Source organism: Rhodospirillaceae bacterium (assembly GCA_018662005.1).
GTDB lineage: Bacteria > Pseudomonadota > Alphaproteobacteria > Rhodospirillales > JABHCV01 > JACNJU01.
Genome location: JABJHA010000002.1, coordinates 1 through 57,671 on the forward strand (window position 1 = coordinate 1; position 57,671 = coordinate 57,671).

The 57,671-nt window shown below is 54.2% G+C and carries 52 protein-coding genes and 1 tRNA gene (1 of these 53 running past the window's edge); 23 read left to right on the forward strand and 30 right to left on the reverse strand.

The annotated features are described in order from the left end of the window. Window positions 1-173, reverse strand: a 173-nt coding sequence (locus HOL66_00075; GenBank protein ID MBT5242619.1) for a hypothetical protein, incomplete at its 3' end; no start/stop codon positions are given. A 698-nt stretch (window positions 174-871) separates the two neighbouring features. Here HOL66_00075 and HOL66_00080 point away from each other — a divergent pair. The 3 genes from HOL66_00080 to HOL66_00090 are packed head-to-tail and all read left to right on the forward strand — an operon-like array spanning window position 872 to window position 2,526. Beyond that, window positions 872-1,453: a DedA family protein gene (locus tag HOL66_00080; GenBank protein MBT5242620.1), complete on the forward strand. Its 582-nt coding sequence runs from the start codon at window positions 872-874 to the stop codon at window positions 1,451-1,453. 9 nt (window positions 1,454-1,462) lie between these two features. Continuing rightward, the gene (locus tag HOL66_00085) at window positions 1,463-1,951 is read left to right on the forward strand and encodes a disulfide bond formation protein B (GenBank protein MBT5242621.1); all 489 of its coding nucleotides are present in this window, start codon (window positions 1,463-1,465) and stop codon (window positions 1,949-1,951) included. Beyond that, window positions 1,948-2,526 carry a demethoxyubiquinone hydroxylase family protein gene (locus HOL66_00090; protein MBT5242622.1) on the forward strand — a complete coding sequence of 193 codons (579 nt, stop codon included), beginning with the start codon at window positions 1,948-1,950 and terminating at the stop codon, window positions 2,524-2,526. The genes HOL66_00085 and HOL66_00090 overlap by 4 nt, the downstream gene beginning before the upstream one ends. Here the strand turns inward: HOL66_00090 and HOL66_00095 are convergent, their stop codons facing one another. Both HOL66_00095 and HOL66_00100 read right to left on the reverse strand, forming a co-directional pair. Next, window positions 2,527-3,312: an RNA methyltransferase gene (locus HOL66_00095; GenBank protein MBT5242623.1), complete on the reverse strand. Its 786-nt coding sequence runs from the start codon at window positions 3,310-3,312 to the stop codon at window positions 2,527-2,529. A 6-nt stretch (window positions 3,313-3,318) separates the two neighbouring features. Next, the gene (locus tag HOL66_00100; GenBank protein ID MBT5242624.1) at window positions 3,319-4,908 is read right to left on the reverse strand and encodes a citramalate synthase; all 1,590 of its coding nucleotides are present in this window, start codon (window positions 4,906-4,908) and stop codon (window positions 3,319-3,321) included. Window positions 4,909-5,056: 148 nt separating this feature from the next. Here HOL66_00100 and HOL66_00105 point away from each other — a divergent pair, with 148 nt between their 5' ends. Then, the gene (locus HOL66_00105; protein MBT5242625.1) at window positions 5,057-5,572 is read left to right on the forward strand and encodes a hypothetical protein; all 516 of its coding nucleotides are present in this window, start codon (window positions 5,057-5,059) and stop codon (window positions 5,570-5,572) included. Here the strand turns inward: HOL66_00105 and HOL66_00110 are convergent. The 5 genes from HOL66_00110 to HOL66_00130 form a co-directional block, all read right to left on the reverse strand. Further along, the gene (locus HOL66_00110) at window positions 5,569-6,018 is read right to left on the reverse strand and encodes a YaiI/YqxD family protein (GenBank protein ID MBT5242626.1); all 450 of its coding nucleotides are present in this window, start codon (window positions 6,016-6,018) and stop codon (window positions 5,569-5,571) included. The two genes, HOL66_00105 and HOL66_00110, sit on opposite strands and share 4 nt — an antisense overlap. A 202-nt stretch (window positions 6,019-6,220) precedes the next feature. Beyond that, the gene (locus HOL66_00115) at window positions 6,221-7,615 is read right to left on the reverse strand and encodes a cysteine--tRNA ligase (GenBank protein MBT5242627.1); all 1,395 of its coding nucleotides are present in this window, start codon (window positions 7,613-7,615) and stop codon (window positions 6,221-6,223) included. A gap of 16 nt (window positions 7,616-7,631) precedes the next feature. Further along, window positions 7,632-8,324 (reverse strand): SIMPL domain-containing protein, encoded by a 693-nt coding sequence (locus HOL66_00120; GenBank protein ID MBT5242628.1) that lies wholly within the window; start codon window positions 8,322-8,324, stop codon window positions 7,632-7,634. Then, the gene (locus HOL66_00125) at window positions 8,321-9,658 is read right to left on the reverse strand and encodes a glutamate--tRNA ligase (GenBank protein ID MBT5242629.1); all 1,338 of its coding nucleotides are present in this window, start codon (window positions 9,656-9,658) and stop codon (window positions 8,321-8,323) included. Before HOL66_00125 ends, HOL66_00120 begins: the two co-directional genes overlap by 4 nt. Then, window positions 9,655-11,313, reverse strand: a complete 1,659-nt coding sequence (locus HOL66_00130) for an NAD+ synthase (protein MBT5242630.1) — start codon at window positions 11,311-11,313, stop codon at window positions 9,655-9,657. The genes HOL66_00125 and HOL66_00130 overlap by 4 nt, the downstream gene beginning before the upstream one ends. A gap of 126 nt (window positions 11,314-11,439) precedes the next feature. Between HOL66_00130 and HOL66_00135 the strand changes: the two genes are divergently transcribed. Together HOL66_00135 and HOL66_00140 are read left to right on the forward strand one after the other, a co-directional pair. Then, window positions 11,440-12,243, forward strand: a complete 804-nt coding sequence (locus HOL66_00135; protein ID MBT5242631.1) for a hypothetical protein — start codon at window positions 11,440-11,442, stop codon at window positions 12,241-12,243. 41 nt (window positions 12,244-12,284) lie between these two features. Continuing rightward, complete coding sequence (locus HOL66_00140; protein MBT5242632.1) at window positions 12,285-13,388, forward strand: hypothetical protein; 1,104 nt, start codon at window positions 12,285-12,287, stop codon at window positions 13,386-13,388. Window positions 13,389-13,391: 3 nt separating this feature from the next. Here HOL66_00140 and HOL66_00145 read toward each other — a convergent pair whose 3' ends face one another. The 5 genes from HOL66_00145 to HOL66_00165 all read right to left on the reverse strand — a co-directional run bounded on the left by HOL66_00145 (window position 13,392) and on the right by HOL66_00165 (window position 19,625). After that, window positions 13,392-14,774 (reverse strand): 3-deoxy-7-phosphoheptulonate synthase class II, encoded by a 1,383-nt coding sequence (locus tag HOL66_00145; GenBank protein ID MBT5242633.1) that lies wholly within the window; start codon window positions 14,772-14,774, stop codon window positions 13,392-13,394. 63 nt (window positions 14,775-14,837) lie between these two features. After that, complete coding sequence (cysK, locus tag HOL66_00150) at window positions 14,838-15,887, reverse strand: cysteine synthase A (GenBank protein ID MBT5242634.1); 1,050 nt, start codon at window positions 15,885-15,887, stop codon at window positions 14,838-14,840. Between the two features lie 21 nt (window positions 15,888-15,908). Continuing rightward, the gene (locus HOL66_00155) at window positions 15,909-16,682 is read right to left on the reverse strand and encodes a metal-dependent hydrolase (GenBank protein MBT5242635.1); all 774 of its coding nucleotides are present in this window, start codon (window positions 16,680-16,682) and stop codon (window positions 15,909-15,911) included. A gap of 96 nt (window positions 16,683-16,778) precedes the next feature. Continuing rightward, the gene (gene gor, locus HOL66_00160) at window positions 16,779-18,158 is read right to left on the reverse strand and encodes a glutathione-disulfide reductase (GenBank protein ID MBT5242636.1); all 1,380 of its coding nucleotides are present in this window, start codon (window positions 18,156-18,158) and stop codon (window positions 16,779-16,781) included. A 15-nt stretch (window positions 18,159-18,173) separates the two neighbouring features. Then, complete coding sequence (locus tag HOL66_00165) at window positions 18,174-19,625, reverse strand: NAD-dependent succinate-semialdehyde dehydrogenase (protein MBT5242637.1); 1,452 nt, start codon at window positions 19,623-19,625, stop codon at window positions 18,174-18,176. 155 nt (window positions 19,626-19,780) lie between these two features. On the opposite strand from HOL66_00165, the gene HOL66_00170 reads away from it, so the two are divergent. Then, window positions 19,781-19,996, forward strand: coding sequence for a hypothetical protein (locus HOL66_00170; protein MBT5242638.1), 216 nt, complete (start codon window positions 19,781-19,783; stop codon window positions 19,994-19,996). Between the two features lie 63 nt (window positions 19,997-20,059). After that, on the forward strand, window positions 20,060-20,554 hold the full coding sequence (locus tag HOL66_00175) for a c-type cytochrome (protein ID MBT5242639.1): 495 nt from the start codon (window positions 20,060-20,062) through the stop codon (window positions 20,552-20,554). A 101-nt stretch (window positions 20,555-20,655) separates the two neighbouring features. On the opposite strand, the gene HOL66_00180 is transcribed toward HOL66_00175, so the two are convergent. The 3 genes from HOL66_00180 to glmU are packed head-to-tail and all read right to left on the reverse strand — an operon-like array spanning window position 20,656 to window position 24,033. Then, window positions 20,656-20,868 (reverse strand): hypothetical protein, encoded by a 213-nt coding sequence (locus tag HOL66_00180; protein MBT5242640.1) that lies wholly within the window; start codon window positions 20,866-20,868, stop codon window positions 20,656-20,658. After that, a complete protein-coding gene (glmS, locus tag HOL66_00185) occupies window positions 20,861-22,684 on the reverse strand; it encodes a glutamine--fructose-6-phosphate transaminase (isomerizing) (protein MBT5242641.1) in 1,824 nt (607 codons plus the stop codon). Before glmS ends, HOL66_00180 begins: the two co-directional genes overlap by 8 nt. Beyond that, a complete protein-coding gene (gene glmU / locus HOL66_00190) occupies window positions 22,684-24,033 on the reverse strand; it encodes a bifunctional UDP-N-acetylglucosamine diphosphorylase/glucosamine-1-phosphate N-acetyltransferase GlmU (GenBank protein ID MBT5242642.1) in 1,350 nt (449 codons plus the stop codon). Before glmU ends, glmS begins: the two co-directional genes overlap by 1 nt. 94 nt (window positions 24,034-24,127) lie before the next feature. Here glmU and gph point away from each other — a divergent pair, with 94 nt between their 5' ends. Both gph and HOL66_00200 read left to right on the forward strand, forming a co-directional pair. Continuing rightward, window positions 24,128-24,814, forward strand: coding sequence for a phosphoglycolate phosphatase (gene gph, locus HOL66_00195; GenBank protein ID MBT5242643.1), 687 nt, complete (start codon window positions 24,128-24,130; stop codon window positions 24,812-24,814). 49 nt (window positions 24,815-24,863) lie between these two features. Then, a tRNA-Val gene (locus tag HOL66_00200) sits at window positions 24,864-24,938 on the forward strand. Window positions 24,939-25,045: 107 nt separating this feature from the next. Here HOL66_00200 and HOL66_00205 read toward each other — a convergent pair. Next, the gene (locus HOL66_00205) at window positions 25,046-26,227 is read right to left on the reverse strand and encodes a PAS domain-containing protein (protein ID MBT5242644.1); all 1,182 of its coding nucleotides are present in this window, start codon (window positions 26,225-26,227) and stop codon (window positions 25,046-25,048) included. 103 nt (window positions 26,228-26,330) lie between these two features. Continuing rightward, a complete protein-coding gene (locus HOL66_00210; GenBank protein ID MBT5242645.1) occupies window positions 26,331-27,224 on the reverse strand; it encodes a 50S ribosomal protein L11 methyltransferase in 894 nt (297 codons plus the stop codon). Window positions 27,225-27,869: 645 nt separating this feature from the next. Between HOL66_00210 and HOL66_00215 the strand changes: the two genes are divergently transcribed. After that, window positions 27,870-28,451 (forward strand): helix-turn-helix transcriptional regulator, encoded by a 582-nt coding sequence (locus HOL66_00215; protein MBT5242646.1) that lies wholly within the window; start codon window positions 27,870-27,872, stop codon window positions 28,449-28,451. Between the two features lie 16 nt (window positions 28,452-28,467). Here the strand turns inward: HOL66_00215 and HOL66_00220 are convergent, their stop codons facing one another. Together HOL66_00220 and HOL66_00225 are read right to left on the reverse strand one after the other, a co-directional pair. Further along, window positions 28,468-28,797 (reverse strand): hypothetical protein, encoded by a 330-nt coding sequence (locus HOL66_00220; protein MBT5242647.1) that lies wholly within the window; start codon window positions 28,795-28,797, stop codon window positions 28,468-28,470. A 62-nt stretch (window positions 28,798-28,859) separates the two neighbouring features. Further along, window positions 28,860-31,100: a UvrD-helicase domain-containing protein gene (locus tag HOL66_00225; protein MBT5242648.1), complete on the reverse strand. Its 2,241-nt coding sequence runs from the start codon at window positions 31,098-31,100 to the stop codon at window positions 28,860-28,862. A 126-nt stretch (window positions 31,101-31,226) separates the two neighbouring features. Here HOL66_00225 and HOL66_00230 point away from each other — a divergent pair, with 126 nt between their 5' ends. Then, complete coding sequence (locus HOL66_00230) at window positions 31,227-32,258, forward strand: serine protease (protein ID MBT5242649.1); 1,032 nt, start codon at window positions 31,227-31,229, stop codon at window positions 32,256-32,258. Here HOL66_00230 and HOL66_00235 read toward each other — a convergent pair. From HOL66_00235 to HOL66_00245, 3 genes are all read right to left on the reverse strand, one after another. Continuing rightward, window positions 32,255-34,024 carry a chloride channel protein gene (locus HOL66_00235; GenBank protein ID MBT5242650.1) on the reverse strand — a complete coding sequence of 590 codons (1,770 nt, stop codon included), beginning with the start codon at window positions 34,022-34,024 and terminating at the stop codon, window positions 32,255-32,257. The two genes, HOL66_00230 and HOL66_00235, sit on opposite strands and share 4 nt — an antisense overlap. A gap of 38 nt (window positions 34,025-34,062) precedes the next feature. After that, the gene (locus HOL66_00240) at window positions 34,063-35,121 is read right to left on the reverse strand and encodes a GGDEF domain-containing protein (GenBank protein MBT5242651.1); all 1,059 of its coding nucleotides are present in this window, start codon (window positions 35,119-35,121) and stop codon (window positions 34,063-34,065) included. 72 nt (window positions 35,122-35,193) lie between these two features. Continuing rightward, a complete protein-coding gene (locus tag HOL66_00245; GenBank protein ID MBT5242652.1) occupies window positions 35,194-35,688 on the reverse strand; it encodes a thioesterase-like protein in 495 nt (164 codons plus the stop codon). A 124-nt stretch (window positions 35,689-35,812) separates the two neighbouring features. Between HOL66_00245 and HOL66_00250 the strand changes: the two genes are divergently transcribed. The 5 genes from HOL66_00250 to groL all read left to right on the forward strand — a co-directional run bounded on the left by HOL66_00250 (window position 35,813) and on the right by groL (window position 41,170). Continuing rightward, the gene (locus tag HOL66_00250; GenBank protein MBT5242653.1) at window positions 35,813-36,613 is read left to right on the forward strand and encodes a glycosyltransferase family 2 protein; all 801 of its coding nucleotides are present in this window, start codon (window positions 35,813-35,815) and stop codon (window positions 36,611-36,613) included. Continuing rightward, window positions 36,610-37,308, forward strand: coding sequence for a TVP38/TMEM64 family protein (locus tag HOL66_00255; GenBank protein ID MBT5242654.1), 699 nt, complete (start codon window positions 36,610-36,612; stop codon window positions 37,306-37,308). Before HOL66_00250 ends, HOL66_00255 begins: the two co-directional genes overlap by 4 nt. Beyond that, window positions 37,305-39,026, forward strand: a complete 1,722-nt coding sequence (locus HOL66_00260; GenBank protein ID MBT5242655.1) for a glycosyltransferase family 39 protein — start codon at window positions 37,305-37,307, stop codon at window positions 39,024-39,026. Before HOL66_00255 ends, HOL66_00260 begins: the two co-directional genes overlap by 4 nt. Window positions 39,027-39,163: 137 nt before the next feature. Continuing rightward, window positions 39,164-39,475 (forward strand): co-chaperone GroES, encoded by a 312-nt coding sequence (gene groES, locus HOL66_00265; GenBank protein ID MBT5242656.1) that lies wholly within the window; start codon window positions 39,164-39,166, stop codon window positions 39,473-39,475. Between the two features lie 30 nt (window positions 39,476-39,505). Then, complete coding sequence (gene groL, locus HOL66_00270) at window positions 39,506-41,170, forward strand: chaperonin GroEL (protein MBT5242657.1); 1,665 nt, start codon at window positions 39,506-39,508, stop codon at window positions 41,168-41,170. Window positions 41,171-41,333: 163 nt separating this feature from the next. Here the strand turns inward: groL and HOL66_00275 are convergent, their stop codons facing one another. Beyond that, window positions 41,334-42,653 (reverse strand): oligosaccharide flippase family protein, encoded by a 1,320-nt coding sequence (locus HOL66_00275; protein MBT5242658.1) that lies wholly within the window; start codon window positions 42,651-42,653, stop codon window positions 41,334-41,336. Window positions 42,654-42,835: 182 nt separating this feature from the next. Here HOL66_00275 and HOL66_00280 point away from each other — a divergent pair, with 182 nt between their 5' ends. Next, window positions 42,836-44,680 (forward strand): hypothetical protein, encoded by a 1,845-nt coding sequence (locus tag HOL66_00280; GenBank protein MBT5242659.1) that lies wholly within the window; start codon window positions 42,836-42,838, stop codon window positions 44,678-44,680. Between the two features lie 9 nt (window positions 44,681-44,689). Here HOL66_00280 and HOL66_00285 read toward each other — a convergent pair whose 3' ends face one another. From HOL66_00285 to HOL66_00300, 4 genes are all read right to left on the reverse strand, one after another. Continuing rightward, complete coding sequence (locus tag HOL66_00285) at window positions 44,690-46,147, reverse strand: B12-binding domain-containing radical SAM protein (protein MBT5242660.1); 1,458 nt, start codon at window positions 46,145-46,147, stop codon at window positions 44,690-44,692. Window positions 46,148-46,270: 123 nt separating this feature from the next. Continuing rightward, window positions 46,271-47,161: an NAD(P)-dependent oxidoreductase gene (locus HOL66_00290; protein MBT5242661.1), complete on the reverse strand. Its 891-nt coding sequence runs from the start codon at window positions 47,159-47,161 to the stop codon at window positions 46,271-46,273. Then, window positions 47,158-48,054: an NAD(P)-dependent oxidoreductase gene (locus HOL66_00295; protein MBT5242662.1), complete on the reverse strand. Its 897-nt coding sequence runs from the start codon at window positions 48,052-48,054 to the stop codon at window positions 47,158-47,160. The genes HOL66_00290 and HOL66_00295 overlap by 4 nt, the downstream gene beginning before the upstream one ends. Window positions 48,055-48,076: 22 nt before the next feature. Further along, complete coding sequence (locus HOL66_00300; protein ID MBT5242663.1) at window positions 48,077-50,884, reverse strand: ATP-dependent DNA helicase; 2,808 nt, start codon at window positions 50,882-50,884, stop codon at window positions 48,077-48,079. A 111-nt stretch (window positions 50,885-50,995) separates the two neighbouring features. On the opposite strand from HOL66_00300, the gene HOL66_00305 reads away from it, so the two are divergent. The 4 genes from HOL66_00305 to HOL66_00320 all read left to right on the forward strand — a co-directional run bounded on the left by HOL66_00305 (window position 50,996) and on the right by HOL66_00320 (window position 54,577). Then, window positions 50,996-52,252 (forward strand): hypothetical protein, encoded by a 1,257-nt coding sequence (locus HOL66_00305; protein MBT5242664.1) that lies wholly within the window; start codon window positions 50,996-50,998, stop codon window positions 52,250-52,252. Window positions 52,253-52,261: 9 nt separating this feature from the next. Further along, window positions 52,262-52,855, forward strand: coding sequence for an ATP-binding cassette domain-containing protein (locus HOL66_00310; GenBank protein MBT5242665.1), 594 nt, complete (start codon window positions 52,262-52,264; stop codon window positions 52,853-52,855). Then, entirely contained in the window at window positions 52,852-53,643 is a 792-nt protein-coding gene (gene fetB / locus HOL66_00315; protein ID MBT5242666.1) for an iron export ABC transporter permease subunit FetB, read from the forward strand. Before HOL66_00310 ends, fetB begins: the two co-directional genes overlap by 4 nt. A gap of 97 nt (window positions 53,644-53,740) precedes the next feature. Then, window positions 53,741-54,577: a hypothetical protein gene (locus tag HOL66_00320; protein ID MBT5242667.1), complete on the forward strand. Its 837-nt coding sequence runs from the start codon at window positions 53,741-53,743 to the stop codon at window positions 54,575-54,577. 7 nt (window positions 54,578-54,584) lie between these two features. On the opposite strand, the gene HOL66_00325 is transcribed toward HOL66_00320, so the two are convergent. After that, entirely contained in the window at window positions 54,585-55,763 is a 1,179-nt protein-coding gene (locus HOL66_00325; protein ID MBT5242668.1) for a hypothetical protein, read from the reverse strand. 152 nt (window positions 55,764-55,915) lie between these two features. Next, on the reverse strand, window positions 55,916-56,683 hold the full coding sequence (locus tag HOL66_00330) for an ion transporter (protein ID MBT5242669.1): 768 nt from the start codon (window positions 56,681-56,683) through the stop codon (window positions 55,916-55,918). A gap of 265 nt (window positions 56,684-56,948) precedes the next feature. Here HOL66_00330 and HOL66_00335 point away from each other — a divergent pair, with 265 nt between their 5' ends. Continuing rightward, window positions 56,949-57,671, forward strand: partial view of an aminotransferase class III-fold pyridoxal phosphate-dependent enzyme gene (locus HOL66_00335; protein ID MBT5242670.1) — the 5' portion only. It continues 435 nt past the right edge of the window; 723 of the gene's 1,158 nt are visible here — the first part of the coding sequence; its start codon is at window positions 56,949-56,951; its stop codon lies off the right edge, out of view.

A 57,671-nucleotide genomic window follows, 5' to 3' on the forward strand; every position in this document is an offset into this window, starting at 1 on the left:
CCTGTGAAAAACGTGGTTTTTGCTACTTGCTCAGCTTTTTCCAACGTCTTTTCTTTAGTTGAAAATACCTTCCAACTATTATCTGCAGCTTTAACTCTAGCCCTGATATTTTTGGTGCCATTGACGGTCTCTAGAACGATTTTACCGTCTTCAAACTCTGCCAGTTTCGCCATTGCATTATATCCATACAATAACGGAGAGTTGGTGCCCCCGGCCCGAATCGAACGGGCACTCCCTTGCGAGAACCAGATTTTGAATCTGGCGCGTCTCATACCTACACTTGCTTTCACAAGCCACCCTATCAACTAGGGCTTGTGGGTCTGGACTATCCCATCATCCCGAAGGATGGAGTGATTATAGTCTCTGAACCTTCCCAAAACTTCTGGGCTTGGCTGCGGATTACCATATCATTTCTGACTTAGGCTTCCCCGCAATTTACACTCTGCATTCTCACCAATTACTTGATGAGTGGGCAAACATTTGTCTACCAGTTCCGCCACGGGGGCACTGCACACTCCGTAACATTTAACATTTGCCCAATCAATCACAAACTTCAGGTAGTCCGCTTTTTGTATAGGGCAAAGCCAAATTAATTTAGTGCGTGGACGTATTATACACGACAGGCACAAGCTGTAAAGCTGTACAAAAACTGTATAAATATTTTACTGATGTTTTTCAATGTGTTAGCGCGAAAAATAGCCGTATTACTAGCTTTTGAATCCCGCGCGTCTACCAGTTCCGCCACAGGGGCACTGCATTGGAAGCGGCCATCATAGCCAAGGCTTGGGCCGGGTCAATCGCGATATTGCAGATCGCTCAAGGGACTGCTAAACCTCCGCCACGGCAATCTTGTAAGGCGGAGAATATTCAAGTGATCAGAGGCCTCTACGACTGGACCATGAAACTGGCAGAGCACCGCAATGCCTTGGCCGCATTGGCTTTGGTGTCGTTCATCGAAAGTTCGGTGTTCCCCATCCCCCCCGATATCCTGATTATCCCGATGGTTCTGGCAGCCCGTGAAAAAGCCTGGACCATCGCCCTGATTTGCACGGTTGCTTCCGTCCTTGGCGGCGTCGCCGGTTACGGCATCGGTTATTTTCTTTATGAATCCATTGGCAGGGCGCTGCTCGATTTCTATGGCTACGCAGACAAATTCAGCCAGTTTCAAAATTATTACCACGAATGGGGCGCCTGGATCGTGGGCGGGGCCGGGCTGACACCCTTCCCCTACAAGGTTATCACCATCGCCAGTGGTGTCGCCGACCTGAATCTGGTCGTTTTCATCGTCGCCTCGGTGCTGTCGCGGGGCCTTCGCTTCTTTTTGGTCGCTGGCCTGCTGTGGTATTTCGGCGAACCGATCAGAGCCTTTATCGAAAAAAATCTGGGGCTCCTGGCAACCGCCTTTTTCGTCCTGCTGTTTGGTGGATTTGTCCTGATCAAGTTCCTGCATTAGTCTATTTCAATGCCCTTTAACCGCCTGATCCCCGCTTTCATTTTTCTGGTCACCGTCGGCGCCCTGTCGCTGGCGTTAACGGCCCAGCATGTCTACCGGCTGGAGCCCTGCATCCTGTGCCTGTACCAGCGCATTCCCTTTATTGTCACAGGTTTGCTGGCCGTCCTGGCGCTACGCCTGAAAGCCTCATCGGTACTGATCCCCCTGATTATTATCATCTGCGGCCTGGTCTATCTTGTCGGCGCGGGCATTGCCGTTTACCACGTCGGGGTAGAGCAGCACTGGTGGCTTTCGGGCTGTTCGGGCACCTTGTCCGACACCGTCAGTCTGCAGGATTTGCGGTCAAGCCTGATGCAAAAGCCGGAAAAATCCTGTGATGATGTGGACTGGACCCTTTTTGGAATCAGCATGGCGACCTATAATGTTATCGGCTCGGGCGTGCTTGGGATGGCCAGCATTGCGGCGGGCATACAATTGTCAAAGACACGCAAAACATGAGCAAAGAGCAAAAAGCCTATTCATCCGTAGACGGCCGCCTGCCCGGCGACCCCAGCCGCGAGTCCTTGATTGAACGCTTCATTCGTGTCGATCAGGCGGGCGAGTATGGCGCTGTGCGTATCTATGAAGGGCAGATGAGCGTTCTGGGAAAATCCGAAAGCGGACCGGTCATCAGTCACATGCTGGCCCAGGAAGAAGCCCACCTTGAGACATTTTCAAAAATGATCGGCAAGCGCCGGGTCCGGCCAACGGCCCTGCTGCCGCTGTGGCACCTGGCCGGGTTCGCACTGGGCGCCGGTACGGCATTAATGGGCGAGAAAGCGGCGATGGCGTGTACTGTCGCCGTCGAGGAAGTGATTGATGAGCACTACGCGGCCCAGGTCGAAAAACTTGAAGCCATGGGCGGTGACGAAAAAGAGTTGAGCGAAACGTGCGAGAAATTCCGCCTCGAAGAACTTGAGCACCGTGACACCGCCATTGAGCATGGCGCTGAAAAAGCTGCCGGTTACGAAGGCTTGAGCGCCCTGGTTAAAACCGGATCACGCATGGCGATCTGGCTGTCGGAACGCATTTAATTAGCGTTCGTGCTTGCGAATAAGTCCTGAAATAATACCCCTGAATGTGCGAACTTCCTGTTCGGTCATGTTTGCGCGCTGGAACATGTTGCGGATATTGCGGACCATGGCCGGACGTTTTTCAGGTGGCCTCAGGAACCCACACGCGTCCAGCTCGGTTTCCAGATGCTCGAACATACCAACCAGTTCGGACTTGTCGGCAAGGCGTGTGTTTTTGGGGATCCGCTCGTCAATGGCCGGTGTCGTATCGCCGGACTGGAACCATTCATACCCGATCAACAGCACCGCCTGGGCCAAATTAAGCGAACTGAAAGCCGGGTTCATGGGAATAGTGACCAGGGTGTCGGCCAGAGCCACATCGTCATTGTTGAGGCCCCAGGCTTCTCGTCCGAAAATCACGCCGGGAGTTCCGCCCGCAGCTATAACCTCGCGCATTTCCTGTGCGGCCGCGCGCGCGCTCAACACCCGTTTGGTCATGTCCCGGTCCCGGGCGGTGGTCGCGTAGACATGACTTAAACCGCTCAGGGCTTCAGGCGTCGTATCAAAAACCCGGACCGCATCAAGAACCACATCGGCCCCGACCGATGGCTTGATAGCATTTTCGTTTGGCCAGCCATGAACCGGTGCGACAAGCCGCAAATCACCCAGGGCGTTATTGAGCATGGCCCGGGCGCTCATGCCGATATTTTCACCCAGTTGTGGGTTAATCAGGATAATTGCCGGTGCGCTTTGGACCGCCGTCGCACTTGATTTTGGCGGCCTGCGGGTTTTCTTGCTTCCAGTCATTGGATTCTAGGTCACGCCGTCGCGATACAGCTTGTAGACGATACTGTCACGTAGCGCTTCATAAGAAGCCTCGATAATATTTGTCGAAACCCCGACCGTCGACCAGTGATCGCCGTGGTCGTCAGCGGACTCGATCATCACCCGCGGCATGGCGGCGGAGGCATCTGTGGAACGCAGGATGCGGACCTTGAAGTCAACAAGACGCAAATCTTCAAGGGCCGGATAAATTGGTGTCAAAACTTTCCTGAGCGCCATATCCAGTGCATTGACCGGGCCGTTACCTTCGGCCACCGTCATGTGTTCCTCGCCATCGACCGTCAGCTTGACGGTGGCTTCAGAGACGATCACCAGTTCACCCTTGGCGTTCCAGCGCCGCTCATCCAGAACCCTGAAATGGTTACAATGGAAATAGTCAGGCACCTTGCCAAGCGCGCGCCGCGCCAAAAGCTCGAAGCTGGCTTCCGCGCCATCGTAGGAATAACCGTCGAATTCCCGCTCCTTGACCTGTTCGACAAGCCGCACAACCTTGGGATCATCGGCTTCGACATCGATGCCGATTTCCCGGAACCGGGCCAGGATATTAGCCTTGCCCGCCTGATCGGAAACAACAATCTGGCGTGCATTGCCAACCAGACCGGGCTCTACATGTTCGTAGCTACGCGGGTCTTTTTCGACAGCTGACACATGCAAACCGCCCTTGTGGGCGAAAGCGGACTCACCCACGTACGGCGCACTGCGATCAGGTGAGCGATTGAGGTGCTCGTCAAGAACCCGTGACACATGCGACAGGTGGGTCAAGTCGTCAGCTGAAATGCCGGTCTCGTAACCCATTTTCAGAATCAGCGACGGAATAATCGTTATCAGGTTGGCATTGCCACAACGCTCGCCCAGGCCGTTCAAGGCCCCTTGAACCTGACGCGCACCGGCGCGAACGGCAGCCAGTGAATTGGCGACCGCGTTGCCCGTATCATCATGGCAATGGATACCCAGGTTGGTGCCCGGAATCTGTTCGCACACGGCGCTGACAATTTCCTCGATCTCATGGGGCAAGGTGCCGCCATTGGTGTCGCACAACACGATCCAGCGGGCACCAGCGTCAAAAGCCGCCTTCAGGCAAGCCATGGCGAATTCCGGGTTGGCCTTGTAGCCGTCAAAAAAATGCTCGGCGTCGAACATCACTTCTTCGACTTTGGATTGGGCGTGTTTTACGGAGTCTGAGATCATCGCGATGTTTTCGGAATGCTCGATTTCCAGGGCCACATCAACGTGGAAATCCCAGGTCTTGCCAACCATGCAGATGGCGTCAGTTCCGCAATCGAGCAAGGCGTTAAGTCCCGGATCATTATCGCTGGAGCGTCCAGCTCGCCTGGTCATGCCAAAGGCGGTCAGGCGCGCCCGTGTGAATGTTGGCGGGGCATTGAAAAAAGCATCGTCAGTCGGATTGGCGCCGGGCCAGCCACCTTCGATGTAGTCAACGCCAAGTTTGTCCAGTTCGGTGGCGATCAGCATCTTGTCGGACACGTTAAAATCGACGCCCTGGGTTTGGGCACCATCACGCAAGGTACAGTCATACAAATAAACGCGGTTGTCGCTCATGCTCTCAAGTAATCCCAGGATTGTAATTTCTATAAAATAACCAGCCTAATGCCGGAGAATGAACAATTTAAGCACTTTGCTCAAGGCTTTCTGCTAGAAAACAATGGTTTGAAGGTTCCCCACACCCGATTTCTTGATATAAGAAAGTATGAATGATCGTCCTGACCTGAGCGGTATTGGTGAAGAAGAACTTGCAGACTTTCTGGCTTTCCAGGAAAAAGTCCGCGACACCAATATCAATGAACTAACCTTGCTTGCGACTGATTACCTGAACCATTTCAACGAAATTGTCATGACCCTGGAAATGATTCCCGACATGCCGGAGCTGCTTGAGGACGCCAAGGAATGGCACCCAAAAGGTTATCAGGAACACATGCTGGATAGCACATTTTCGGACCGTGAGCTGGCGGCGGAGGCCTACAACCATGTGCCGAACAAATTTCGTGCCCCGTTCGAGCAGACGATCTCCCAGATCGATAACCTGATCGCCACCACCATCGACCGCATCGAAGGTGACCTGGCACAGGGAAACATGGATCTGGTCCGTGAAAACGCGACCGCTCTATCGAGGGTCATTCAACAATTGATGGATGTCGCAGGTGGCATTATCAACGGCAGCGCCAAAACCATGGAACAGTCGGAAATCGATATCATGATCGGCTAAGTCTGACGGCCTGCCACAATAGCCGTTTCCAGTGCCTGCAAAAATCGTGACCTGTCCTGCTTTGAAAACGGCGCCGGGCCACCGGTGACGGTACCCGTCTCACGCAGGTCGGCCATCAAATTTCGCGTCGCCAGGGCCATGCCGATGGAATCTTCACTAAAAGCCTGACCGTTTGGGCGAATGGCCCCGGCGCCTTTTTTCAATATACGGTCGGCCAACGGAATATCGTTGGTGACGGCAATATCGCCGGTTTGAATGTGCTCGACGATCCAGTCATCGGCAGCGTCCGCACCCTGCGTGACCACGACAATACGGACCATAGGATTAGCATGGGGGCGGATCCCGCCGTCACTGACCATATGAACCATCAAGCCGTGGCGATCGGCAACCTTAAGGATTTCCTCCTTAACCGGGCAGGCATCGGCGTCGATGTAAATTTCGATCATGATATTTATCCCTCAAGCGCCGGGCGGGTTCTCCGAACCCTTGGCTCGCCGCAGTGGCGTCGGCCCGCAGTCGCGGGCTTGGGGAACCATGTGACGCGGTAGGAGAATAGAGCTCCTGTCGCCATTTGAAACTTGACTTCCAGAGGCCCAACCAAGCGAACGGAGTGAGCGCCCGGCGACTGAGGGACCGAAACTCTAAGACTCATTCCCGCCGCCAGGTGGTGCCACCAGCGCCGTCTTCAAGGACGACCCCCTGCGCCGCCAGTTCATCACGGATACGGTCAGATTCGGCAAAGTCCTTGTCGGCGCGGGCCTGCGTGCGCTTGGTGATCAAATCCTCAATGGTGGCTTCGTCGAAACTGTCCGCACTTTCAGGCTGCCATTTGAACCAGTCCACGGGATCTTGTTGAAGAATTCCAAGGGCGCGACCGGCCCCAAGAAGTTTTTCCTTATACGGGGAAAATTCTTCAACCCATCCGCTATTTCCCATTGAAGAATTGAGTTCGTTTAAGATTGTGTGCAGATGAGAAATAGCACTTGGCGTATTTAAATCGTCAGAAAGTGCCTCCAAAACTTTTTCTGGCACTTTTGGTTCACCTTCAATTTTTGCTGCTGAAAGTTTTTGAATCGCTATGTAAAAACGATCCAGAATATGCTTCGCCTCCCTGATCCCATCCTTTGTAAAATCCATTGGCTGGCGGTAGTGGGTTTTGAGCAGCGCCAGTCTGATCGCCTCGCCGGGGAATTCTTCCAGCAGGTCGTGGACGGTGTAGAAGTTGCCGAGGCTTTTCGACATCTTCTCGCCTTCGCTCATCAGGTAGCCGTTGTGCATCCAAAGCCGAGCCATGTGCTCGGTGCCGTGGCTGCAACGGCTTTGCGCGATTTCGTTTTCGTGGTGTGGGAAAATCAAATCCTGGCCGCCGCCGTGAATGTCGAATTCTTCGCCCAGATACTTCTTGCTCATGGCCGAGCATTCCAAATGCCAGCCGGGACGGCCATAACCCCAGTCGCTTTCCCAACCGGGTTCAGTACCGCTAGAGGGCTTCCACAACACGAAATCGGCGGCGTCCTTCTTGTATGGCGCAACCTCAACCCGGGCACCGGCGACAATTTCATCGCGGGTATTGCCAGACAGCTTGCCGTAATCATCCCAGGAATTGGCCTCGAACAGTACGTGGCCGTCTTTTACGTAAGCGTGACCCTTTTCGATCAGGGTTTTGATCATCGCGATCATTTCAGGAATATGGTCCGTGGCGCGGGGTTCCTGATCCGGCTCAAGCGCATTCAGGGCCGCCATATCCTGATGAAAGACGGCGGCGGTGCCTTCGGTGAGGGTGCGGATATCGACACCGGTTTCGGCGGCCTTGGCGTTGATCTTGTCATCAACGTCGGTGATGTTGCGCACGTAGGTGACGTTCTCATAAAGGCTCTTGAGCAACTTGTAGAGGACATCAAAGACAACGACCGGGCGGGCGTTGCCGATATGGGCTAGGTCATAAACCGTCGGTCCGCACACATACATGCGGATATCGTCCTTGTCGATAGGCTCGAAAACTTCCTTCTGACGGGTCAGGGTATTGTGCAGTTTCAGTGTCAAGATTAGGAACCTTTGTTTACCTGATTGCCATGACCATGTGAACGCGCACCATGATTCTAATCTCACCGGGCATCACCGGTGCCCCGGCCCTGGCCGAACTGATGGCCATCATGCGTTGTTGCGGGAGCGGGCCACCGGCGGCGGCGTCCGTAATGGAGATCACCTGACCCAACTCAACCCCCGCGGCGGTGCTTAGTTGCGCCGCCTTGGCCAGGGCATCCTTGACCGCTTTTTTACGGGCTTCGGCCATCAGGGCGTCAGTATCGGCCAGAAAAAAGTGAATACCATCGAGCCTGTCAGCCCCGGCCTGCAACAGATCATCGATGACCTTTCCCAGGCTTTCCATGGCCCGCAACCGAACCAGGTTGTCGATGGCGGCCCGGTAACCGATCACCTTGGGTTCCTGCTGTTGGTTGTTCTGATTTCTTTGGTAGACCGGGTTCAGCGAAACAGAACCGGTTTGAATGTCTTTATCGGCAATGCCATGGGCGGAAAGTTTCTTTAACACCGCAGCAGCCTTGTTGGAGGCCGTGGTCATCGCCACTGCCGCGCTGGCCGCATTACCAATGACGGCGACGCGCAGCTCCACCGTATCGGGCTTTGCCGACACCTCGCCAACACCATCAATACTGATCGTGCGCTCAGCGGCCTGAACCGGTAAAGCGATCAGGACAACACAAAGGAACATCACATATTTAATTATTCTCACGGGCTTTCCCCCTTCAAGCGTTGCAACACCCGGTCACGACCGATCAGCGGCAGCAACAATTTCAGTTCCGGGCCATGGTCCAGGCCGGTTAACGCCAGGCGCAACGGCAGGAACAACTCCTTGCCCTTGCGGCCCGTTGCTTCCTTGACCGCGCCGGTCCAATCCTTCCATGTCGTTTGATCCCACCCGCCATCAGGAAGAAGGTCAATGGCGGCCTGTGCAAAACCGGAATCTTCGATCACCGGATCAATAGCCCCGAAACAAACCTTGTGCCACAGGGCGGCATCGTCGAAGCGTTCAAGATTGGGGCGAACCGCCTCCCAGAAAGCTGGGTCGGCCTGATCCAGTCCAAGAGCTTGCAAACGGAGTTCGGCTGCCGCGAAATCCGTGCCGTGCAACAAGGCAGCATTCAGTGTTTTCAAGTGATCCGGGTCGAACTTGGGGGTGCCGCGCCCAGTGTGACTGATATCGAAATCAGCGGCCAGATCGGCAAGACTGGCACGCGGCTCAATCGCGTCTGAGGTGCCGATGTGGGCGAGATAGCTGTTCAGAGCCATCGCCTCGACACCGTCCTCCCTAAGCGAAGAAACGGTCATCGAGCCCAGCCGTTTCGACAACCCCTTACCGCCAATATCCGTGAGCAATGGTGTGTGGGCGAAAACGGGTGGCTTCGCGCCCAGTGCTTCAAATATCTGGATTTGCACGGCGGTGTTGGCAACATGGTCCTCGCCGCGAATGACGTCGGTGACAGCCATGTCGATATCGTCAACGGCGGAAGGCAGCATGTACAGATAAGTACCATCGCCGCGCACCAGCACCGGGTCGCTCAGATTTTGACCGTGAAAGTGAACGGCCCCGCGGACAAGATCATCAAAGTTAATATCGGTGTGGTCGAGCTTGAAGCGCCAGTGGGGCTGGCGGCCTTCGGCTTCGTATGCTTGGCGTTGTTGATCGCTTAAATCGATCGCCGAACGATCATAGATCGGTGGCTTGCCACGGCCCATCAACCGCTTGCGTTTGTAATCCAGTTCTTCCGGCGTTTCGTAGCAGGCATAAACACGCCCCGATTGCTTCAGCAGTACGAGAGTTTCCCGGTAGCGCTCCATACGGGTCGATTGGCGTTCCAACTGATCCCACTGAAGGCCAAGCCAGGTCAGGTCATTTTCAATTGAGGCCGCAAATTCGGCGGTTGAGCGCTCCGTATCGGTGTCATCAAGGCGCAGGATAAACGTGCCGCCCTTGGCCCGGGCATGAAGCCAGTTGGCCAGGGCCATACGGACGTTGCCGACATGCAGGTTGCCGGTCGGGCTGGGCGCAAAACGAACGATGGTCATAATTGGCCCCCGGTAAATCCGTTGGTAATGGGATAGCGCCGATCACGCCCAAACGCGCGCGACGAAATTTTGACCCCCGGCGGGGCCTGACGACGCTTGTATTCAGCCCGGTCCAGCATCCGCCAGACCCTGTCGACAGTAGCCGGATCATGACCACGCCCGGCAATGTCATCAGCCGACAGCTCGGCTTCGATCAGGCCATGCAGGATATCATCGAGTTGGTCATAAGGCGGCAAGCTATCCTCGTCCTTTTGATCCGGTTTCAGCTCCGCAGAAGGCGGCTTGGAAATGACGCGGGCGCCCATGACCGGGCCTGCAGGCCCAAGCACGCCCGTGGGGACATTCTGGTTACGCCACTCTGACAGGGCGAAAACCGTCGTTTTGTATATATCCTTGAGCACCGAATAGCCCCCGCACATATCACCATAAAGGGTCGCATAACCGACCGACATTTCCGATTTGTTGCCGGTCGACAAAACCATGTTACCGAACTTGTTCGATAGCGCCATCAATGTAACGCCACGGGCGCGTGCCTGCAGGTTTTCCTCAGTGATGTCGGGACTTGTGTTCTTGAAGGAAGGCTCCAGCATCGTCTCAAACGCCGCCATTGCCGGTTCGATGGAGATACTGTCGAGGCGGCAGCCCAAAAGGGCAGCAATTTCGGCGGCATCATCAAGACTTTCCGTTGACGTATAGGGCGAGGGCATCATGACACAGTGGACCCGATCAGGACCGATAGCATCGACGGCGACAGCGGCGCTGAGGGCGCTGTCAATGCCGCCGGAAAGGCCGATCAGGATACCGGGGAAACCGTTTTTGTTAACGTAGTCGCGAAGCCCCAAGCAAATCGCCCGGTACATTTGTTCCAGATCACCGGGGTGTTCGAGTTCCCCCTGCCCCTCACATGCCCAACCCTCGGCGTCCTTGCGCCACATGGTTTCAACAACGCCTGAGTCCCATGAATTGGCGCGAACCACTATTTCACCGCCCCCGTCCATAATGAAACTGTCACCATCAAAAACCAGTTCATCCTGACCACCGACCAGATTGACATAAACCAGCGGCAGGCCGGTTTCGGAAATACGAACGCGGGCATAATCGAAACGGGCGGTTTTTTTCTCAATATCGAAAGGCGAGCCGTTAAGCACGATTAAAAGGTCGGCACCGGCTTTGGAAAGGGTGTCCGTAACCGCCTCAAACCACATGTCCTCGCAAATCATCACCCCCAGCTTGAGCTTGCCAAAGGGTATGGGTTGTTGCATATCGGCGACCTTGAAGACCCGTTTCTCATCGAACACCCCATAATTGGGCAGTTCGCGCTTGAAGCGGGCGGCGCTGATCTTGCCATTCTCGATCAACAGAACAGCGTTATAAAGGCGACCATCCTGTCGCCAGGGAGTACCCAGCAGAACAGCCGGGCCGCCGTCAGCTGTTTCTTTGGCAAAGACGTGGACATGCTGCTCCAGCGCATCCTGAAATGATGGTTTAAGGACCAGATCTTCGGGCGGATAACCACTGAGCACGAGTTCGCCTGTGACCAGCAAGTCAGCAGACCCGGCCTGGGCCCTTGCCGCGCGGACCAATTCCAGATTCCCCTCAAGGTCCCCGACAGTCGGGTTTAACTGGGCCATTGCGATGTTGAGTGTCTCGGTCATATTTATAATATATCCGTTTTGGTTGGCGGAGCCTACGGGCCAGCCTCATGCCTGTCAACGGGACGATGACCGCTTGCACTGACGGGCCTGATGGGGGAAAATTTACTTTCAAAATAAGGAAGATTTATGACCACCCAGGAAAGCAAAGCCAACCCCAGCGTCGATGAACGCGAAGTCTGCGAGAAAATCCTTATGGATGCCTTGAGTGGCCTGCTGGAAAGTATCGTTTCCAGCGGTTCCACCAGTGCCGAAGAATTACACACAGCAGGCGCAAATTACCTTGCAGGCGATGGCGAGACCTATCGCAAGGAGCTACGCGACCATATCCGCCAAAGCATCGTTCAGCATGAAAAGGAGTTGTGGGACCAGACCCGGAAACGCCCTTTCGATCGTATGCTGGTCAAGCGATTCTCGCATCTTTTTCCGTCCGAAGGCGAATTGGCCGATCATGACGGGCACCTGTCACGCAGAATTCTTCCCGGTTTCTTCACCGCCATCGAGATGATGACAGGGCCGGAGCTTTTCGAGCAATGCCAGCTTGCCTGTAAAGCCCTTGTGCGAGAGCGCAAGGAGGCACTCGGCGAGGACTTTCTATGGCGCGACTTCTATAATGAAGAAACCCCGAACGAACTTGTCAACGACGCTTTTGCCGTCATCGTTCCGCATTTCAACAATTTCGACAAACGCAGCCAATGGCTGCTGGACCTGATCAACAGCCATTTGGCGTCACCCGAAGATTACGCCTTCGAGGGCGCGTCGGTAAAAGACTGGCAAATGGACGATGCCGCTATGCAGCTTCTTCTGAACTCCCTGTTTTCAAATTTCCGAGAAAATCTGGCAATCCCCGAAGGCCGTGAAGCCATTGTTAATCGCTACGGTCTTAAGGCGAGCCGCGCCCTGGAGGATGTCCTTGCCCACCTTGAGGGTTAAAACTGGAAATTTGCAATCGGAACACGTAACCTGTTGACATCATGAGCAAACCGCCAGCCCCACCAACTGAACAAATCCACGTCGGAGAGGCCCGTCAGCCCGAACCGCAACGGGCCGAAATCTTCATGCCCGGAGCTGGCAACGCCTATGGCCCCGCAAGCCAGGGCGGGGTTACAACAGCGCAGGTGAAACCGGTAGCCAAACCTGCCGCAAAGCCAGTCGCCAAGAAAAGAACGGCATCGCAAATTGCCAGCGTTAAAGCCGACGTGAAACCGAAAGTGGCGGCCAAGACCGCAAAAAAGAATCCGCCCGTGCCGGGGCGCAAGATTCCGGCAAAAACCAAAAAGCGTGTGCCCTCGCCCGAGGAGCAAACCCAGGAACTGGCCCAGTCGGTCGTATCTTCGTTTACCAGCCGCCTGACTGAGGAAGCCAATGCCAAGGGTGGTTATTTGTCGGTCCAGGACCTGGAAGTCCTTAACAAGGAATTCGAGCAGAAGACGACCGAACTCAAAGCGACTTTGGATAAATCCTTCGAGAATTATGTCAGCGCCCGCGAAAAAGCGTCGTGGGACCAATCCCGCAAGTACCCGTTTGACCGGATGATCGTTAAGACCTTTTCCTACATGCTTGAAACCGACAGCCGCAAACTCCGGCGTTCTGATTCGGTCTCCCGGCGGATTTTGCCGGGATTTTTCATGGCCCTGTCAATGATCCTGGGGCCCGATCAGATGGAAGCCTATCAGGGCAAATGCCGGGCCGTGGTCCAGCTGGTCAAGAAAGCCTACGGCAACAAGTTCGAGTGGGAGGACATCTACGAAAGTGATGACGCCCGCGCCATCGTCATCGACGCCCTGATCGACATTGCTCACAGTTTCGATGATATCGATAAACGCTCCGGATGGTTTATCGACATGGTCAATTCCCACCTGCCGCCAGCCGACGACAACACCACCCAGACCGAAGCCGAATGGACGTTCACGACCGAAGGCTTCAAACAATTCATCAAGGCGCTTCTGTCGGACCTGAGCGAAGCGCTTGAAAGTGAAGGCGGTCGATTGCTAATCACCCGTCGCCACGGCGTCGATGAGACCGTCGAATTGGTCGCTCTAATGAAAAGCCTGAACATCGGCCTGAAAGGCCTTTAGATTTTAAGCCCCTGATGCCATACGCGTACTCTTGTCCGCGCGGTCTTCTTTCAGGGTTTCGGCGATCAGAAAGGCCAGTTCCAGCGATTGCTTGGCGTTCAGGCGCGGGTCACAGTGGGTGTGATAGCGCGAACCCAGATCCGCTTCCGTAATGGCCTGATCCCCGCCAACGCATTCGGTGACGTTCTGGCCGGTCATTTCAAAATGAACGCCGCCAGCGTGACTGCCTTCCCCTTTATGAACGGCGAAAAAGCCGCGAACTTCTTCAAGGATCGTATCAACAGGACGGGTTTTAAAACCGTTTGAGCTTTTGATCGTATTGGCGTGCATGGGATCACAAGCCCAGACCACTGTGCGTCCTTCACGTTGAACAGCCTGAATCAGGGGTGGTAGTTCGTTTTCAACCTTGTCTGCACCCATCCGCACGATCAGGGTCAGGCGACCGGCCTCGTCTTGCGGGTTAAGCAGATCGATCAGTTTAATCAACTCGTCGGCATCCATGGTCGGGCCAACCTTGACTCCGACAGGGTTTGCAACGCCGCGCAAAAATTCAATATGAGCCCCATCCAGCTGGCGGGTCCGGTCACCAATCCACAGCATGTGGGCGGAGGTGTCATACCAGTCACCCGACGTACTATCGACACGGGTCATGGCCTGTTCGTAATTCAGTAACAGGGCCTCGTGGGAGGTGAAAAAATCAGTCTCGCGGATTTGTGGCGTTGTCTTGGAGGTCACACCACAGGCAGCCATGAAGGCCAGGGTTTCATCAAGACGATTTGCCAGATCGCGATAGCGTTCGCCTGACTCACTGTCGGCGACGAAGCCCAGATTCCACTGATGAACCTTGTGCAAATCCGCATAACCGCCCTGGGCAAAGGCGCGCAGCAGGTTCAACGTTGCCGCCGCCTGATTATAGCCGCGTTCAAGACGCTCGGGGGCAGGAATGCGCGCTTCGGAGGTAAAGTCCATACCATTGACCATATCGCCACGGTAACTGGGCAGGGTCACACCATCGATTGTTTCGTTGTCATCAGAACGCGGTTTGGCGAACTGGCCAGCCATGCGGCCAACTTTAACGACAGGGCAAGCGGCACCGTAGGTCAGCACCACCGCCATCTGCAACAACACCCGGAAGGTGTCACGAATGTTATCGGGATGAAATTCGGCAAAGCTTTCGGCGCAATCACCGCCCTGCAATAAAAACGCCTTGCCCGTAGCCGCATCAGCCAGCACACGCTTGAGCTTGCGGGCTTCACCAGCGAACACCAAAGGCGGATAGGCGCGCAGACGTCCCTCGATAGCATCAAGGGCTTCACCGTCCGGGTAGGTCGGCATTTGCAAGGCGGTTTTCGCACGCCAGCTGTCGGGCGACCACGTTTTGGTCATAACTCAATCCCCTTTAATCAAAATCGGATCAAGGCTATAGCCCCTAAGGGAAAATATCTCAAGTTATCCTTCAAGATGGAAGCCCGGGGTTGAACGCGAAATGTCCTGCTCTTCTTCGGTCATATCAGCCGGGACATCGCCAAACAACGGCGTGCTTAAATAGCGCTCGCCCGTATCTGGTAACATGCACAGAATGTTCGAGCCAGGGGCCGCGTCCTCGCAAACTTTCAGGGCACCTGCCAAAGTCGCGCCGGAACTAATACCGACAAAGATGCCTTCTTCTAATGCCAGCTGTTGGCTGCAACGGATAGCATCGGCCCCGGCGATTGTCAGCACACGATCAATGACACCCGTATCGACGGCATCGCCGGTCAGTTTGGGGATGAAATCCGGACTCCAACCCTGCATGGGGTGGGGTTTAAATGCCGGGTGGCTTGCCGCCGGTGTGTGATCGGCATTTCTTTCCTGGGCCGTGCCACTGGTTAACATCGCGGCGTCCTCAGGCTCGCAGACGACGATTTTTGTAGCCGGGCTTTCTTCTGCCAATACCCGTGCAACCCCCTTTAGGGTGCCGCCGGTACCAAAGCCCGTGACCCAGTAATCAAGATTTTCACCTTCAAAATCATTGATAATTTCCCGCGCCGTGGTTCGGGTGTGCATATCGGGATTGGATTCATTTTCAAACTGGCTGGTCAGGAACCAGTCGTTGGCCTTGGCCAGTTCCTGTGCTTTGGCGACCATGCCTGTGCCTTTGGCGGGGGCTGGTGTCAGCACCACTTTAGCACCCAGAAAACGCATCAGTTTGCGACGCTCGACACTGAAACTTTCCGCCATGGTGACAACCAGCGGGTAGCCCTTCTGGGCACAGACCATGGCCAGGCCGATGCCTGTATTGCCGCTGGTCGCCTCGATCACCGTCTGGCCGGGTTTCAGGGCACCCGATTTTTCGGCATCCTCGATAACACCCAATGCCAGGCGATCCTTCACCGAACCCATAGGATTAAAGGCCTCGATTTTAACAAAAAGATTAATCCCCGCCGGGGCTAGTTTTCCGATGCGAACAACCGGCGTATTGCCGACGGTTCCCAGAATATTTTCATATATACCGCTCATGATTTATCCCTCCCTTATGATTTAGAAATCAGCGCTGTCGCCGGGTTGCATGATCTTGATGCCGGCAGTTCCGCCAAGTTCAGCCTTAACGTCTGCCTCTGCGGACAGGATCGGCCATGTTCCGTAGTGCATGGGTATCACCACATCAGCCTTGAAATATTTCTTGATTGCCAAAGCCGCAATCCCGGGATCCTGATTGTAAGGCCCGCCACCCGCCTGCAACAGAACGATGTTGGGCGAGAAGATTTCATCAATCAGCGCCATGTCACCGAAAATCCATGTATCGCCAGTATCATAGAGCGAACGCCCGTCAGCGAACTGGACAACATAACCCAGGGGTCTGCCGCCGGGGCTGCTGGAATGCATCGCCGGAACCAGATTCACGGTCACATCGCCAACCTTGAACTTGCCACCGGGATTACCTCCCATAGCCGCCCCTTCGGGCAAGTTAAGGCTTTTCAAATGATCAAACACACCGATAACCTTGGCCCCGGAGGCCGCAGCGATGGCTTCTGCGTCACCAACATGATCACCGTGGGAATGGGTCAGCAGGATTGCATCAGGCTTGTACCTGGACAAATCCTTGAATTTTTCAGGTGTCTTCGGGTTGTTCTTGATGAAGGGATCAAACAGCAGCGTCGTTCCCCCCGGCGACGTTACCTGAAAGGCGGCATGGCCAAGCCAGGTGACATGAATTTTTCCGTCCGATGCCAGTGTCGAAGAAGGCGCAGCAAACAGAAAAACAAACCAGACCGCCGCAAAAAATGCGCAGCCAAGGCGTGAGAACTTTGTCATTATTTCCTCCCCGTATTAAGGTTTCAGCCTAAAAATCTTTATTCTTTGCGCTTAAACGTACCCTATTTTTTCCCTGTATTGGAATAATTCCATTTATCAGGCAGATGGGCCCTCATGATCGGGGCGCTTTTCACGCATGGTGACAAATTCTTCCGCCGCCGAGGGGTGAATCCCGACGGTGGCGTCAAACTGCGCCTTGGTCGCACCGCACTTAATGGCGATACCCAGTCCCTGAATGATTTCCGGTGCGTCCAGACCCATCATGTGGCAACCGATGACGACATCGCTGCCAGCATCAACGATCAGTTTCATGAAGGTTTGCTCATCACGACCCGAAAGGGTGTACTTCATTGGCCGGAAACGCGACACATAGACATCGATGTCGCCGTATTGCTCGCGGGCTTGCTGCTCGGTTAGACCAACCGTGCCAATGGGCGGGCTGGAGAACACGGCGGTCGGGATATTGCCGTGATCGACTGCGGTCGGATTGTCTTTGAAAACCGTCTCAACGAATGCCACCCCTTCGGCGATGGCGACAGGAGTCAGGTTGGCCCGGTCGGTAACATCACCAACAGCCCAAATGCTGTCGACAGCGGTTGACGAGAAGGCATCGACGACGACGGCGCCTTTTTTGTTCAATTCAACGCCGACCTCTTCCAGGCCGAGGCCCGCTGTATTGGGGGTACGCCCGGTGGCGTACATGACCAAATCGGTTTCGATGATTTCACCACCGGCGAGCCTTAGGGAATACAAATCATCCTGTTTCTCAATACTGCGGATAACGGACTCGGTCTTAACGGTAATACCGCGTTTTTCCATCTCGTCGGCCAGACACATACGGATATCATCATCGAAACCACGCAGGATCGTATCGGCGCGCAACACCAGCGTCACATCTACGCCCAGGCTATTAAAGATACCGGCAAATTCGACGGCAATATATCCGGCCCCGACGATGACAATACGTTTGGGAAGTTGTTTCAGGTCCAGGGCCTCGTTGGAACTGATGACGTGTTCAATACCGGGAACTTCCGGTGTTGATGGCCAGCCGCCAACGGCGACCAAAATATTTTTGGCACTGTAGCTTTTTCCCGCAACCTCGATGGAATGTTCACCGGTGATCACAGCCCGCCCGTCAATCAGGTCAACCTTGTTCTCTCCCAGAATACGCAAGTAGACGTTGTTTAAACGATCAAGCTCCTTGTCCTTGGCGGCAATCAGCCTAGGCCAGTCGAACCCAGGTTCGGAAACGTTCCAGCCGTAACCGGCGGCATCTTCAAAGTCGTCGGCAAAGTGCCCGGCATAAACCAGTAATTTCTTTGGCACGCAGCCCCGAAGCACACAGGTGCCGCCGACCCGACTTTCTTCCACCACCGCCACCCGGGCACCTGTTTGCGCGGCCAGGCGTGACGCGCGCACACCACCCGAACCGGCGCCAATGGTGATCAGATCGTAATCGAATTGGGGTAAATTCAATTTTAGTCTCCTGTCTTACATGCCGCCCAGGCACATATATTTGATCTCTACATATTCCTCGATGCCATATTTTGAGCCTTCGCGGCCAATGCCGGATTCCTTGACCCCGCCGAAGGGCGCGACCTCGCTTGAAATGATCCCTTCGTTGGCACCGACGATGCCGTACTCCAGTGCTTCGGATACACGCCAGACACGACCGATATCACGGCTGTAAAAATATGCCGCCAGCCCGAAGGGGGTATCGTTGGCCATGGCGACCGCCTCGGCTTCCGTTTTAAAACGGTAGAGGGGCGCTACGGGTCCAAAAATTTCCTCGTTGGCCATGCGCATACCGGGATCAATGTCCGTCAGAACAGTCGGTTCATAGAAAGTCGCGCCCAGATCGCTGCGCTTGCCGCCCAGAACCACTTTGGCTCCCTTCTCAACAGCGTCAGCAACCAGGCCCTCGACCTTCTCAAGAGCCTTCTCGTTAATCAACGGCCCCTGGGTCGCATTAGATGTCAGGCCCGGACCAACGCTCAGCTTGGCAACAGCGGCGACCAGCTTTTCGGCGAATTCATCATAGATACTGTCCTGAACCAAAATACGGTTAGCGCAAACACAGGTCTGTCCGGTGTTGCGATACTTCGACGCCATCACTCCGGTGATGGCGGCGTTGATATCGGCATCATCGAAAATGATAAACGGTGCGTTACCGCCAAGTTCCATGGAGACTTTCTTGACCGTATCGGCGCACTGTTTCATCAGCAACTTGCCAACCGGTGTCGAGCCTGTGAACGACAGTTTTCGGACCACAGGATTAGACGTCAACTCGCCGCCAATATCGGCCGGAACACCGCTGATAATATTGATAATCCCGGCAGGGATACCCGCCCGTTCGGCCAATTCGGCCAGGGCAAAGGCTGAATACGGCGTGTCCTCGGCAGGTTTGATGACAACCGGACAGCCTGCCGCCAGGGCGGGAGCGCATTTTCGGGTAATCATCGCAGTCGGAAAATTCCACGGCGTGATCGAGGCGACAACCCCGATCGGTTGCTTGATAACGACGATGCGCCGGTCGTTTGACGGGGCCGGGATGGTGTCCCCGTAAACGCGCTTGGCTTCTTCGGCGAACCATTCAACGAAGGACGCTCCGTAGACAATTTCAGCCATCGCCTCAGCCAGGGGTTTGCCCATTTCCGCCGTCATGATCATCGCCAGATCGGACTGGTTCTCAAGGATCAATTCGTACCAGCGACGCAAAATGGCTGATCTTTCCTTGGCCGTTTTGCCTGCCCATGCCGGCATCGCAGCCTGGGCGGCGTCAATGGCGCGGGCTGTTTCGCTGGCCCCCATTTTGGGAACCGCCCCCAGCACGGAGCCATCGGCGGGGTTCAGGACATCAAAGGTCGCCCCGTCATCGGCATCGGCCCATTGGCCGCCTAAGTAACATTGTTGCCTGAACAGACTGGAATCATTGAGTTGCATGGATGATCTCGCTTGTTTTTGAAGAGCCGGAGTATAGTCAGTGGAATATGGTGAGTGAACCACCTTTCCGCCAGTCGGAATTGCTGGATTGCCAACCCAGACACCCCATATGATGATGTGAGAGTAATCCATTAACCACCCGGGGAGGACAAACCATGGCCGGAGACAAAATCTCGGTAACCTTTGAAATTCAGCCTGACGCTGAAAAAATGCTGGAATACGCGGCGACCCAATACGGCCTTCCCAGTAAAGATAAGGCTTTGCGTTGCCTGCTTGATTATCTGGCCAAGGACGCCAACTGGAATCAGATATTCACCCTGATCCGCTGCACCCGCTGTAAAGACAGCAGCGGCTGGAAGCCACCGGAATAACTTTACGCCCTTGACCTTACCGTTGCTGGAAGCCTGAGAATTCACATTCACTCAAGGATTTTCATGATCATGGCCGGAAAAACAAATATCATCATAATCGGGGTTATCATCGTCGTTGTCGGCGTCATCGGCAGCGCTTACGTCAATGTCTTGGGTGTCAGCGAGGAAACACAGGCAATCGACTGGGCTGATCCGGGCAACAAGGAACTGGTTACACGCGGAGCGGTAATTTACGACGAGGTGTGCGGAACCTGTCACGGCAACAACCTGCAAGGCCAGCCCGACTGGCGGACCAAAACAGAAGACGGCATGTTACCCGCCCCACCCCATGACGCCAGCGGCCATACCTGGCACCACCCGGATCAACTGCTGTTCGAGATTACCAAATTCGGTGGTCAGAAAAACGCCCCCGAAGGATTCATCAGCGCCATGCCCGAATTCGGCGATATTTTAAACGATGAAGAGATATGGGCCTCGCTGGCATACATCAAAAGCCGCTGGCCCGAAAACATCCGCAAACGCCACGCCCAAATGTCCGAACGGATGAAGGTGAACTAGATCAAACTGCATTAAAGTGAAGCTACTTTAATGCAGATAATTTTGATCGTTTTCTAAATATATCGAGCAACTAATCTGCGTTTAATTAAACGCAGGTTGCTCTAGGCTTTATCGTCGAAGATTCTTCGGGCGATCCTGAGAAGGTGTTCGACCTTCTCGCAACGACAATCACACTTTAAGGGATATTTCAGATCGATTGTATGAAGAGCCTTCCGCTCGTCCGTACAGGGCTCGCAGAACCCTTGCCGCACATCGTGCAGCAACAATTTCGCATCTTTTTTGTAGTCGTGATCCGAATATAACGTTTCACTCAACAGTCACGCTCTTTGCCAGGTTTCGGGGCTGGTCCACATCCGTACCTTTGATAACGGCGGTATGGTAGGCCAACAACTGTACGGGAATAGCGTACAGGATAGGTGTTACGAAATCCTCAACAACAGGCAATGCGACTGTCGCGGCCGCCAATTTACCCAAGTCCTTGACCCCTTCGGTGTCGCTCATGAAGATAACCCGCCCGCCCCGGGCAATCACTTCCTGCATGTTTGAGGCGGTTTTTTCAAACAGGTTGTCTTTAGGAGCGATGACGATGACCGGGACGTTGTCGTCAATCAGGGCAATAGGGCCATGCTTCATTTCTCCGGCGGCGTAACCTTCGGCGTGGATATAGGAAATCTCTTTCAGCTTTAAGGCGCCTTCCAGAGCAATCGGATAACTGACGCCGCGGCCAAGGTAAAGAACGTCGCGGGCCTCGGCGACTTCCTGGGCCAGTTCGCGCAGGGCCTCGTCATGATTGAGCACTTCCGCCGCCCGGGCCGGGACCTCCGCCAAAGCCCCGGTCAAGTTGGCAGCGCTGTTATGATCCATGGTTCCCCTGGCGCGGCCAAGGGCGATGGTCAGGCAGGCCAGAACCGTAAGCTGGGTGGTGAACGCCTTGGTCGAGGCGACGCCCACTTCAGGCCCGGCGTAGGTTTGCAAAACGGCGTCTGATTCCCGGGCGATGGTGCTTTCGGGAACATTAACGATAGAGAGAATTTTCTGGTTCTGGCTGCGCGCGTAACGCAATGCCGCCAGGGTGTCCATGGTCTCGCCCGACTGGGAAATGAACAACGCCAGGCCGTTTTCGGGCATGGCAGCAGCGCGGTAACGAAATTCTGAGGCAACATCGACCTCGACCGGCATGCGGACCAGACTTTCAATCCAGTACTTGGCGACCATGGCGGCGTATGACGACGTTCCGCAGGCGATGATCGTCACCTTGCTAAGACTGGCAAGATCAATATCGATGTCGCCAAGCGACACTTCCCGACTGGCCGGATTGACATAAGAATGCAGCGTATCGCCAATGACCTGCGGTTGCTCGTAGATTTCCTTGAGCATGAAGTGGCGGTAGCCGCCCTTGCCGACGGTCGCACCGGACAGTTCTGTTAGTCGCACAAGACGTTCAATTTCCTGATCGTCTTCATCAAAAACTGTCGCCCCCTGGCCGGTTATGATCGCCCAGTCACCATCTTCCAGATACATGATTTTTTTGGTCAGGTGGGCCAGCGCCAGGGCGTCACTGCCCAAGAACATTTCACCCTCGCCAAAACCGATGGCCAGCGGTGAGCCACGACGTGCCGCGATCATCAAATCTTCTTCGCCCGCAAACAGGATGCCCAACGAGAACGCCCCGCGCAGCCGCTTCAATGATTTTGCCGTGGCTTCCCTGGGGCTGTCGCCCCTATCAAGATAGGCCGTGATCAGGTGGGCGACGACTTCCGTATCGGTTTCCGACGCCAACACCGCACCCGCAGCCATCACTTCGTCTTTAAGCTCCTGAAAGTTTTCAATGATGCCGTTGTGGACAATCACCACTTTGTCGGTGGCATGGGGATGGGCGTTTTCTTCATTCGGAATCCCGTGGGTCGCCCAACGGGTATGGCCGATGCCGGTGCAACCACTCAAGGGTTCATCCTGCAAACGTCCCGCAAGATTGACCAGCTTGCCTTCAGCGCGACGGCGTTCAATTCCGTTCTCATTCAGGGTCGCAATGCCAGCCGAATCATAGCCCCGGTATTCCAGTCGTTTTAGGCCATCGAGCAACAACGGAGCCGCCTCGCCTTTTCCGATAATGCCGATAATGCCGCACATTATTTTTTCTTCTTTGCTTTTTCGGCGCTTTTGCGCTCGCGGTTGGCTTTGGCCCAGCCATCGACTTGCCGATAGTTGGCACGGGTAACGCCAAGTGCGTCCGCGTCAACGTCCTTGCTGAGCGTTGATCCGGCCCCGACCACCGCACCCTCGCCAATCGTCACAGGCGCCACCAGGGCGGTGTTGGAACCAATAAACGCGCCCTTGCCAATAACGGTTTTCGACTTGAAAAAACCATCGTAATTGCAGGTGATGGTGCCGGCGCCGATGTTGGCTCCGGCGCCGACTTCCGCATCACCGATATAGGACAGGTGCGAGATCTTGGCCGCGGGTTCTATTACCGCATTTTTTATTTCAACAAAATTGCCAACCTTAGCGCCTTCGCCAAGGTTGGTCCCCGGGCGCAACCTGGCGAACGGACCAACGCTGGCCTTGGGGTTAACGGTTGCCCCTTCAAGGTGACTAAAAGCATTGATCGTCGCACCCTCGCCAACGCTGACACCCGGCCCGAAAAACACATTCGGGCCGATCGAAACATCAGAGCCAATGACTGTATCGTAGCTTAGAAATACGGTTGTCGGATCGGTCATGGTGACGCCATCCGACATTGCTTCAAAACGCAGGCGATCCTGCAAAATAGCTTCGGCTTCGGCCAGATCGGCACGACTGTCGATGCCGATCAACTCATCCGGGTCGCCTTCCCACACGACGCATGTCAGTCCGTCGGCGCGGGCAAGGCCAATAATGTCGGTCAGGTAATATTCACCCTTGGCGTTGTCGTTGCCAACACGCTCAAGCAGGCTCCACAACACCGTGCCGTCTATGGACATGACCCCGGAATTGCAAAGATCAATTTCAAGTTGCGCGTCGGTGGCGTCCTTGGCTTCGACAATAGCCTCAAGGTTTCCATCTTCACCAACAATCAAGCGGCCATAGAGACCCGGATCATCGGGCCTGAAGCCGAGCACCGCAACAGCCGCGTCCTGAGCGCGCACATCAAGAAGATGCTCCAGTGTCGATAAGGTGATCAAGGGGTCGGCCCCGAAGATCACCAGCACGTCACCATCAAAATCACCGATTGTTTCGCGCGCCGCCAAAACCGCGTGCGCCGTGCCCAAGCGTTCGGACTGGACCGCTGTCGGGAATGGTGAAACAGCCTCTGACACCGAATCCATGAAATCGCCAACGACGACACAGACATTTTCAGGATCGAGTCCCTCGACAGTTTCCATCAGGTGGCTGATCATCGGTCGCCCCGCCAAAGGGTGCATGACCTTAGGCAGTTTTGACTTCATACGGGTGCCAAGTCCTGCGGCCAGCACGATAACGGCGATTTTTGAAGTGGTCATCGGAATAGATTTGCCCTAAAAAGCGTTTCCTTGGTGGGGAACTTGCCACATGGCGGGAATCCCGCCAAGTCAAAGATTGTTACGGAGTTTTGCAATGAATAAGAAGAGCCCCCTGAAAGCTGTCCTGTTTGATCTGGATGGAACCCTGATTGACAGTGCCCCGGATCTGCACAGCGCCGCCAATAAGCTGCTGGCGGAAGAAAATCGCCGTCCGGTCAGCCTTTCGGAATTGACCAATATGATCGGCGACGGGGTTCCTAAACTGGTTGAGCGTGCTTTTGAGGCGACGGGTGAACCGGTACCTGCTGGCGGCCTTGAGGCCCTTGCGAAGCGTTACCTTGAGTTTTACGAACCCCACTGCGCTGATTTGACCACAGCCTTTCCCGGCACCATCGACTGCCTGAGGGCATTAAAGGGAGACGGCTACGCCCTCGCCGTTTGCACCAACAAGCCTTATGTGGCGACCCTGGAAATTCTTGCCCCCCTGGGCCTTTCGGAATTCTTTGACGTGATCATCGGTGGCGATACCCTGCCCGGCATCAAAAAACCCGATCCACGCCATTTGCTGGCGGCGCTCGATAAATTGGGCCTGACACCTGACCAGGCGATCATGATCGGCGACAACGCAAATGACGTAAACGCCGCCAAAGGTGCTGGCATCCCGGTTATTGTTTGTCGCTTCGGCTACACAAAAGGAGCCGCGGAAAATTTGGGCGGTGATCTGATTATCGATCATTTCGACGACCTGGCCCACACCATCAACGACTTTGCTTGCGCTTGACAATCAGCGCCCGGCGACCCTATATCTCGGCTTCCTTGGGAATATCTAAGGGCGCGTAGCTCAGCGGGAGAGCACTCGCTTCACACGCGAGGGGTCACTGGTTCAATCCCAGTCGTGCCCACCAAAGAACCCAGACCTAAAGTCTGGGCTTTTTTTGTGGATAAGCACGACTGAATCATATGAAAGCAAGCCGCAAAAGCGGCTTGGCGCGTGCCCACCAAAATCTCATTTTTATTGACGCAGACGCGTTGAGGGGAAGGTTAGCCTCACCTTTGTCCCTTCGCCGGGCGTGCTTGAAATTTCCATACTGCCATCATGCATTTCAACCAGGGATTTGGTTATGGGCAAGCCAAGGCCGGTGCCTTCGTTATTTCTGATCAAGCTCTGATCGACCTGACCAAATTGTGTCAAGGCGATGGAAATATCTTCATCGGTCATACCGATGCCCGTATCGGCAACAGATACAAGCAGATCGCCCTTGTCATTCAGACCACTTTCGATGGTGATAGAGCCACCTTCCGGGGTGAACTTGATGGAATTTGTCAGCAAGTTGAGGATGATTTGCTTGATCCGTCGCTCATCAATAAAAAGTGGCGGAATGGCATTTGGAACTTTTAGGTAAATGCAGACGCCAGCAGCGGCAGCTCTTTGTTCAACAAGCCTCTGACAGGCCGAAATGATATCCTCAATGTCGACCGCAACTTCATCAACTGACAGCTCGCCAGCTTCAATTGCGGATACATCAAGAATATCATCGATCAGCTGCAACAGATGTTTGCCCGAACCGTAAATAAGGTCGACATATTCCTCGTACTTGGGATTATCAATAGCCCCGAATATCTGCGTTTTCATGGCGTCGCTAAAACCGATAATGGCGTTAAGCGGTGTCCGTAATTCATGGCTCATAGAACCCAGGAAAAGCGATTTGACCCGATTTGCCGCTTCGGCAGCGTCGCGGGTTTTAATAAGGTCCCGGGTTTGCTCATCGACCAGTTGTTGAAGCTGGTCACGGTGATTGGCAAGTTCTTCTTCCAGACGTAGCCGTTTGGATATATTGCGCCACACCACATGTATGAGTTTGCGTTCCTGAAATGGTATCGCCGTTAACAATACTTCGACGGGGAAGTCCTCGCCGTTGGCGCGGGTGTGTATCCAGACAAAGCGGTGACTCCCCGAAGCCATGGCAATGGAAATCATTTCGTTGGCTTTATCAAAGGAATTCTGACCATCGGGCTGGTGAGACGGGGATAACTGCGAGGGGTGCGTTTGAAGCATTTCTTCCCGGTTCGCATAGCCCATCATTTTCAGGACAGCATCATTGCAATCAACGAATTTCTCATGATCAATAATCAGCATGGCATCAGCCGAATGCTCGAAAAGAATTTGATATTGATCGCGCTTGAATTCCGTCATCGGGTATGCGCCACCTTTTTGAAAAAGGATATGCAGCCTTTTGTCATTGTAACGCCCAACGCCAAAAACAGGAAGCGGCCAGTCGTTCAACAAATAGCGATCTTCAACGCCCTAGAACAAGCGTTCGCCAGCCCTTGATATGATAAGACCTAACCAGCCGAAACCCTTGGCGATAGTAGGCGGCGTAAACACGATTGGCATCGATTTCCAGAAAGCCGCCCAAAATGACTATGCCGCCACCCATGGCACGACTTCTTGACCTCGCACCGACGGCCTTGGCCATTTTACAAAGAGGGTTGGCGAGAATATTCGAGACAATCAAATCGTAAGGCCCGTTTTGCTTGACCAGGGCTGAGTGATACCCGTTGGAGCGCGAAATCCGCACCAGCGGCCCAACACCGTTGCGGCGGCTGTTTTCGTGCGCCACCAGTACGGCGTTGGTTTCCAGGTCCATCCCATGGACGTGCACCCGCCAGGCCTTGGCAATGGCGATGGAAAGAATGCCCGATCCACAACCCATATCCAGTGGATTGATAACGTTTTGCCGCCCGACAAGATCACTGAGCGCCAGCAGGCAGCCCATGGTCGTGGCGTGTTCACCCGAACCAAAGGCCCGGCCGGGATTAAGACAGATCGGAATACGGGCTTGCGGAATATCCATATCGTAATGTGTGCCATAGATAAAAAACCGGCCCGCATTGGTCGGTGGGAACATCCGCAAACTTTCAGCAACCCAGTCGCGGGGAGCCACCGGGATCACCGTCACTTCGGGAACGGGAATGGAAAATTCACCAGCGACGACGCTCATGGCCACAGCCAAGGCAGCCCCTTCGGGCTTGCGCTCTGTGAAGCCTTCGATGCGCCATTCACCTTCGCTGTCGGTGGCGAACCAGGAAATCGACTCACAGAACGGATCAAGGGCTTCTTCAAAAGCGTTGACGCTTAGCGCCGTAGCGGCGACTTCGATACGCCAAAGAGCATCCGGTTTATTGTTCATCTGGCAAGAGCCGATCACGCTTAAACAGAATCATTACTTGATTCCGTTTAAGCGTGTGAATCGGCTCGCTCCTTAAAGAATCGATCAGTTTTTCACGTTTCGTTCGAACACAACGTGTTCAAACTTAACGTGAACTGATCTAGGTATGGGGGAGCGCGCCTTGCGGCGTCAACAAAAATTCGGCGCTTACGCCATCGGGCAACATCTTTTATCCGACTTCAGTCGTAATGCCGCACGTTCCACGCATTCAATTGGCGGGCAAGTTCCAAATATAGATCTTCTTTATGATTCCTTAAGTGGAGCGACAGAGACAAAGTACGTAAGCGGCCCTCAAGGCAATGCGCACATTTCATCGGGCTTGTTGGCCCGCCCCAGACGCAAACATCAACACATAACCCGGATTCAGTTCGCGTCTGAGTCCATATTTCCACGGCCTTTTCCCATGCTTCTAAAGAAAGCAAATCGATGATTCTTTGGTCCATAGGCAAAAGAAGCTAAATTACAAATATAGGTTTAGTTTCTACATAGAAACGCTACCTGTTAAAAATTAGCTCTGCAACCTATACATTTGCATAGGTTGTATTGCACGACGACTCATTCTAGTCATGAATAGAAAAAGAGAGGCTGGTGGAAAGAAAGCAGATTATGAACCGGTTTTTCTCATCACTAAAGCAGGCGAAAGATGTGGAAGAGATCAGCCAGCTCACCGCCAGATTTCTCTCTCGTATTTCCGACAAGCTAAACAAGCATATGGTCTGGATGGTCGATAGTTCAGGAAAAAGAACTGCGGTGCACGGCGAGGGTAATAATCAGGGGTTCAAGGAAAGCCCGCAAAACCTGCCCGTCACAAACCATTTATGGATGCTTGTTGAACCGCCAGAGAGCAACACCGAAGCACCGAAATATCCATCCCTGGCGCATTCCCGAAAAAACGAACACAGGAATTCACAGCAAGCCGTCGCCGCCTGTATTGTCTACGCCCACACCTGCATCATATCCTTAAAGCAGAGAGAAAGAGCGTTAAAGGCGGGGATATCGCCTCGGGAACGCGAAACCCTGTTGCTATTAGCGCGGGGTTTTCGAAGTGACAAAATTGCCCATCGCATGGGGATCAAACGGGTCACCGTAAACCTGCATATTTCTAATGCCCGGCGCAAACTGGCCTCTACAACCCGCGAACAGGCCGTCGCGCAAGCGGTTCACATGGGCATTATTTCACCCAGGTAAAAAAATCAGCCGGCGATCAGGCGACGCTTCGGGTGCGCGGGGGAGCGGAACTGGGTATGAAATCGCCATATTTGTCGACAGGTTCGTTCTCGCGTTTTTGCTTCGCGCCCTTTTCGAGTTTACGCAAGGTTTCCTGGCTGCTTTGGCGGGCCCGTCTTAGTTCCTGAACTTCCTGTTTCAGGGAAGCCAGTTGTCCGTCCTTGTTATCCAGATCAACACGGATCTGCTTAACGTAAGATTTCAGAAATTCTTCGTTCTGGCCATTAATTCGGCGCAAAGCCTCAGCACTGACCACAACAGCTGAAATCGCCAACAACAATGCCGCAACGGATAAAAATAAAGCCATTCTGGCCCTCCTTCGTTCAAGAAGTCAGGCTAATGGCCGTTTCTCAACAAATAGTTAAAAAGTCAGGTTTGCTCGACAAAACCCGCCATTACCTTCTTTGTTCCAGCTTTCTCGAAGGCAATTTCCAGTTTGTCGCTATCAATAGACAGTATTTTGCCGTAGCCGAACTTCTGGTGAAAGACCCGCTGTCCGAGTTCCAGAAATTCAGCATCCTCACCACCGCCACTGCTTTTAGGGCCGGCCCAGCGCCCCGGTTGCTCGGAAAAACCGGTGCGGCGACTGCGCTGACGGGGCACATCCAGAAAATTACCAGACTCACCCCCAGTACCATACAGTCCCTGATCAGCCGATTGCTCGACGTTATCGGGTGGCAATTCATCGATAAAGCGTGACGGAATGGCCGATTGCCAGTTGCCATAGATGCGCCGATTGGCAGCAAAACTGATCATGGCGCGTTTTCGGGCCCGGGTTAGACCGACGTAAGCAAGCCGACGTTCTTCCTCCAGTGCCGAAGAACCACCTTCGTCCAATGCCCGCTGATGGGGGAACAGGCCCTCCTCCCATCCAGGCAGGAAGACGGTGTCGAATTCAAGCCCTTTGGCACCATGAAGGGTCATTAGGGTGAGTTTATCTTCAGCTGTCGTCGCTTCGTTTTCCATAACCAGCGACACATGTTCAAGAAAGCCTTGCAGATTCTCGAAATCCTCCATGGCGGTGAGCAGTTCTTTCAAGTTCTCAAGTCGTCCCGGCGCTTCGGGGGCTTTGCTCATTTTCCACATGACGGTGTAGCCGGATTCGTCCAGCACCTGCCGGGTCAGGTCCACATGATTGACCTCTGCGGCGAGGGTGCGCCAACGGCTGAAATCATTGAGCAGTTCCTGCAAGGTGGTACGCGCCCTGGCCCGCAGCTCATCTGTTTCGAGCAGCTTGTGGACGGCCACAATCATCGGAATGCGCTCTGCCCGGGCGTAGATGTTTATGGTTTGAATGGTGGTATCGCCAAGCCCCCGTTTGGGCGTATTGACAATCCGCTCAAAAGCCAGGTCATCGTCGGGCTGGGAGATCACCCGCAGATAAGCGATGGCGTCGCGAATTTCCAGGCGTTCGTAAAACCGGGCCCCACCGATAATCCTGTAAGGAAGACCCAGCGTGATCAGCCGTTCTTCAAATTCGCGAGTCTGAAAACCGGCCCGCACCAATACCGCCATGTCGTTGAGTTTGTGGCCCCTGTTTTGCTGGACTTCGATTTCATCGCCGACGATGCGGGCTTCCTCGACCCCGTCCCAGACGCCGCGAACTCCGACCTTCTCGCCTTCATTTAATTCGGTCCACAAGGTTTTACCGAGACGTCCCTCGTTGTGAGAGATCAGACCTGAGGCCGCCCCAAGGATATGCGGGGTGGAGCGATAATTGCGTTCAAGACGAACAACCTTGGCACCGGGAAAATCTTTCTCGAAACGTAAAATATTGCCGACTTCGGCGCCGCGCCACGAATAAATCGACTGATCATCATCACCGACACAACAGATATTTTTATGTGTTTGGGCGAGCATACGCAGCCACAGGTACTGGGCAACGTTGGTATCCTGATATTCATCAACCAGAAGGTAACGGAACTTGCGCTGATATTCCTGCAGGATCGATGGCTGGGCTTTAAACAGCTCCAGACATAACAACAGCAGATCACCAAAATCAGCAGCGTTAAGGGTCGTCAAGCGGTCCTGATATTCTTTATAAATCAGCACCGCCTTGCCATCGGCACTGTCCGAACCTTCCGTATCGCCCACCGCGTCCGGCATCAGGCCACGATCTTTCCAGCGCTGAATAAGGTTCGATATAACCCGCGGCGGCCAGCGTTTTTCATCAATATTGTGAGCTTCCACCAGTTGTTTGAGCAGCCGCACCTGATCGTCCTGATCAATAATGGTGAAGTTTGATTTAAGGCCGACTGCCTCTGCATGACGGCGCAGGATGCGCGCACCCAAGGCGTGAAAAGTGCCGATCCACCAGCCTTCTGTGGCCCGCCCCAATAGCCCGCCGACCCGATCCTGCATTTCGCGCGCCGCCTTGTTGGTAAAGGTAACGGCGAGCACTTCCCAGGGTGCGGCTTTACCCTGCACCAAAATATGGGAAAGCCGCGTCGTCAGAACCCGGGTCTTGCCCGTACCGGCACCGGCCAATACCAGAACCGGCCCCTCAACAGCCTCGACAGCGTCGCGCTGGCTCTCATTCAAACCATCCAGATAGGCAGGAGCGGACGGTGCAGGAGGTGGTTCGGCGGCAAGATCAAAAGAATCAGACATGACAAATATATAACGCGCCGGTGATCTGATTAGAACCCGAATCCTTTGGCATTTTTTCTCAATAGAGCGGACGATAAGGTAAAGCGGCGTTATACTATGAAAGTTCCATATCCGGAGATGATGCAGATGCCGGAAACAATGAAGACCTTGCTTGATCAAACGCGCGCCCTGCTGCTATGGGCCGCACTGGCCGTTAGCGCCTGTTCGACGACGCCACCGCCAGCCCCCGAAGTGACGACTGCGCCCTTTGATTCTGCCCTTTCCGCCGTTGTTGGTGTGTACGCTAATATTCCCGAAGACGCCCGCACGGCAGATAGTCTTGGCGTCCAGCGCCAGGGTAGCGGGGTTTTAATAGATAACGACGGACTGGTTTTAACCATCGGTTATCTGATTTTGGAGGCCGATGAGATTGCTGTTGTCGGACCTGAGGGAAACCAGATTGAAGCCGACCCCGTCGCCTATGACCACACCACCGGCTTCGGCCTGATCCGCGCCCGCGAACCGGTGGGGGCGACAGCCCTAAAGATAGGGTCTTCAAAAAATTTAGGCGATGGGACTCCGGTTCTGGCCGTCAGTTTCGGTGGCCCGGACGCCATTGTCGCAGCCCAGGTGGTTTCGCGCCGCTCGTTTGCCGGATACTGGGAATACCTGCTGGAAAAGGCCATTTTCACCATACCTCCCCATCATGAATTTGGCGGGGCAGCGTTAATCGACCGAAAAGGTGAACTGGTTGGTATCGGCTCGCTGATGGTCAATGACGCTGTTGTCGGCGATCACCCGGTAATCGGTAACATGTTCGTTCCCATTGACAGCCTGAAACCAATCCTTGCCGATTTGCTGACAAGCGGACGCCGCAAACCGCCGGTGCCACCGTGGCTTGGACTTAATACGGACGAGGCCCGCGGCCGGGTTTACATCACCCGCCTGAGCGAAGGCGGTCCTGCTGAACAGGCGGGGCTTAAACAGGGTGACATCATCATCGGCGTCGGTGGCAAGCGCATTGGTACGATGATTGAATTTTTCCGAAAGGTGCGCATTCAGGGAAATGCCGGAAGCCCGGTTCAACTGGACGTCCTTCCGGTGGCCTCGACGGACCTGACCATCAAGAAAATCAACGTCAAATCCATCGACCGTTATGACTGGCTAAGCAACCCTTAGTGCCCGCGTTCTTCACGGCGATGTGCGACAAGGGCCCGGTTATAGGCGCTCATCACCCGGCCTTCACGGACACAACCAAGGAACTTCATATTGTCCCGGTTTTCAACCACGGCGATGTATTCCTCGCCATTGTCACGCATTGTCGTCATGGCCGTTTCCAGATCATCACCAGCGGCCAGAACCGGTGGGTGACGGCGCGCCACGTCGCTTGCGGTGATCAATTGATCGAGTTCCGGGTCGAAGGCGAACTCGCTCATATCGGCCAAGGTGATGGTGCCAAACAAGACACCGTCTTCATCAATGACAAAAAGCTCGCCAGCATCTGAATTCTGCAACATCGAGCGGATGTCGGGCAGGCCGACCCCCAGGGTAACCAGTTCCCCGGCGCTTGACAGGACGGAGCGCACTTTAAGGTTTCGCAGCAGGGCAACTTCAAGACCATCACGAAGATCATGGCCACGCCGTTCAAGCTGCCAGGCAAAAAACGATCCGCCATGAAACTGCCGGGTAATCATCGAAGCAATAACGACGGCGACCATCAGGGCCATTGTCAGGGCGTAATCACTTGTCATTTCAAAGATAATCAGGGCGGTGGAAATCGGTGCCCCAAGTACGGCTGCCGCCATCGCCCCCATGCCGAGAATAGTATACGCGCCAATGCCGGTGGAAAGATCAGGAAACAAGCCAGTGAAAATCATCCCGTAAGCACCGCCCAGCATGGCCCCAATCACCAGTGCCGGTGAGAACACGCCACCGCCAAAACCGAAACCGATGCTGATGGACGTCGCCAGTATTTTGGCGATGCATACCGAAACCAGCAACATCAGCGGGAAGGATTCCATGACGGCGGCCTCGGTCGCACCGTAACCGACACCCAGGACCTGTGGAAACCAAATCGCGATTATACCGATCAGCGCACCACCAATTGCCGGTTTCAGAATATCCGGGACCGGCACCCGCCCGGCCAGAGAATTGCTGAGCATGATGCTTTTCATAAACGCCATCGCCGTCAATCCGGCAATGATGCCAAGAACGATGAAGGCAGGAAATTCCCAAAACGACTCGATGATGTGTTCAGGAATAACAAAGGCCGGGAAATCGCCAAAATAGTAGCGCGAGATAGCCGTCCCGGTGACGCTTGCAATAACGATGGGCGCAAACGCGCTCAAGGCGTAATGGCCAATCACCACCTCGGATGCAAACAGGGCCCCGGCAATGGGCGCATTAAAGGAAGCCGCAACCGCTGCCGCCGCCCCGCAACCCAATAGAGTGCGCGAAACCGAGCGGGTAAGATGCAGGGAAGAGGCCAACCAGCCACCGAACGCAGCGCCGATATGAACTGCCGGACCTTCCCGTCCGACGGATGCGCCAAAACCGATAGAAACCGCATTGACCAGCGCCGCCTTGATGCCGGTCAGCAAAGACATTCGTCCACCGCGCAGCGCCCCCGCCTCGATAACGTCAGCAACGCCCTCAGGACGTTTTTCGGGCATCAGGTATTTGACAAGCAAGCCAATGATGAGACCACCAAACGCCGGCACCGCCACAATCTGCCACGAGGGTAAATTATCAAGATGCTGAAACAATCGCTCGCTGTCGGTACCGAAGGCTACGTTCTGGACAAGGCCAATGGCTTCCCGAAAAAGCACAACTGCCCCACCGGCACCGCCACCAATCAAAAAGGCAAGAATGGTTAGGGCCATCTGGCCACTTTGGGTCAGGCGACGAAGAAGAACTGTAAGCCGACTAAATGAAAGATAACGCATGAACACGACAGGCCCCCCAGGCCCTACATGGAGGAGCGTCAATTATCGAAGGATAATTCCTTGCTGTCGACCATGGTTTCGGAAACAACCCGATTGCGCCCTGTTCGTTTAGCCGCGTACATGGCTTCATCGGAGCGCAGAATCAACTGAGAAAGCGGTTCACCGTAGCGGAATTCACCGACACCGACGGAAACCGTAACCTGGCCCATGGATTCGCCCGTCTTGCGGTTCAAGACTTGTTTCTTGCCAACCTTGTTTCGGATGACTTCGGCTACTTTGATGGCGTTATCAAGACCGGTGCCCGGCAGGATGACGCAAAACTCTTCACCCCCAAAACGGGCCGCCAGGTCCTGGCCCTTGATGCTTGAGGTCAAGGTCTGGGCGAGAAGTTTAAGCACCTGATCACCGACCTGATGGCCATAGGTATCGTTGAATTTTTTGAAATGATCGATATCAAGGATCAGCAGACACAAAGGCTCACCGTCTTCCATCGCCTGGATCGCGCAACGCCGTAATTCCGCATCGAAAAGTTTGCGGTTGGCAATGCCGGTCAATCCATCGGTCATAGCCTCAAGACGCATGGTTTCCAGATCTTCGCGCAAGCGATTGATCTCGACCGAAGAAGCGTTGAATTTCTCTTCAAGGCTTTTGTTCTGGCGTTCCATATCGCGGGTTGCGTTCAGCGCGTTGGTAATCACCGACTTGATTGTTTCAGGTTCACCACTACCGCTGATATCACCCGAAAACGTCTCAAGTGCTTTACCGTATTCGGCAGCGCCATCACCGGCGACGCCCAGGTATTCAAGGATGCGGGTTAATTCGGCCTCCGCACGGGTGGCCGCGTCACCAATAGCTTGGGTCTCATGGTCAAAAGTGAAGAATTTTTTGTGAATTTCTTCGTTTCGCCCCTCACTGAAATCCTGATCGTTATCGATCAGGATTTCGAGGGCTCTTTTCAGATCGGGAATCTGACCGGAAAAATAATGGTACCAAACCGTAAAATTGTTCGGATTCGCCGCAATTCCGTTCTTTTTCATCATTTCCAGGGCCGAATTACCGTATTCAGCGGCCTGTTCAAGCGATTCCGTATAGTCCAATGACATCTCCAGATTTCGATCTGTTCCCCACACCTGACAATAGACTTCCCGTCGTTGAGTCCAAGCAAAAAATTATCTTTGTCTTATTCCAATAACCGCGCCACATTGGCTGGGGAGCTCAAAGGGTTGTTGGTTTTCTGTAAAAGTCCGCAAATTTTCCTTCACATGACCCGGAAATTTCGCCGAGCGTCTGGATTTCATATCGACGTGAACCAGCATCAGTTCAATAGTCGCGCAAAGTTGCTCACTTTGCCTGTGATACATGTGATGGAAAAGATGCAGCCGCTTGTCATCAAAACCCAATAAAAGCGAGGTAACCTGTAAAGGGTCTTCTTTAACAACCTCAGACAAATAGCTGACGTGGGATTCTATGACGAAATCCGAACTGTCGGTCCGCTCCCGGTAATCAGCCCCCATATCAAGAAGCTCCAGCATGGCGTCAGTGGCGTGATCGAACACCAGTACGTAGTACGCGACATTCATGTGTCCGTTGTAATCAACCCAGTCAGCATCCACGATTTCCTCGTGAACAAGCCTGCCACCATCGCCCATGAATATCGCCGTCATTTCATCACTCCATCCTTTCAACCATAATGGCCCATTACCCGGGAATTCGGAAAGACCTTTGCCGAACTGGCCCTCAATGATAAGTATCGGTTCTGTCCATTCCACCTTAAGCGATCCGTTAGAAATGACTGAGCCCAACCAACAGGAAAATCAATCCAGCCCCCCGGAATTGGCTGTCGTCGTGCCCGTCTATAACGAGGCCGAAAATCTTGGCCCGTTGATTACTGAAATCCGGGCTGCTCTTGATCCTGTCTGCGGGCACTATGAAATCATTTATGTCGATGACGGCAGCTCCGATGACAGCGCCCAGAAGTTACTTGATATCAAAACTGATTGCCCGCACTTGCGGGTTTTGAACCATCTCAACTGTTGCGGTCAAAGCGCCGCTATTATGACCGGCATCAAAGCCGCCAAAGCGCCTATTATTGCCACCCTGGACGGCGACGGGCAAAACGATCCGGGCGATATTCCGGCCCTCTATGCAGCACTTAAAGGGGCGCCGGAACGCGACTATCTGATGGTTGCGGGACTGCGGGCCAAGCGCCGGGATACATGGATCAAGCGCGTTTCCTCAAAAATAGCCAACGCTGTTCGCTCCCGTCTGTTAAGGGACGATACGCCTGATACGGGCTGCAGCCTGAAAGTTTTCACCCGTACGGCGTTCATGGATATGCCGCGTTTCGACCATATGCACCGCTTTCTTCCGGCCCTGATGATCCGCCGTGGCGGCACGGTAATCTCGCTAAACGTTAACCACCGGCCACGCGAACGGGGGCTTTCCAAATACGGAACCTGGGATCGCCTACGTGTCGGCATCGTTGATTTGTTTGGCGTGCTTTGGCTGTTACGCCGGGCCAACAAGCCTGAAGTTCGGGAATTAACCACCAATAATAAGACAAAGCCCCAAAAGGCTATTTCTCAATGACACCCAAAATCCTGTTTCGAGGACTGATCTGGATCACGTCACTTGTCGCCATTGGCTACGCCTTGAAAGTCAGTGGCCTGGGCTCATCCATCGACAAAGCCTGGGTCGACAGTGATATCAGGGGTCAGGGTTTCACCGGTGAGTTGTTGTTTGTTGGCGTTGGAATGATGTTCACCGCCGTTGGCCTGCCCCGTCAGATCATCTGTTTCCTTGCCGGATATGCCTTTGGCTTGCTCGAAGGGACGGCGCTGGCAATGGTGGCGACGGTATTGGGCTGTATCGTCGCTTTTTTCTATGCCCGCATCATGGGGCGATCATTCGTTGTCGGTCGTTTTCCGGACCGGGTTCAACGCATCGACGACTTCCTTCACGAAAATCCGCTCAGCATGACCCTGCTTATTCGCCTGTTGCCCCTGGGCAGCAATGTGGTGACGAATCTGGCGGCAGGGGTATCCGGTGTCGGCGCAATTTCTTTTTTCCTTGGCTCGGCTCTTGGTTATTTGCCGCAAACGCTGGTCTTCACGCTTGTCGGTAGCGGTTTTAGCGTCGATCCCGAGATTCGCATCGCCATCAGTGTCATTTTATTTGCAGTATCGGGTTTTCTTGGCGTCTTCCTTTTTCGTAAATACCGTCACGGCAAGTCCTTCGATGTCCGTGTTGAACGCGAACTGGGCGTCGAGGATAGCCAGCCATGAACGATACAGCTTCGACGAGTCGCCTGTCGGCCAGCGCTTACGCATTGTTGTGGAGCGCCATGTGGCTGGCGTTGATGGCGGCGATGCTGAAATTTCGCCCGTTAATGCCGGTCGACGAGACCCGTTATTTCGCCGTCGCCTGGGAAATGTGGCGGGACGGGCATATTCTGGTTCCGCACCTGAACGGTGAGCCCTACAGCCACAAGCCCCCCCTGTTGTTCTGGTTGATGAATGCTGGCTGGGCGGTTTTCGGTGTCAATGAATGGTGGCCCAGGCTGGTCGCCCCCCTGTTCGGGCTGGCCAGCCTGTTCCTGACGTCCATGCTGGCCCGCCGTTTGTGGCCCAGCCGTTCTACCGTTGCCGTGGCCGCACCCTTGATTTTGTTCGCCAGCCTGTTCTGGACCTTGTTTACGACATTGACCATGTTCGACATGCTGCTTGCATTTTGCGCCCTGTTGGCAATGTTGGGCATTCTGCGCGCCTGGCAGGATAATAAAACTGATGGCCTTGTCTGGCTGGCCCTGGCCATTGGCCTTGGCGCCCTGGCCAAGGGACCGGCTATTTTACTATCGACCCTGCCGGTCGCCCTGCTGGCACCATTGTGGGCGACCAGCGATAACAACGCAGAACCCGAGACCGACAGTGATGACCTGGATTTAACGCCTGCGGCCCCATCATCAATGTGGGATCGAGGTTGGAAGCAATGGTACATGGCCATAGGCTTTGCCGTTCTGGGGGGCATCGCCATTGGTCTGGCCTGGGCCATCCCGGCGGCGATTGTCGGCGGCGAAGAGTACCGATACGCTATTTTCTGGGGCCAGTCAGCCGGACGCATGGTCGACAGTTTCGCCCATGGCCGTCCGTGGTGGTGGTTCCTGGCCGTCCTGCCGGGGCTGGTGCTGCCGTGGACTCTATGGCCGCCGTCATGGCGTTCAATCCGCGGCTTTCTTGATGTGGGAAAAGACAATGGGATTCGCTTCTGCCTGATCTGGTTTGTCCCCGCCCTGATTACTTTTTCTGCTATCAGCGGCAAACAACTGCATTATCTTTTGCCCGTCTTCCCGGCCTTGGCCCTACTGGCGGGCCGCTTGCTGGTCGATTATCACAGTAATTCCCCTGATCAGGTGTCCTGGACTGGTTGGGGACTGCACATACCCTGCGCCCTGTTTATCATTCTGGGTGTGGCTTTAAGTGTAGCCCCTTTTAGCGCCGGTCTGTTCGAGTTGCCGGTTGTTGTCAGGGAAACTGATTTTATCTGGGGTTTGGTGCTGGCGCTGCTTGCCTTGTCCATCCTTTTCCTGACGCGTTCAACTGTCAGCCTTACGGGGCGACTGAGCGCCATCAGTATCCTTTCCATGGCGCTCGTGTTGTGTATCAATTTAAGTCTGCGCCCGGTGCTGACAGAGCGCTTCAATATGAAAGAAATTTCGCAAAAATTTGGCAATTGGCAGCGCGCCGGCACCCATCTTGCCTATGTTGGTAAATATCATGGTCAGTTTAATTTCCTGGGACGCCTGAGCGAGACCATTGCCACTGTCGGCTTGCAAGCCCCGGATTTGAAAGACTGGCTCGCCGAAAATCCCGAAGGACGGCTTATCTACATCCGCGCCGAACTGCCTGTCATGACGACCCCTGTTCATGTGCAACCTTATCGCGGGCAGTATCTTATTGTCATCGACACCGCCCAGGCTCTGGCACATCCGACCATTCTGGATTAGCCAAAAGTCACAGAAATTTTGCTCGATATCCTTGACAGCAGCCTCAAAGACACCTAAATCCTTAGCACTCGAGCGAAGAGAGTGCTAACAAGCGCTCTTTTCTTGTTATTTATCAATAAGTTCACGGAGTATGAACGATGAAATTCAGGCCTCTGCATGATCGCGTGCTCGTCAAGCGCGTAGAGCAGGAAGAAAAAACCGCTGGCGGCATTATTATTCCCGATACCGCCCAGGAAAAACCCAGTGAAGGTAAAGTTGTCGCAGTCGGTTCCGGCGCACGCCGCGACGATGGCACCGTTGTCGCCCTTGACGTCAAAGCTGGCGACAATGTGCTTTTCGGCAAATGGTCCGGCACTGAAGTCACGGTTGACGGGGACGACCTGTTAATTATGAAAGAATCCGATCTTCTGGGCATCATCGAAGGTGCCGCCAAGAAGAAAAAGAAATAATTTAAAGCCCAATTGTAAGGAATATTAACAATGGCTGCCAAAGAAGTTAAATTCAGCGTTGATGCCCGCACGCGTATGCTTGCCGGTGTCGACATCCTGGCCAACGCCGTCAAAGTGACGCTTGGTCCCAAAGGTCGTAACGTTGTCCTCGACAAATCGTTCGGCGCCCCGCGCATCACCAAGGACGGCGTCACTGTCGCCAAGGAAATCGAACTATCCGACAAGTTTGAAAACATGGGCGCACAGATGGTCAAGGAAGTTGCTTCCCGAACCAACGACGAAGCCGGTGACGGCACCACAACGGCCACCATTCTGGCCCAATCCATCGTCCGTGAAGGCGTCAAGGCTGTTGCCGCCGGCATGAACCCGATGGATCTGAAGCGCGGCATCGATGTCGCGGTTGACGCGGTCATCGCAGACATCAAGAAGCGTTCAAAGCGCGTTTCAACCAGCGCCGAAGTTGCCCAGGTCGGCACCATTTCTTCAAACGGTGACACCGACATCGGCGGCAAAATCGCTGAAGCCATGGAACGTGTCGGCAATGAAGGCGTGATCACTGTAGAAGAGTCCAAAGGGCTTGAAACCGAACTCGACGTCGTCGAAGGTATGCAGTTTGATCGTGGTTACACCTCGCCTTATTTTGTCACCAACGCCGACAAAATGACCTGCGAGATGGAAAACCCGTTCATCCTGATCCATGAATCGAAGCTGTCTTCCCTGCAGCCCCTGCTGCCGGTTCTTGAAAGCATCGTTCAGTCTTCACGGCCGCTGTTGATTATCGCCGAAGACATCGAAGGAGAAGCGCTGGCAACCCTGGTTGTCAACAAGCTGCGTGGCGGCCTTAAGGTCTGTGCCGTCAAGGCGCCGGGCTTTGGCGATCGCCGCAAAGCGATGCTCGAAGACATTTCAGTCCTGACCAATGGTCAGGTCATCAGTGAAGATCTGGGCATCAAGCTCGAAAACGTCACCCTGGACATGCTTGGCACCGCCAAGAAAGTCCTGATTTCCAAAGAAGAGACTGTCGTTGTCGAAGGTGCTGGCGCCAAAAAGGCGATTATGGCCCGTTGCAATCAGATCCGCGCCCAGGTCGAGGAAACATCCTCTGACTATGACCGTGAAAAACTGCAGGAACGTCTGGCCAAACTGGCTGGTGGTGTTGCCGTTATTCGTGTCGGTGGTGCAACTGAAATCGAAGTGAAGGAACGCAAGGATCGTGTTGACGATGCCCTGCACGCTACCCGCGCCGCCGTTGAAGAAGGCGTCGTTCTCGGTGGCGGTGTCGCCCTTCTCTACGCAACCAAGTCTCTTGCCAAGCTCGAAGGCGAAAATGCCGATCAGAAAGTTGGCGTTGACATCGTTCGTCGCGCCCTTCAGACCCCTGCCCGCCAGATCGCCGAAAACGCCGGTGTCGATGGCGCGGTGGTTGCCGGAAAGCTGCTGGAAGGCAAGTCCAACATCGGCTTCGATGCCCAGAAAGGTGTTTACACCGATCTGGTCAAAGCTGGCATCATTGATCCGGCTAAGGTTGTTCGCACAGCCCTGCAGGACGCGGCCTCTATCGCCGGTCTGCTGGTCACCACTGAAGCCATGGTCGCCGATGCCCCGTCCAAGGACGAAGGCCCCGCCATGGGCGGCGCGCCTGACATGGGCGGCATGGGCGGCATGGGTGGAATGGGCGGCGGAATGGGCTTCTAGAGCAACCTGCCCTCGAATGAGGGCAGATAAGTTGCTCTAACTCTCAAGGAATAGATCAAATTATCTTCCATCAAAATGATGGAAGTTCGATCTAAGCCACCGTTTACCATAAGCTCATAAGTTATAGAAATCGGGGTCGTATCGAAAGATACGGCCCCTTTTTTTATTGCGGTTCCCGCACCAGCGGCGTTCCGTACAGCAGCACGCCGCCTTTGAAACCCAGCCACTTCCAGGTCGCCCCATTGATCGCGATTGAAGCAATAGCAAAGGCGATGGCCGTCGCAACCGCCGCCCCGTAAAGCCCATACAGCGGGATCAGCGCCAGATTAAGCGCCACATTGACCAACACATTGAACGTCATAAGCAGGCTCTGCCTGCCGGGCATCCCTGCCTGCAAAACAATCATGTCCACTGGAATCATCACGGCGTAAAGGATCAGTCCCCCGCTCAGCACCAACAGCAGCGGATAACTGAGGTTCACCAGATCATCAGGGAAATATGGGCCGAGATAGGGATATATAAAGAGCACAATGGCCGCAACGACACCAAACACACCAAGGCTCACAGCACCTACACTTCGGCAAAATTGCGCTGTCGCCAGCTTCTCACCGGATTTGAAAAACCGCACCAGTTCCGGATTGGCCAGAGTGCGGAAAATTATCGGTATCTGGAATAATCCGTCTACAAACATGGCGGCGAATGTATAGATGCCAACGTCATGATCGCCGACAAATATTCCCAACATAATGACATCAATACGGATATATGACTGAATTAATAACCCATTGATCAGAGCCCGTGATCCGAAATGAAAGTGAACCCTGACCCAACGCTTGAAGGCCTCAAACGAAGAAAAGTTGGTTAAATGCGGATGGACAAAATACAGCAGCAGTGGCAGCAGCACGATCTCGGCAATGGTGAAACCGAGGCCCAACATGTACGGTGGATATTCAAACAGCATGATACCGACACAGCAAAGCAGGATGGCGACCGCCCTTAATGCCTGTGCCCCTGCAAAATGTTTCATCATCCGCATGCCATTCAAGACCCCCATGAGAACCTTGTTTATGGCAATAAACATTAACCCGGGAGCGGCCAGCGCAATCCCCGAACCGACAGGCTCGCTTTCAAATAGGATACCGATGGGATCAGCAAGAAAATAAATCGCAAAGGCGACAAGCAGCCCGAACCCCGCCGCCAGCACTAACGCCGCCAATGAAACCACACCCAGGTGTTCAGGCTCCATGTCCAGTTCAGATACGTATTTTTGGGCAGAGTCGTGGAACCCTAGAACGGCAAACTGGGAACTGATGATGTAAACCACATAAATCTGATTGAAGATGCCCAGGGCTTCGACCCCGTAGAATGCCGCAATAAACAAATTCAGAAACATTCCCGTCGCAGCCATGGCTGCAAATGCCCCGTAATTCCAAACCGCATCAAAAAGGAATTTTGATTGAAGTTTAAATTTGACATTCGGCATGCGAAATTCTCGCCTGATATTTATGATGGTAATTACGAGGGCCCGTTAGATAGCGGAAACTATCACTTTTCACCCATGCAGCCTAGCGTGATGATGCCAGAGATACCTGTTATTCGGGTTGGATATTCCATGATATCCGTGTACGATCCGGCCACCGACTGAAACGGATTTTTCTGGAAATCATGATAGACTATTTGGACTATTTCCTTGATGGCGCGAACAAGGGGCAAACTGTTCTGTCTGCGCTTTTCATACTCCTTCTGCTATCCGCGTTGGGAGCCGTCCTTGGCGGTCGCCGCCGCATTTTGGAAGCCGATATTTTTGTCGGCTGGGGCCTGCTCACCGTCATCTTTACGCTAGCCGCCGTATTTCTGTCCAACCCCCTTGGTGTGTTGAGCTGGTGTTTCTTTGCTGCGGGCATCGCCTGTCTGATTTATGTTTTACAAAGCCAGCAACCGTTATTGCCCCCTGGTTCAATTCGCATTCTTATCGTTTTATCGCCATTACTGATGATCACGGCTGCAATGGAACCGTCACAATGGGACGAGTTTTCACACTGGCTTTCCGCCCCAAAATCTTTATTCCTCAGCCTTGATGTGCCATCCGATGATAACCCGCCCCAGGGAACGGCCATGCTGTCGGCCTATCCTTATGGATGGCCTTACCTGATCTATCTGGGAAGTCGCGCAGCCGGAATTTTTCTTGACGGAGTCGGACGCATTTATAACGTCGTGTTTCTGGCTTTATTCGGACTTTTGGCCCTGAAAATCGCCCTTCGTGCGGCCCATGATCAAGAGCCAGGTCAGCTCAATTGGAAAATGACCGGTCTGGCCGCTTTTTTTATTCTTGGAATGAACCCGACGTTTATCCAGAAAATCATCCTGACGGCTTACGCCGACACGGGCACAGCTGTCGCCGTCGGCATTAGCGCGTATCTCTTGTGGATGCTCCTAGACGCTGAAGCGAAAGGAGACAGGGAAAAAGCAACCCGGACAGCCTGGCAGGCGGCCTTTGTCGCCGCGGCCCTAATCAACATCAAGCAAGTGAATCTGATACTTTTTTTGGGTCTGCTCATATCGTTTTTAATTGCCGCGTGGCGGGACCCCGAAATCCGCCTGTCGAGATGCCTGTATCTGGTTATCGGCATCTCTGTGTTGCCATTATTTACTTATTTTGTTTGGCGCTATCATGTTGGCTTTAACATCACAACGGCAATAGGCGGGGAAGCACATTTTAACCCGTTCGAGCAATGGCGCTTCGCCCTCATACCACAAATAATTTTGCAAATGCTGGTTGTCGCCACGAAGAAAGCGGCCTTCTTTATCGTCATGACAATAGCCGTGGTTTTAGCGATCCGCGCCTTCTTCCGTCCCTCCGGCCACTACGGAAGACTAGCTATCATTGGCGGTGGGGCTTTTGTCTCGTACAATGTTTTCTTACTGTTTACCTATGTCGCCTCCTTTGGGGAAAGACAAGCCTTAACCGCGGTTTCTTACTGGCGCTACAACACACACTTGGGAATGATCGCGACCCTGCTGATTGCCGCCTGGGCCGGTTTGTTATGGAAACGCTGGGGGCTGGGTACCCGCGTCCCCGAAAAAGTTAAATGGCTGCCTTTGTTGCTGGTCGTCGCAGCACCGTTTCTATTCGCCCACAAGCTGCGCTTTGATCTTGAACCAAATAAACCGCATTACACTGCTATTGCCCGGGAAATTGCCGCGACAATCCCCAATGAGGTTCCCCTTGTTATAGTTGATCCCATGGGATCAGGGGAATCGGTCGTTATCACGCGCTATATAACCGGACGAATAAGTATTCCGTATCTGTCTGCTTTCCATAACACAGGCATGAAAAATATCCTGGCCCGGTTGAATTATTTCGGCGACAAGACGCAAACAATTATTCATTCGGTCACCCCGGAAATGACGAATAAGCTCGGGGATCAGTTCGTCGACAGAAAAACTTATCTGGTGCACTGGAAAGATGGGAAGTTGCAAATTATCAAGGAATGGCCCTATCCGAAATGATGCCGGGTATCAGGCATTCGACGAGTCGAGTTTTTTTCTTCTTAAAATATTCGCCAGCGCCATTTCGGAACGGGATTCCTGGGTTCCCCGCAGAACATTCAAAACCATTTTGAAGGGCCTGAGCGGACGCCTGGCCCATGCTGAGCTGTAAAACAGAACAACCCCAATCCAGCGCAGGGTTTTAAGTTTTTTGTCGCTGAAGTTCTTGCTGTAGGAAACGGTCCGGGACGCATCGGCGTAGGAACGAAGGCTGTCATAATATTTGTCATCAAGGACGATGCCTTTTTCGTCCCGGATTTGTTCAAACAATTCAGACCCCGGATAAGGCGAGAAGGCCCAGACGCTGATATCATAAGCGCCAGCGAACCCCATACGAATGATAAAGCGGTAACTTTCAACGACTTCCTTCAGGGTTTCACCGGGAAAGCCGAAAATAATATTGCACTTAACGTTCATACCCTGGGCGAAACTGCTGGAAATCGACTCGATAACGGAGTCAGCCGTGATCTTCTTCTTGATACGGGCCAGCACACCCGGCGAGCCGCTTTCGGGCGAATAGGACAGATTTCGACAGCCCGACTTGAAAAGCAGTCCCGCCACTTCATCATCAATGGCCTCGGAACGGGTGCCACTGGGCAGTTGCCAGGTAAAGGTCAGGCCGCGCTTTTCAATTTTGTGGCAAAAATCGACGATCCAGCTTTTTTTAACAATCGCGGTCAAGTCATAAAAATCAAAATTGACCGCCTTGTATTGCTCCTGATAAGCGACGATTTCATCCAGCAACAGGTCCGGGTCACGGGCGATCCAGCGGGTCGTCCACATTAATGGGTTAGAACAGAAGGTACATTGATAGGGACATCCGCGACTTGCCATAAGCGGCATAGAACGCCCGCGATCAACGCCAAAACCAAACCCGCGCTCCAGATAATTCTCAATAGGGGTAATATCCCAGGCCGGAACCGGAATGTTGTCCAGGTCGCGTTTTCGCGCCCGCCGGGGGTTGCTCTCAGCCTTGCCGTTCGAATCCTTATAAACGATCCCTTCGATCAGGGTCTTATCCATTGTTCCTGTCGCAAAGGCATTAACCACTTCAAGCGCGGTTTCTTCGCCTTCGCCAAGCACACCCAGATCAAGCTCACTTTCCTCGATACTTTGCACCGGCATCGCCGTGACATGCTCACCGCCCCCGATCAGAAGGGCTTCGGGAAACTTTTCTCGAATGTCCCCGATCAAATCCCGACAAGTTGGCCATTCAAACGAAAAGCCGCAGGCAACGCCAATGACTTGCGTGTCTGACGGAATCCGTTTGACAATATCCTCCAACGAAAGACCATAGAGGAAACAGTCGTTCTTGACCGTGTGGCGGGTATCCAGGGCCTCGCCCACGCCGTCAATAAAACTGACATCATGGCCACCCTCACGCAGAGTGCCCGCCACATAGGCCAGGCCTAAGGGCGGTGTAAACATGGATGTCTGGTTATTGGCCGGCACCACAATCGATGGCCTGATCAGGCAAACTTTTACGGGTCTATTGGTCACTGAAATGGATTCCCTCTAACAACCGTGACGCATGGCATACAATTTATCACCCTAACCCGTCCAGTTCCGATCAAGGGCCTTGATCAGGGCCGAATGATCCAGGCCGCCATCGCCGTCTTCAATCAGCTTCTCGTAAAGGCTTTTATTCAGGTTTGTGGCTGGCATTTCTATATCCAGTTCGGCCGCCAGTTCCAGGGCCTGGGCCATATCCTTGCGCTGGGTTGTGACCTTTCCACCAGGGGCAAACGCCCGCTCAATCATACGTTGGCCATGGACCTCAAGAATACGGGAATCGGCAAAACCGCCTTTTAAGGCCTCGCGCACGCGGGCCGGATCGGCGCCGGCATGGGCGGCCAGCATCAGGGCTTCGGCGACGGCCCCGATATTAAGCCCGACAATGACCTGATTGGCCGCCTTGGCAACCTGCCCGGTGCCAACAGGACCAACATGGGTCAACCGCGAGCCGAGCACTTCAAGAACCGGACGGGCCCGCTCAATGGCCTGTTCATCACCACCAGCCATAATGGTCAGGGAGCCAGCTTCCGCCCCCAGGGTGCCACCCGAAACGGGGGCATCGACGTAAGCACCACCAGCTTCCGCAATGCGGGTCGCATAGGCGCGTGTCCGGGTCACCGCCGTCGTTCCCATATCAATGACCAGACTGGACGAGGCGACACCGGCCAGAATGCCCTGTTCACCAAACAGGACGGCTTCTACGGCGATGGTATCGGCGACCATTATGACAACCACATCGGCACTTTCGGCGACGGTTTGGGGATTGGCAACCGTCTTGGCCCCGGCCCCGGCAATTGTTGTCAAGGCGTCAGGGGAGCGGGTCGTGGCGACCACATCGGCACCGGCGGCGATCAGGTTTTTGCACATTGGCATACCCATCAGGCCGAGGCCGACAAAACCGATGGTTTGGTCTTTTAACGACGTCATGACTGTCCTAGTCCCCTAAAATAATCGATCAGATTTGGCATAGATTGTCCTTCCAAACCGGCAGTCCTGGCTTGCTCGAGAAGTTCATGAACGGCCTCCGATCCTGCTCTCGCCGCTCCAAGTTCCTCAGCCATAGCCGCATAATAACGTAAATCCTTTTCGGCGTTGGCGACGGAAAACTTGAAACTGCCGTCATCGCCATTTTGTATATAGGGTAGCAGACGCCTGAAAACGAGACTATCTCCGCCGCCACTCATAATTACTTCGCTGTAAACATCCATATCGACCCCGCACTTTTCCGCACAGGCCGTCGCTTCTGCCGCCAATACGGCGTTGCCCAAGGCCAGATAGTTATGCAGCAGCTTCATCTTGTGGCCCGATCCGACCGGCCCGGTACGATAAATATTTTCGGCGTAACAGTTGATGATGTCGATGACCGCCTCGATAGCCGACGTCTCGCCCCCAAGCATGACATTCAAACGTCCTTCTTCGGCTTCCTTGGGCGTTCGCGTCATCGGCGCGTCGATCAGTGAACCACCTTTCTCGGCCACCGCAGCGGCCAACTTTATTGTTGAATCGGGAAGGGCTGTCGAGCAATCGACAACGATGGAGCCTTCGCGCAATCCCGCCAGAACACCATCTTCACCGAGCATGACACTTTCAACTTCCGGGGTTCCGGTGACACAAATGAAGACGATATCGGCAGCAGCGGCCAATTCCCCGGCACGCTCTCCAAGCTGCGCCCCGGCTGACACAAGGTCATCAACGGGACGGTTTCCCGGATGATCCAGGATGCTGAGCCCGTAACCACCGCGCAAAATATTTTTAACAATGCCATGGCCCATAAACCCGACACCAATAAAGGCGATGGCCTGGCTTTTATCTTTGCTCATCAGTTTTTCCTATCTGACATCTTCAGGTTTCATCATCGGCCAGGAAACCACGAATTTCCACCACCGCTTCCTTCAAGCCAACCCGCGAGGCCTGCACCCCATCGGGAAAAGCGTTTAGCAGTCGTGATGGCAAGGCGCGGTCGAGCATGACAAAGACTCCTTTGTCGCTGGTCCGCCTGATCAGCCGTCCGTAGGCCTGTTTCAGTTTAAGCCGTGTCAGGGTTTCATCGTAAGCGCGACCACCGAAAGCGGCACGCCGGGCCCGGTGCAAAATATCAGGGCGCGGCCACGGCACCCGGTCAAAAACAATCAACCGCAGTGAGCGGCCCGGCACATCGACCCCGTCCCTGACCGCGTCGGTACCAAGCAAACAGGAATCTTCCTCTGCCCTGAAAATGTCAATCAGGGTTCCCGTATCAAGAGCCTCCACATGTTGGGCCAAAACCTGCATACCAGCCTCATCAAGGGGTGCTGCAATGCGATCATGAACGGCCCGTAATCTGGAAATCGCCGTGAACAGGCCAAGTCCGCCACCACCGCTGGCCAGAAACAGTTCCCGGTAAGCCGCCGCAACCTGGGTTACATCTGATTTATCGACGTCACCGACAACCAGGACACGGGTCCGCCCGGCGTAATCAAAGGGTGAGTCGACCGCCGCCAGGATGGCTGGTGTGGGCAAATGCCGTGAGCCTGTCCGTGTCTCCGCGCCGGTCCAGCCGGAGAGATCCTCCGTCTCATTTTCATCGCGCATATGAGCCGGTTCGTCGCCGCCTTCAGGTCCATGGTCGCGCAGTGTCGCCGAGGTTATCAACGCACCATGAGCAGGGGCAAGCACGGTTTCGGAAAAAGGCAAGGTCGGATCAACGTAATGACGGTGCATACCGACATCAACCTCGCGCCCATCGATGCGTTCGACACCGAACCAGTCGATAACTTCTTCGGGCGTTTCGTTATGAAGCGCCTTCAGCATCGAGGCCCAGGCGTTTAATTGATCGACCCCGCGGCGCTGCAAGCCACGGCTGACCGCCTCGATACGATTGCGGGTGGCGCTGTCCAAAGTATCGGCCTCCACATCAAGCAGACGAACCAGTGACTGGATTAGTAATTGCAAGGGTTTGCGCAGACGAATCAGCGCGGCTTCAAGAGCCCCGGCGGCCTCGAGCAATCCGGGAACCGGACTTTCCGTTCCCGCTTCCAGGCTGTAGGTCGCTGCGCCACCGGTTTCGCGGGCGTAGACCTGTTGGCGCACGAAGCTTAAGAATTCTTCAGTCGGCCCGACCGCCTCGCCACCGGCAACCCGCTGTCGCCAAGCTGGGCCGGGAAGCACCCGGGCGGCGCGAAGGGCTTCATCTAATGCGGCCATGGCCTCGTCATCTCCAGCGATCAGGTCTTCCATACGGGCGGCAAGGCCCCGCGAACGTGAATGACGACCAGCCTCGGCCCCCAGCAACCAGCGCCGAAGATCTTCAGCCTCAAAACCGGTCAGGTCGGCGGAAAAAGCACTGTCAGCGGCGCCGAAAATATGATGGCCCTCGTCGAACACGTAACGGGTCGGAAGCTGACCTTCCTCACCACCCATGGCAGCCTGAATCATCACCAGGGCGTGGTTGGCGACAACGATGCGGGCTCCACGGGCGCGCCTGATTGTGCGTTCTATAAAACAGCGACTGTAGTGTAAACAGGCAGAATAGGTGCACTCGCCGCGCTTGTCTGTCAGATCAAGGGTGGTGCCGCGACCGACCAAATCGGCGAGCCAGGAGGGAAAGTCGCCCCCGATCATATCGCCATCGCGGGACTTAAGTGCCCAGCGTGCCATCAGGCCCAGGCCGATAGCCTCACCGGGGGCACCTGCACCCGAACGCAGTCGGCCGGTTGCCTCGGCGAAATTGAGCAGGCAGAAATAATTCTCGCGGCCTTTACGAATAACCACCTTGTCGATTTTTTCAACCGGGTCGGGGTAAAGTCTGTCCAGCTCGGCGTCGAGCTGGCGTTGCAGGTTGCGGGTAAAGGTCGAAATCCACACCGCCCCTTCATTCTTTTCAGCCCAGACACTGGCCGGTGCGATGTAACCCATAGTCTTGCCGACGCCGGTTCCTGCATCTGCAAGGACGACGTTGGGTTCGCCGCGCTTGTTTCTGGCATCGAAGGCCGGGGCGACGGCGCCCGCATAATCGGCTTGTCCGGGCCTGTTTTCTGCTCCTGAGCCCAGCAACTTGACCAATTGAGCGCGAGCCTCAACCGGTTCGACGGGCAAGTCGCGGGGCGGTGTTTCAGGGCCACGGTCATTCCATTCCGATAATCGATCCCAGACCGCAAGCCCGGCCGCCGCACTGCCCGAATGGGGTTGCTCGCCTGCACCCAAAGCCGCCAGCACCGGCTCCGCCCAACGCCAGCCACCGCGCTGCATGGCCCAGGCGATAGCGCCGGAATCGCGATCTCTGGGCATCGTCGCCAGTTCGGAAATCAGGGCGTGGGCCGCAGCCATCAGGCTTTCAGCTTCCTGCTCGTGGCTGGTTGGCAAGGCGAGACCCAGCACTTCGGCCAACCCACGCGGTGTCGGCAGGGTGAATTCGGCGGGGCGGACGAAGGCGTACAGTTCGAGCACATCAAAGACGGCAAACGGCTTTACACCCAGCCTGGCAAAAAAACTTCTGCCGTGGCAAATGATCGGCGGCTGTGCAGATTGAAGACGCCGTGCAACCTCTTGCCCGGCCAGGGTATCAACCTCGCCATCGGCACTCAGCCAGACCACACCCCTGACCCCGGCGATCAGGGCCGGGGCGTCAGGTAACAGGACAGGGCGGGTTGGGGTGGGCGTGTCTTCAATCATGGGGCCGGATTATAAGCGGCACAGAGACGAGAGCATTAAAAAACGAAAAATTTTTCCAATTAACAAAAATCTGTCAGTATGCAATTTGGGCTTAGCGGGAAAGAAACGATTATGGCCAATGAACGGCCCAGTCCAGTCATTATCGATTCCAAGGGTGGAAAGCCGTGGGAGTTTCCTGACGGCTTGTGGCAAAAGATTCCGGCCCTGCAAGCCATTCGCCTGCGCCGCACGGTCAATGAGAAAATCCTTCCCCTTCTTTATCAACTCGATGACATGTTCCCGCGCGCCGGTGACAGCAAACACCGCCACATAAAAGGCATGTCAATAAACGATATTGAATCCGATATATCATCCACCGTTCTGGCCCTGCATCTGTTTGACATTGCCATTGAAATGGGACTATTGAAATTCGCCAACAAGGGCGCAAAAAAAGGCGCAAAACCGGGCCCCAAGACGCCCGTCGGCAGTTGTGGCATGAGCATTGCCGAAGCGCGGCGCTATTTCCTGGAAGACGCCGCCCGCAATATCCTTAAAGAGGCCGGACATGATCCAAAAAAGCTGCACGACATGCTTGGTAATTATGATCTGAAAGATCCATCAAGCCTTTTTAAATTGAAACTGATGGCGACCTTTGACCCGCTGACCATTTCCGAACTGAAGGAAGGGTTGCGCGGCAACATGGGCAAGCTGTTTGATTGTGACGAGGAATTCTTCAGGGTCTTGAAAAAGGCCAAGCCCACGAACTTCCTGCGCCCGTTACGCCAAACCCTGGGTAAGAATTTCCCCGATATTCTTGAATGGGACGGGACGTTTATTCGCGCCGTTGCCGAAGGCCTGGAGCATAGCGCCAAGATTATCGCCCTCGGGCGGAGCCTGCTTGAGATAGAAGACCCGGAAATCGCCCGCGCCCTTGGTCGCTGGCCCATAGAAGAAGCCGTCGTCAAGGACAAGGTGAAGGGCAAGAAAAAAACCTACATCACCCGAATTGAGCAGGTCCGAAAATTGCTGGGGGACGAATTTCGCATTTTAATGAAATCAAACGCTGCCGTTATTGATCAGGCCGGAAACTGGAAAGATGACGAAATCGAACGCATCAAATTCTTTGTCGGCTATATTAACGGTGAAGTAATCGAAACCCTGTCAGAACTTCCCTTCGCCTATACGGTCAACATCATGGAAGGTTTGTGGAGCACCGTCAGTCGTGAATTTATGGAAGAGCAGCTGACCACGCCTGAGGCCATCAGCGCACTGAAATCGATTATCGCAAAGATCAAGCAGATGGGCATCGACTCGACGACACCGGAAAAGGTCAAAGGCATGATTGAGAACAAATTCTTCGACGAACAACTATCCCAATTTTACAAATAGACCAGGACCATGCTGAGCATCCGCAATCTTGCCGGAACCGGCATTGGCCCCATCGACCTGAAACTGGCCGGTGGCGAGGTGGCGGCCATCACCGGTGCCTCGGGGGCCGGCAAATCCTTGTTGCTTCGCGCCATCGCCGATCTGGATCCCAACGAAGGGGAGATTATGCTTGATGGCGAGGAGCGCTCAACAATGCCCGCCCCAAACTGGCGCGCCCAAGTCGCCTACGTCGCCGCCGAGACCAGCTGGTGGGCGGAACGGGTTGGCGATCACTTTGAAGAAAAGCGATCCGCGACACAGCTGCTGGAGCAAGTCGGCCTGGGGGAAAGCGTCCTTGACTGGTCAATCCCAAGAGTATCCACAGGCGAGAAACAACGCCTCGCCCTGGTCCGTTCACTTGTCGGCAAGCCCCGGGTTTTACTTCTGGATGAACCAACCTCCGCCCTGGACGCTACCAATCGGCAACTTGTCGAACAGCTGCTTATCGGACGGCTTGGTGAGGGAACATCCATTATCATCGTCACCCATGACCCGGAACAGGCCAAACGCTTAAAGGCCAAACGCTATCATCTTGAAGCCGGGGTTTTGGAGGCCAGCCCATGACCTTCATCGCCCTTGGCTACGCCGACCTTGTCATTGCCTCGTTGTTACTGCTGCTCAGTGGTCTGCTGTCCATATTTCTGCGTTTGGGAATAGAGCGGCAGATCGGCATCGCCGCCCTGCGCATGGTCATTCAATTGATGTTGATCGGTCTGGTTTTAAAGTTCCTCTTTCAAATGGTCTCGCCGTTGTGGACCGGGGTCGCAGCGGCGATCATGATTGCCCTTGCCGGACGCGAGGTGATGGCCCGGCAAAAACGCAAGTTTTCCGGCTGGTGGACTTATGGGCTTGGTACATCAAGCCTGATGATTGCCTGTTCCATCGTCACCGTGCTCGCCCTGACCACCCAGATCAGGCCGGAACCCTGGTTTGACCCGCGTTTCGCCATACCGATTCTTGGTATGATATTGGGCAACACCATGAACGGCGTTTCTATTGGTCTGGACAGGTTGATGAGCTCTGCCGTTGAGGGACGGGCCATCATCGAAACACGGCTGTCACTGGGCCATGACCGGGTGCGGGCATTCAAACCGCTGGTTCAGGAATCCGTGCGCGCCGGGCTTATTCACATCATCAACGCCATGTCGGCAGCCGGGTTGATATCGCTACCCGGCATGATGACGGGGCAAATTCTGGCCGGTGTCGACCCGACCGAGGCCGTTAAATACCAGATTTTGATCATGTTCCTGATCGCCGGTTCGACAGCCCTTGGCACCCTGGCCGCCGTGGTCTTCGCCGCCCGTAGGCTGACCGACAGCCGTCACCGCCTGCGCCTGGACCGTTTGGCGTGATGATTCATTATTCCTAAACTGAATCAAAATAGAGTCGTCAGCCAGTCATAGAATCGCCTATGCTGATTCCAGATCAGTGGAGAGGATTTGTCCCGACATGGCCCACGCAACCCCCGACGCACCCGGCATCAAGATGCCCAGGAAGCCCGATCTGGCCGACCATTTCATCGCCTGTAGCTCACTGGGGCGCTATTTGACGGTCTTTGATGAAAGCCGTTTTGTCATTACAGATGATTTCAACCAGGAAGGCGCGGTCAACCGGACTGCCGCCGCCGTCGCTTCAATTTTCTCCAATGATCCGCTGGTCGCCGAAGCCGCCCTGCTGCCGCTTAGCAAGGCAGCGCTGGCCAAAGACAGCAGCGAGCGGGAAAGTTACGAGGAACTGTTCACGCTTATCGAGGCCCAGGCGCTAAATTCGACAGTCAAGGAATCGGCTCAGTCCTTGCTGGAATCAGGTTTCCGCGAGGCCCGCATCCGCGAGATAGAAGAAACCCTGGGCGGCAAATTAAGCCCGGCCCGGGTCCGCTATCGTGCCTTCCTTGAAATTGTCCGCCACCTGACCGAACACAAGATCACACCGCAGCTTTTCCGGGACGAATTTCTGGATTTCACTTACGCCGTGGCCGGTCGTCTTGATTTCGGCATTTACAGCTTCTGCCTGGACCGCATTTTCTCAAACGAGCAAATTCCCATGAAAGCCAAAGGCTTTGTGGTTTCCGAACTGCTTGGCTTCCCGGCGACCATTCGTCGCGAGTTGTTGACCAATCTTCTGACTCTTGAGGGTCTGGAAAAACGCCTTGGCGAGTTTGTCCGCGACGCCATTATTCAGAAACTGGGCGACGTGGCGGCAACGGAAATCGAGTTGCTGGCAGCGCTTAAGACATCGCAGATGTCCATGGACGACATCAACAACATGATCGCCGGTAGCGCCTGACAACGGTTCAGGTGGCTTTCTTCTTGCAACTGTCAATAATAGCCTGAAGTTTCCCGACAATTGCGGCTGCTGAGTCCCCGGTTTCCTCGGACTTTGCAGCCAGTGTCTTAAATCCATTAAAGGAATCAACGCTGGCGACGGCTATCCCGTGATTCTGATTGTTTACCCACAAGGCAAAATTATCTTTATCTGTATCAGAACCCACAATGGCCTGAACGGCTAACAGTTGGGTCTTGGGATCTGGTTTTTTGGCATCTTCTTTCAGTTTTTTCATCTTGGCGAGCAAATCAGATTGAAGTTCGGTTGTCCGGGCCAAGGTTGATTCGAAGATCTTGCCAAGATCGACAACATCGATTGTTAAAAGATGAACGACTTCCCGACGAATGTCGCGAACGTTGTTCCACAAGACCATACCTGCGGCATTTTTTGCAGAATCGAGGGCACCATCGGCGGCAAGTGCCGACTGATGAGCAATCGTATCCGCAATGATAGTATCGCTAAGATCTTTCTGCATCCGGATTAACTGGCTCAGGCGTCCCATTTGTTCATCACTCGGTGGGACTCTTCGAGTTACTAATTCAACCTGAATATCTTTTTGCTGCCCCGAGAATATCTCATGAGCCCGTTGCTCGACGCCCTCGAAAGCATTAAACCCGGTCGAATTGCTGGTTACCCCGGCAAGGATTAAACCATCAATACCGGTGGCCTGATCAACGGCGCAATCAAGGGCGGCCAAACCCGCTTTCAAAACTTCGCCGCCGTGCTGGGTGTTGGCAAAATCCTCGAACACCAATGTACCGGCCGCCCCGAACCCCAGTCCTTTAAGGACATCGACAGAGGCATCATAACCAGCTGCAACGGCACCGGCAAAACCGAGAGTCGAGAGCAGCCCGGATGCCGTTCTGTTAGCCTTTACGTAGTCGGACCTCAAGCCATCAAAGGCCTTTCGAGTTCGCTCAGCGAACAACAACGCATCTTTAATGTCGCCTGAATTCAAAACCGGGTCTTTTTCCTCGTCGGGAGCAGGCTCTGTATTGCGGGCCCGCGTCGCATCACTGGGTTCCAGGCTCGGGCCCATAAAGATTGTGCCCAGGCAACCGCTGAGCAGACTGGCAACAATGAAAACAAAAACCAGCTGATAAAAACCAAATGCGCGCCTGGCACGGTGAAATGTAAGTCTGTTCATGAAATCCTCCCACACGGGTCACAACACCGCCGTTGTGCGGCTCGGTTATGCCCAGGGAAGTGAGTATCAAGATAATCATAAGGGGAAAATCTTACAAGTACAATCTATGTAAAGGGGCACTACAAGTGTGGTCATTGTCGTCCGAAAGTGTATTAAGAACCTTCGGTTTCGATATTCAGACCCTCACCACAATGCTTACAGTGGATGGCATCCGGGTCGTGACGCTTGAGGCCACAGGTCGGGCATTTGTAGCGCACTTTTGCCGGTTGAAAGATGGTCTGCACAAGGCGCAGGAACAGCGCCACCCCAAACACCATAATCACCACCGAAAGCACCCGCCCCATGTCGTCGTGCAGGGTGATGTCGCCAAAACCGGTGGTCGTCAGGGTGGCGACGGTGAAATACAGGGCATCCATGTAGGTGGAAATTTCAGGGTTTATGCGCTCTTCAAGAACGTAAACGATGGCCGTGATGAAGAAGATAAAGACGAGCAGGTTGGTGATCGAATGGATGATGTCTTCATTGCGGGCGAAGAATTTAAACTCGCTTCGCAGGTCTTTAAGAACGTGATAGGAGCGCAGCAAGCGAAGGGCCCGCATCACCCGCAGGAAGGCAAAATTACCGGTCAGCACCGGCGCCAGCAGGGTTGCAATGACGATCAAATCGACCCACGTCATCAATTGCATCATGTAGCGGGGACGGTCTTTTTCGATCCACAGGCGGATCACGAAATCCACCGACAAAATAGCTGCCAGGATAAAATCCAGGGTAATGATAAGCGGCGTTATCTCGACCATGGAGGTGGCGATAAAAAAGGTGATAGTGGCGATATCGAAGGCCAGTAGCCCGTAACGAAATCGAACCGCCTGACGGGATCGCCCGTTGTAAAGTTTTCCAAGTTTGTCGTGCAGTTTATTCATGGTCGTCCCGATGCATGGTGTTTGCTGCAGTCAGTTTAGTTTGTCACTTCATAGCTTAGAATGGCACGGAAATTCTGGATCAATATGAAATTTTTTTTCCAGTTTTAGTACGGATTAAAAGTGCAAAGTCACAACATGGAAGTTTTATCATTGTTTTGTAACAATATATTGCTACTGCCAGGGCGTTGTTTTTCCGTATCCTGAAAATATTATTCTCAACAACCCGTTGGAATAATCAAATTAGGCATCGTCAAAGGATAACGGTATGAACAATGTCCTCAATTGTACGGGTCATGAACTGAAACTTCCCAATATCGTTGATAGCGACGGAGCCTTTGTATTCGATGAAAGGGGGGAACGCTATCTCGATCTGGAATCCGGCATTTGGTGTACGCCTTTGGGCCACAAGAACGCCGGGGTCAATGCGGCAATCACACGACAGATCAATTTGCTTACCCATGCCGGTTTCTGCTTTTCCAATGACATTGTTGAGGACGCCGCGAAGGCCGTTCTTTCCATTACCGGTTTTCAGGATGGCAAATGTGTATTTTTAAGTTCAGGCAGCGAAGCCATCGAACTAGCCCGACAATTATGCAAACACATCACAAAAAAAACTGTCACCATGTGCCTGCATGATGCCTACCTTGGATCTTTCCGTTCCGTTACTAACCGGGACGACGACTGGCATCTGTTTGACTGGAGCCAATGCGCGGTTTGCCCCGAAAGGGAAGATTGCAACAGCGAATGTCCAAAGCTGAAAAACATCCCTGATGATATTTCGGAGTTTGTTTTCGAACCAGGTAGCGCTTCCGGTTTTGTACGGTTTCCCAGTGTTTCACTGATAAGAAATATTGTTGACATTATCCGGGCGCAGGGCGGCAAGATCATTGTCAATGAAGTGACCACCGGAATGGGGCGGACCGGTAAATGGTTTGGTTACAACCATTACTCAATCGAACCCGATCTTGTAACCATCGGAAAAGGTCTC

Bases quoted from the DNA above. Each gene is read 5' to 3' on its own strand.
- HOL66_00295 (MBT5242662.1), bottom strand. From the start codon at position 48,054: ATGAGCAAAGATAAAAGCCAGGCCATCGCCTTTATTGGTGTCGGGTTT.
- HOL66_00285 (MBT5242660.1), bottom strand. From the start codon at position 46,147: ATGTTTACACCGCCCTTAGGCCTGGCCTATGTGGCGGGCACTCTGCGT.
- HOL66_00155 (MBT5242635.1), bottom strand. From the start codon at position 16,682: ATGACAAAGTTCTCACGCCTTGGCTGCGCATTTTTTGCGGCGGTCTGG.
- HOL66_00235 (MBT5242650.1), bottom strand. From the start codon at position 34,024: ATGCGTTATCTTTCATTTAGTCGGCTTACAGTTCTTCTTCGTCGCCTG.
- glmS (MBT5242641.1), bottom strand. From the start codon at position 22,684: ATGTGCGGCATTATCGGCATTATCGGAAAAGGCGAGGCGGCTCCGTTG.
- HOL66_00225 (MBT5242648.1), bottom strand. From the start codon at position 31,100: ATGTCTGATTCTTTTGATCTTGCCGCCGAACCACCTCCTGCACCGTCC.
- HOL66_00125 (MBT5242629.1), bottom strand. From the start codon at position 9,658: ATGACCATCGTTCGTTTTGCGCCCAGCCCGACCGGCAACCTGCATGTC.
- HOL66_00130 (MBT5242630.1), bottom strand. From the start codon at position 11,313: ATGACCGAGACACTCAACATCGCAATGGCCCAGTTAAACCCGACTGTC.
- HOL66_00085 (MBT5242621.1), top strand. From the start codon at position 1,463: ATGCCCTTTAACCGCCTGATCCCCGCTTTCATTTTTCTGGTCACCGTC.
- HOL66_00280 (MBT5242659.1), top strand. From the start codon at position 42,836: ATGATAGACTATTTGGACTATTTCCTTGATGGCGCGAACAAGGGGCAA.
- HOL66_00330 (MBT5242669.1), bottom strand. From the start codon at position 56,683: ATGAATAAACTGCACGACAAACTTGGAAAACTTTACAACGGGCGATCC.
- HOL66_00210 (MBT5242645.1), bottom strand. From the start codon at position 27,224: ATGAACAATAAACCGGATGCTCTTTGGCGTATCGAAGTCGCCGCTACG.
- groES (MBT5242656.1), top strand. From the start codon at position 39,164: ATGAAATTCAGGCCTCTGCATGATCGCGTGCTCGTCAAGCGCGTAGAG.
- HOL66_00105 (MBT5242625.1), top strand. From the start codon at position 5,057: ATGAATGATCGTCCTGACCTGAGCGGTATTGGTGAAGAAGAACTTGCA.
- HOL66_00215 (MBT5242646.1), top strand. From the start codon at position 27,870: ATGAACCGGTTTTTCTCATCACTAAAGCAGGCGAAAGATGTGGAAGAG.
- HOL66_00245 (MBT5242652.1), bottom strand. From the start codon at position 35,688: ATGACGGCGATATTCATGGGCGATGGTGGCAGGCTTGTTCACGAGGAA.
- HOL66_00145 (MBT5242633.1), bottom strand. From the start codon at position 14,774: ATGACCAAAACGTGGTCGCCCGACAGCTGGCGTGCGAAAACCGCCTTG.
- HOL66_00230 (MBT5242649.1), top strand. From the start codon at position 31,227: ATGCCGGAAACAATGAAGACCTTGCTTGATCAAACGCGCGCCCTGCTG.
- HOL66_00110 (MBT5242626.1), bottom strand. From the start codon at position 6,018: ATGATCGAAATTTACATCGACGCCGATGCCTGCCCGGTTAAGGAGGAA.
- HOL66_00300 (MBT5242663.1), bottom strand. From the start codon at position 50,884: ATGATTGAAGACACGCCCACCCCAACCCGCCCTGTCCTGTTACCTGAC.
- HOL66_00170 (MBT5242638.1), top strand. From the start codon at position 19,781: ATGGCCGGAGACAAAATCTCGGTAACCTTTGAAATTCAGCCTGACGCT.
- HOL66_00095 (MBT5242623.1), bottom strand. From the start codon at position 3,312: ATGACTGGAAGCAAGAAAACCCGCAGGCCGCCAAAATCAAGTGCGACG.
- HOL66_00135 (MBT5242631.1), top strand. From the start codon at position 11,440: ATGACCACCCAGGAAAGCAAAGCCAACCCCAGCGTCGATGAACGCGAA.
- HOL66_00320 (MBT5242667.1), top strand. From the start codon at position 53,741: ATGGCCCACGCAACCCCCGACGCACCCGGCATCAAGATGCCCAGGAAG.
- HOL66_00100 (MBT5242624.1), bottom strand. From the start codon at position 4,908: ATGAGCGACAACCGCGTTTATTTGTATGACTGTACCTTGCGTGATGGT.
- HOL66_00290 (MBT5242661.1), bottom strand. From the start codon at position 47,161: ATGACGTCGTTAAAAGACCAAACCATCGGTTTTGTCGGCCTCGGCCTG.
- HOL66_00090 (MBT5242622.1), top strand. From the start codon at position 1,948: ATGAGCAAAGAGCAAAAAGCCTATTCATCCGTAGACGGCCGCCTGCCC.
- HOL66_00260 (MBT5242655.1), top strand. From the start codon at position 37,305: ATGAACGATACAGCTTCGACGAGTCGCCTGTCGGCCAGCGCTTACGCA.
- HOL66_00165 (MBT5242637.1), bottom strand. From the start codon at position 19,625: ATGCAACTCAATGATTCCAGTCTGTTCAGGCAACAATGTTACTTAGGC.
- HOL66_00175 (MBT5242639.1), top strand. From the start codon at position 20,060: ATGATCATGGCCGGAAAAACAAATATCATCATAATCGGGGTTATCATC.
- HOL66_00220 (MBT5242647.1), bottom strand. From the start codon at position 28,797: ATGGCTTTATTTTTATCCGTTGCGGCATTGTTGTTGGCGATTTCAGCT.
- HOL66_00205 (MBT5242644.1), bottom strand. From the start codon at position 26,227: ATGACGGAATTCAAGCGCGATCAATATCAAATTCTTTTCGAGCATTCG.
- HOL66_00305 (MBT5242664.1), top strand. From the start codon at position 50,996: ATGGCCAATGAACGGCCCAGTCCAGTCATTATCGATTCCAAGGGTGGA.
- fetB (MBT5242666.1), top strand. From the start codon at position 52,852: ATGACCTTCATCGCCCTTGGCTACGCCGACCTTGTCATTGCCTCGTTG.
- HOL66_00140 (MBT5242632.1), top strand. From the start codon at position 12,285: ATGAGCAAACCGCCAGCCCCACCAACTGAACAAATCCACGTCGGAGAG.
- HOL66_00250 (MBT5242653.1), top strand. From the start codon at position 35,813: ATGACTGAGCCCAACCAACAGGAAAATCAATCCAGCCCCCCGGAATTG.
- cysK (MBT5242634.1), bottom strand. From the start codon at position 15,887: ATGAGCGGTATATATGAAAATATTCTGGGAACCGTCGGCAATACGCCG.
- HOL66_00325 (MBT5242668.1), bottom strand. From the start codon at position 55,763: ATGAACAGACTTACATTTCACCGTGCCAGGCGCGCATTTGGTTTTTAT.
- HOL66_00275 (MBT5242658.1), bottom strand. From the start codon at position 42,653: ATGCCGAATGTCAAATTTAAACTTCAATCAAAATTCCTTTTTGATGCG.
- gph (MBT5242643.1), top strand. From the start codon at position 24,128: ATGAATAAGAAGAGCCCCCTGAAAGCTGTCCTGTTTGATCTGGATGGA.
- HOL66_00310 (MBT5242665.1), top strand. From the start codon at position 52,262: ATGCTGAGCATCCGCAATCTTGCCGGAACCGGCATTGGCCCCATCGAC.
- glmU (MBT5242642.1), bottom strand. From the start codon at position 24,033: ATGACCACTTCAAAAATCGCCGTTATCGTGCTGGCCGCAGGACTTGGC.
- HOL66_00255 (MBT5242654.1), top strand. From the start codon at position 36,610: ATGACACCCAAAATCCTGTTTCGAGGACTGATCTGGATCACGTCACTT.
- groL (MBT5242657.1), top strand. From the start codon at position 39,506: ATGGCTGCCAAAGAAGTTAAATTCAGCGTTGATGCCCGCACGCGTATG.